The sequence below is a fragment of the Dermabacter hominis NBRC 106157 genome, assembly GCF_001570785.1.
GTDB lineage: Bacteria > Actinomycetota > Actinomycetes > Actinomycetales > Dermabacteraceae > Dermabacter > Dermabacter hominis.
This window is the reverse complement of the sequence record NZ_BCSI01000011.1, coordinates 1-56,900: the sequence shown is the minus strand read 5'-3', so window position 1 is coordinate 56,900 and position 56,900 is coordinate 1. Positions and strand designations below refer to the sequence as shown.

Below are 56,900 nucleotides of genomic sequence, written 5' to 3'. Positions count from 1 at the left end.
CCCCTCCTTTAGGCTCGAGTTGTCTCGAGAAAGAAAAGAGCCGGGTTTAAATGTCTCACCCCTCCTTTAGGCTCGAGTTGTCTCGAGAAAGAAAAGAGCCGGGTTTAAATGTCTCACCCCCTCTTTAGGCTCGAGGCATCACCACACAGAAGCCGCATCAAAACCCGGTCGAGAGAAAGGAAGGGGGCGCAATGACCAGCACAGTGTTGAACCGCGATGCCGCTACAGGCACTGCCGGTCCTGCCACGGGCACGAGCGGTACTGCCACAGGCACTGCCGGTCCTGCCACGGGCACCGCTGCTGTCGCGGCTGCATCGCACTCCTCTGCCACCGCTCCTCTCGATGATCTCGCGGCGCTCCGCGATCTCACCCAACTGGAGGCCCCTTCGCGTACTGACGTTCTGGATCTTCTTCTTTCTCGGTCGAAGGGGTGGCAGGCCGCGCTGATGGGCATGCTCGACGCCTTCCCCACCGCGCCCTCTCATTCTTCTGATACTCCAGGTGACGCGCACTCGGCTACGACTCCCGCGCGTGTTCTTGATGGGCAGGATTTGCTGACGCGTCTGGATGTGTTGGAGTCACTCACGCGGATCGCGGAACTGACTGAAGCGGTCAGAGCGCATATTCTTTGCGAGCTTGATGAGACCGACGGCATCGGCCACCTCAACGGCAAAGAGATCGCTGCAAGTACCGCTGATGTCTCCTCGCGCGTGAACTCTGATGAGTCGCCCACCACTCCTAACAACACCGAAAGCGTGCAGGAGCCTTCCCCCGCTACTGTCGGCACCGAGAACGTGGATGCTGCTGGTCTGGATCCGTCTGATGGCTTGGATTCGCTCAGTGATAAGGACCGCGCGCGAGTGTTTGCGGCGCGTCGTGCTCTCGCGCATGAGCTGTCGTTGATCCTCAAACAATCCCCCTACGCGACCAGTGTCGAGATTGCTCGCGCACGTATGCTCACGAAGAACCTGCCGATGCTCCTGGCGAACCTGGAGGCGGGCCGGATCTCGATCAATGAAACCCACGCGATCACGACCAGTCTGCGTGATGCCACAAGCACCCACGCCCAACAACTAGACCACCCAATCGCGCGAGAGTTGGAGCGTTCCCCACACGCCGGGAAAACACACTGGCGCGCCTTCACCAGCAGTGCCTTACTATCACTCGACCCGGCGACTGCGCTGGAGCGGGAAAAGAAAGCATTCACCAAACGCCGCCTCACCCTGAAAACCCTGCGCAACGGGATGAGTAGCCTCACCCTCACCATGCGCACCCTCGACGCCAAAAGAATCCACGACCTGCTCAACCACCACGCTGCCCGCGCCCACGCCATCCTCCACCAGCACGAGGTCACCACCGCCAAAAAAGAAGCCGACAACCACGCCCAGCACACCACCACCAAGCTCCACTCGCTTCTCGCAAACGGCGACTTCGACCTGAGCCACCTCACAAACACCCCACACGCCCCTGAAACCACCACCCGGTTCAACCACCAACACGGCACCACCCTCAACCGGGCCACACGCCCCACCTCACTTGCACAGTTTGAGCGGGAAGAAGTCGACAATGCCGCCCGCAGCAAAGCCAAAGACTTCCTCACAAAGCTCGAGCAGGAAAAACTCCGCCTCACAATCACGAACAACAGTGACGGTTCACCAGAGGTGAGCGTGGTGGCTCGTAGTGGGGCGTGGCGGCGCCATTACCAACCACCAGCACACACCACAAACAACCTCGCCATCGACACCCTCGTCGAAACACTCCTCAACATACGACCCGACCACCCCGCCACATACTTCGCACCCCCCACCAAAGCACCCGGCGTCACCCTAGACCCCTGGACACCACTACCCCACCCACACAACAACAACGAGAACAGGGAAACCAACAAGGCCGATCCACCACCCAACACCCCACAAACCAAAGAAGCCACACACAACACAGAAACCAAAACCGGCGCAACACAAGGAACCTCTTTGGGTGTTCGCGGATCAAGCCGTGCCCGCAGGTTCGAGATCGGGCTACTCGTCCCCGTCAACCCCGACGTCTCCAGCGGCTATATTCCCGAGGCTGGACCCATCACCGCCAAAACCGGCTTCGACTACCTCAACGAACTGTTCGACAACGACGTCCTCGTCAAATACAAGCGAATCTTCACAAGCGCTACGACCGGGGAAGTCCTCGCCATGGACTCCCGCTCCAGATTCTTCCCCAAAGCACTCGCTGAACTCGTTCGACTCAGGGACCGCACCTGCCGCGGCCCCTACTGCGACGCACCCATTACCACCATCGACCACATCCACCGCCACGCCCAAGGCGGCCCCACAGCCATCGAAAACGCCCAAGGCCTCTGCACCCGATGCAACCTCGCCAAAGAAGCCCTCACCGTCACCCACACCAACAGAAACCCACACCACTCCGACACAACAAACACAACCCACCCCGACACCACAACCACCACCTGGACCACCCCCACCGGCCGCACCTACACCGGCACCACCCCCAGATACGACAGCTAGGCAACCTGAACACCACGGGAAGAACGCTCGCGACAGATGCGAGAGTCTCGACAGATGCAAGAGTCTGAGGAAGCGGCCGCGCTGCCGAAAGCGGCACGCCGCCATTAGCGAGAGGACACCAGAGCCATTCGTGGAGATTGTCCGGGGGGCGAGAGGCGTCCCCTGCATTGGAGCGATGGGGCGCCTCAGTTCTGCCACGGGTCCCGGCCCGCGCACCTAGGATTGAGAGCGTGAGCACTAACGAACAGAAGAATGACCTTCGACAGGGCGCGGGCGAGCGTCGGAACGAAAACCTGGCTGCCACCGGCACCGACCCCAACACCAACAGTTCCGCCTCCACCGCTTACGCGACCCGGCGCCCGAGCCGCATGCTGTCGAGCGTGTGGGGGGATGAGCAGCACGCCGTCGAGGCCGCGCAGAAGTGGGCGCGCGAGCACACTGCGCTTGCCCATGACCCGAAGGCGACGGCACGCTCCGCAGCCGAGCTTGACGAAGCCGTCAAGGCGCTGGCCGGCGACATGATCACCGAAGAGGGCATCGGCGCCGATCGAGCCCTTGAGATCTACGAGAACATTCTCATCCCGGCGACCCGCGCCGCCGATGACCCCATGAACCTCGCCTACATTCCCGGTGCCCCCACGCGCGCGGCCGTTGCCTTCGACAACGTCGTGAGCGCCGCCAATGTGTTCGGTGGCGTGTGGGAGGCCGGCGCCGGCGCTATCTGGGCCGAGAACCAGGTGCTGCGGTGGCTCATGGACCTGCTCGGTTGGCCAGAGGGATCCGCTGGCGCCTTCGTCTCGGGAGGCACAAGCGGCAACCTTTCCGCGCTCGCGACGGCACGCGAGAAAGCCCGCGAAGAATGGGCCTCGAGTGGCGTGTTTATCGACGGTCGCCCCACGACGGGCTTCAAGGTCGCCTGCGCGAGCAGCGCCCACTCGTCGATCCGCAGCGCAGCGCGCCTGCTCGACGTCGAAGTCGTCACCGTCCCTGTGGACGAGCGCGGCCATTTGAGCGGCCCCAACCTCGCCCGCGCCCTCGACGAGAATCCGGGCGTCTTCGCGGTTGTTGCCTCGGGTGGCACCACGAACGCCGGAATCGTCGACGATATTCGCTCCGTCGTCGAAGTCGCGCACGCGCGCGGCGTGTGGGTGCACATCGACGGCGCCTACGGCGGCGCCGCCCTCGCGGCCCCGAGCGCACGCCCCCGCTTCGACGGGATCGAGGAAGCCGATTCCTTCATCGTTGACCCGCACAAGTGGCTGTTTGCCCCCTATGACTGCTGCGCACTCGTGTACCGGGACCCGAGCCCCGCCTACCGCGCGCACTCTCAGCACGCCGAATACCTGGACTCGATCGTGAGGTCCGACGCCAACCCGAGCGATCTCGCGGCCCACCTTTCGCGTCGCACGCGCGGCCTCCCGCTGTGGTACTCGCTGCTCACCCACGGCACAGCGAAGTATTCCGAGGCGATCGAAAAGTGCCTCTCCACTTCACGCGCGGTGCGTCGCGGCATCGACGATATCGAGCACCTCGAGATGGTGATCGAGCCCGAACTCAGCGTCCTCGTGTTCCGCCGCCCGGGTTGGACAAACGAGCAGTATCACGAGTGGTCGCAGCGCATGGCCCGCGACGGCGTGATCCTGTGCATCCCCACGAAGCACAGCGGCGAAACGGTGCTGCGGCTTGTGTTCGTGAACCCCGATACGGAAGCGGACCGCGTGGTCGCGGTTTTGCGCGACACGATGGCCTAACGCCCCTCTCAGCGCGAGTCCGCGAGCGCGAGACTCTCGAATTCGGTGAGCGCCGCTTCATCGGCATCGCCCGCTGCCCGAGCCCGGGCAATGCGGCGAAGCATCGCCTCTGCCTCGCGCGAGGCAGCCTGGTCTCGGCCGTCTTCTCGCATGCGAGTGAGCAGCCGGGCCCTTGATTGGAGCGCCGAAACGGTGGCATCGCGCCGCAACTCGGGTGTGCTGTCGAGGTCGTCGGCGACGCGTTCGGCGAGTGAGGCAGCCTCAGCGTGAGCGGCGGCCTCCGCCCACGTGCGCCCCGCCATGCTCAGCGCCTGTGCGCGGATCCGCTCGGCGTGCCACTGCCCCGCGAGGTCACGAGCGCGATCGGCAAGAATTTTCGCGCGGTTGACGGGGATGAGCGCTGCCTCCGGGTCGCCTTGGGCAAGCCGGGCAATCGCGATCGACGACCAGGCGTGAAAGCGCACGTGCACGGCGTGAACGCGGGAGGCGTTTTCCGCAACAGCAGCAAGCGGCGCTTCCACATCGTCAGTCATGCCCGCGACAAGCGCCGTGCGCACGAGAGTCAGCCCCAGCTCGACCACGACATCTGGAATGCTGGCAACGCCGCCGCCCCCTCGCGCGGCATCGCACCACGAAAACGCTTCCGCTGCGGCACCGTAGGCATCCGTCGGACCAAATGCGCGTGCCCGCCGACCCCCGCCTGCGCCGCCCGGATCCACTGCCGAGAGCGCAAAGCGCTGCAGCAAAGCGGCGCGAAGGTACTGGTCAGGGCCAGAAAACCCCGGGGCGGAAGCGGATCTTTCAAGGACGGCATGGCAGAGCGCTGCCGAAGGCGCCTCGGGCGCAGTCACGAGCTCGACCACGCGCCTTTCGAGAGAATCCGACGCTTGCCCCGCACACCACGCGTCCACGCGTGCACGCCGCTCGCGCGCGAAAGCTCGGCGATTTGCAACCGCAAAAAGCGGCGCGTGCCACGTGAAAAGCGAGCCGACATCATCCTCGTGCGCGGCTCGCTCTTTCATGGCCTCAGGCTATCAATCGAGAAATTTTACTTCTTGGCCTTGGCGATGATCGCTTTCACGAGGTCGGCTTTGAGCGTGCCGGGCTTTTCACCGTCGCCCATCCATTCCTCGCCATCGATGTACACGGTCGGGGTGCCAACCTGGCGTTCCTGGCCGACCTCTTCGATAGTCGCGACGTAGTCGCGGTACTTCTCGTCGAGAACTGCCTTCTTGACCTCTTCGCTCGCACCGGCTTTGACGGCAGCCTCGGCTACCTCGGCGGTATCGGGCGTGTGATCCTCAGGCGATTCCGGCTGGAGGGCGAACATCGCCTCGTTCATGTCCCAGAACAGCTTCGGATCCTCGACCCACGAGGCGACGACAGCGCTCGCCGTATCGTTCGAGAACGTGAGGCCCGTGGCCTTATCGAGCATCGGGCGCGGGTACACGCGGTAGTTGATGTAGCCCTTCTCGACGAGTTCGCGAATGTCCTTATCCTGCGCCTCGGCAAAGAGCTTGCAGTGAGGGCATCGGTAGTCAACGAGCAACTCGACGGCCGGCCCCTCGGAATCGGGGTTGAACTCGAGGTAGGGCTTCGATTCGTCGAACGGCACGCTAACGGCAGCGCTCTGCGTGGGCTCGGGCAGAGCGGGGGTGGCGTCGGAAGCGCCAGAATCCGACGCTTGCTTGCCTTCCTTGCTCCCGGAGTTTCCGCATGCGGCCAGGAGCACGGCAGCGGTTGCGCCTCCCGCGGCAAGCGCGGCGCGGCGGGTCGTGACAAGGCGGCTGAGGGCCGATTCGTGTGAAGTCTTGGGACTGGTCATGGAGCTATTGTGACGCCTTCCGTTGAAGAAGCCTCGGGACCCATGGGAACTGAGACGAAAATCGTGAAAAGTGTTCACGATGTGAGCGGCAGGCCACGGGCGGTGGAACACGGGCGCCGGACCTAGCCACCCTCGCCTCTCCTTTTCGAAAGTGGTGAAAAACGACCCCCAGCAGTCGAATTCTCGGGTCTAGAGGCGATTTTTCACCACTTTCAAGGCGCCCGGAGATGAAGGGGAAGATGCGGGGAGGGTGTCGGTTGCAGGAGAAGGTGCGGGACGCCATGGGCAGCGGGGAAACTGTGCGGCCCTAGAAATTAGTCAACGCGCGGCCGGTTCGACCACGTCACATGCGCGACAGAGCACCGAAGCTGTTCACGGCGATGATGATGCCGGCGATCGCGGCAATCCACAACAGTGTGACCTTGGCCTCGTATTCAAGACGGGGTTGCCAGCGCGTCAGGGTGCGGGTGATGGTGGGTCCCATGATGCGCGCCAGCACGCCAGCAATGAGTGCGGGCACGATCATGACGATACAGTACCCGGCCATGATGAGTGCCTTCACGGTAAAGGGCAAGTCGAAGGATTCGACGATGCCGACGGCGGCAAGGTAGGGCAGCATCGTGGCGGCTTCGATGACGCAAGCCCCCAGCGCAAGGCTCACCATCGCCTCTGGAGCGGATGCGATGGTCTGCAACTTGGTCATCTGCGGACTGTCGTCGCCGGTGTGATCGCGCTGTTTCGGGGTGGGGGCCAGAATGCCGTACGCGGCAAGGAGGATACCAATGATGAGCATGACAATGGTGAAACCTCTGCTCTTACTCGCTTCGGCCATGAAGGAGGAGAGTGCTGTGAACCCGAGCAGCAGCGCCATCCCGAGCCCAAAGTAGGCGATCAAGATCGTCAGCAAATACGTCCCAAACAGGCGAGGCTTCAGCCCACGCCAGACGATGATGAGCCCCAGTGGGATGACGAACGTGCCCACACTCAGCGAATCGACGAGGGCGAGCCCCACCAGTGAAAGGAGCGACATACAACTAACCTTCTCATACGAACGTATTACGTAGTACGATCGTATGAATAAGTCCCGCGTTTGTCAAGGAAACGAGCATCCACTATGAACATCACGCGCGATCACCACTTCAGCCATGCCGCTGCACACATCGCCGACGCCGCGCTCACCGTTCTCGTCCGCGACGGCTTCGATGCCCTCAGCGTCCGCACTGTCGCCGCACAGGCCAACGTCGCTCCCGGCACCGTGCAGTACCACATGGGTACCCGCGATGAACTCATCGCGAAAGCCTTCGTTCGGTCCATTCAGCGGCAGGTCCACCGCGCCGAGGAAGCGCGGCAACGCGCCACTCCAGCAACCTCCTTGGTCGAGGTGCTCGCTAAATTACTCCCCATCGGTCCGGAACAGCGCGAAGATGCGGCCACCTGGGTAATCATCGGCGCCGCCGCCTCAACGCGGGAGTGGCTCGCAGCGCTCTACACCACGGAGCTGAACTTCTTTCAGGAACAAACCGCGGCAGCCCTCGATGCCGTCGCGCGATCGGGTCAGTTGCGGGAGGGCATCACCCCGGTCCGCGGCGCCCGCATTGTCACCGCCCTCGTCAACGGGCTCACGCTCGACAGCCTGAACAACCCGAACGCAACTCGCAACGCCATCATCGCGGACCTCGAAGCGGGCCTGGCTCTGCTGCGCCGGTGACGCCCCATGAAACCTGCAGGGGCCGCCGTAACAGGTGGCGTTGGCCGGACCCGTTAGTTTTTGCACGGAAACAAACCAAACGGAGTCGAGCGCTTCTCAAGAAGGGCAACAACGCGCCGCTTCGATTTGGGTAAAGAGAACCCCCACCGGGTGTTTGTCCTGGTGGGGGTCGCTTTGTTTCAGTGGAGCTAAGGGGAATCGAACCCCTGACCTTTTCATTGCGAACGAAACGCTCTACCAACTGAGCTATAGCCCCTGAACCGGATCTACTTTACCGCACGAAGCAGCGCTCATCGAATCGAGGCCGTGACTTCCTCGTCACGTTTGGTGCGCCTGGCGCTCGAGCGCGCATCGACCGGCACCGTAGCATCGACGCGTGAGTTCTTCTGCCCCCACCGATTCGCCTCAGCCCCGAACCGATGCGCGCGCAATCCTTGCACTTGCGATTCCGGCCCTCGGCGCGCTCGTGGCCGAACCGTTGTTTATTCTCGTGGATTCGGCGTTCGTGGGACACGTCTCCACAGCGGCTCTCGCCGGCCTCTCGATCGCCTCGACGATCCTCACGACGGTCGTGGGTCTCGCAATTTTCCTCGCGTATTCCACGACCGCGGCGGTCGCGCGGGCCGTGGGCGCTGGGAACATGACCCGCGCCCTCACGAAGGGCATCGACGCTACGTGGCTCGCCGCCCTCATTGGCCTCGGGTGCGCGCTCGTTCTGGGCTTCGGTGCGGACGTCGTGATCGGGCTCTTCGGGCCGCGAGCGGAGGTCGCGCACGAGGCGGCCACCTACCTGCGCATTTCCGCTGCGGGCCTCCCTGCGATGCTCATGATCCAGGCGGCTCTCGGTCTCGTGCGCGGCCTTCAGGACACGCGCATCACGCTCATCATCGCGGGCGTGGGCGCGGTGCTTAATGTGCCCATCAACTGGGCGCTGATCTTCGGCCTTGATCTCGGTATTGCGGGCTCGGCGATCGGCACGCTCATCTGCCAGTGGGGCATGGCGGCGTGGTATATCGGGATCATTGTGCGCGGGGCCCGACGCCACTCGGTGAGCCTCGCCCCGAACTTTTCGGGCGTGAACTCGGCGTGGAAGGAAGGGCGCTGGCTGTTCATCCGCTCGGTCACCATGCGCGTCGTGCTCCTCACGGCCACGGCCATCGCGATCAAGCTCGGCGAGGTCACTCTCGCCGCGCATCAGCTTATGAACTCCGTTTTCTCCCTCACTGCGCTCGCCCTCGATTCCCTCGCGATCGCGGCGCAAGCTCTCACGGGCAAGCATCTCGGTGCGGGCGACCGCAAGAGCGTCGAGTCCGTGACGCGTACGCTCGTGCGCTGGTCTTTCGTCGGCGGGATCGCCGTCGCCGCCGTTCTTCTCCTCGCGTCATTCGTGCTCCCCCAGGTGTTCACGCCCGATCCCGCGGTGCAGCGCTCGCTCACGTGGGCGCTCGTCGTTCTGCTCATCGCGCAGCCGCTCGCCGGGTACGTTTTCGTGCTCGACGGGGTCTACATGGGCGCGGGCGACGCCCGCTACCTCGGGCTCGCCGGGCTCGTCACGATGGGTGCGTATCTCCCGTTTGCCCTGGGGCTCTGGTGGGTGTCCGACGCCGGCCTGCTTCCCGCCGATTCCCCGTTCGCACTGGCGCTCCTGTGGGCGATCTTCACCTTCGTGTTCCTGGCCTCGCGCGCCGCGACGCTCTGGTGGCGCGGCCGAAGTGACGCGTGGATGCACCTCGAAGAACACGAGAGCGCCGCAGCGTAGGCGAGCGTCGGAACTGACCTACGGGACGCTCGCCTGCACGAGCCGCCCCTGCCCCCGCACGGTGAGCGGGCCTTCGGCCGCGGCGATAAAGACGGCCTCGCCCCGCTCAAGCGTGTCCACTCCCGCCGACGTTTCGAGGGTGAGCGGCCCCTCGATGCACAACACGATGCGCGGGCCAGTGCCCACGAGCGTGCGAGCCACCGCGTCCCTGTTCGTCCCGCCCGCCTCGCTCGTGAACGTCGAGAGCTCGAAGTCGTCGATCGGCGCGAAGTAGGCGCTCGTGGCGTCGCTCAGGCGCTCTGGGGCGATGCGGATCGGCGGGGCTGCGGTCACGGAGACGCATTGGAGGAGTTCGTCGGCGTCGACCTTCTTGGGGGTGATACCGGCACGCAACACGTTGTCGCTTGAGGCCATGATTTCGACCGCGAAGCCGCTCAAATACGAATGCAGAGCGCCCGCGGGAACAAACATCGCTTCGCCCGGTTTGAGTGACACGGGGTTGAGCAGGAGCGTTGCGGCAACGCCGGGATCGCCCGGGTATTTCTCGTTGAGTAGCGCCACGGCTCGGTCAATGCGAGGGGAGGGCGAGCGGTGCGACTCGAGCCGCGCCGCACATTCGTTGGCAAGCACCGTGATCTCGGCCGGCTCCGGGCGCATGGCAGGGGCGACGAGCATGCGAAAAGCCGCGCGCATCCCGTGCGCGCTCGGCTGAGCTTCAAGCAAGGCGAGCATGCGTTTCGCGAGCGGCGCCTCGAGCCCCTCGAGAATCGAGGCGGCCTTGCGCGGGGTGCGGAATCCGCACAGTGCCTCGAAGGGTTCGAGGGCGAGGACCATTTCTGGTTTATGGTTCGCATCGCGGTAGTTGCGCTCGGGGGAATCCAGCGGGAGGCCCGCGGCGTTCTCCGCCGCGAAGCATTCGCGCGCATGCTCTCGCGTGGGGTGCACCTGGAGCGAGAGAGGCTCCGCGGGCGCGATGAGTTTCATCAGGTACGGCAGTGCACCGTCAAACGCACGCGCGACGGAATCGCCAAGCATCCCTTCGGGGTCGGCGCTGATCGCTTCGTTGAGCGCGAGATCGCTCGAGGCCACGGTGGCGGGAGCGAGCGGGTGGGCACCGAACCACAGTTCGGCCCACGGCTCGCCGTCGGCTGCCGTTCGAAGGAACTGTGGCAGAACGGTGGGCGAGCCCCACGCGTAGCGCTGGCGATGGCCGTGAATTCGCCGCATCTTCTGCCTTCCGCCGCCAAGGTGTTACGAGAATCAATCCTAAACATATCCCCCACCCCATAAGGATCCCTTTGGGTGCCTGTAGACTTGCAGGCATGGATCCTCGCAGACTCGTGATCTTCAACAGGGTGGTCACCAAAGGCTCGATTGGTGCTGCGGCGCGTGAGCTCGGCTGGACTCAGCCCGCGGTTTCTCAGCACATCGCGGCCCTCGAAAAGGACACGGGCATGCAGCTCGTCGTGCGCGGTTCGGGTGGCGTGACCCCCACCGAGGCGGGGGCACGTCTCGCCGTGCACGCCGCCGCCATCACCCAGAACCTCGAAGCGGCGGAAACGGAAATGAACGATCTCGCCGCCCTGAAGAAGGGGCTCGTGCGCTGCGCGGCCTTCCCCTCGGCCGCCGCGATGCTTCTACCGCCAACCCTCGCGCGCATGGATAAGGATTACCCCGGCATCGAGCTCGGTTTCACCGAGTGCGAGCCACCAGAGGCGCTCGAAGGGGTACGCGGCAATAACTTCGACGTGGCAATGATCTTCCGCTACGCGCAAACCTCGGCTGACGAAAACGAGTCACTCGAGTGGACGCCCATACTCGCCGACCCTGTGCGCCTCATTCTGCCGCGAGATCATCCCCTCGCTTCGCGCGATGACATCTCGATGAGGGACCTGAAGAACGAGGCGTGGGTTGCGGGATGCGATCGCTGCAGCGCGAACCTCCGCCACCACGCGCAGGTCGCGGGCTTCACGCCAAACATTCGGTACTGCACGGACGATTCGACGGTTGCCCAGCGCCTCGTGGGGCACGGCACTGGCGTCGTGGCGCTCCTCCCCGAAATCGCGCTTGAGGCCTACCCCAACGACACGGTCGTCATCAAAGAAGTCACCGAGCTCGACAATCGCGTGATCGGAATCGTGAACCGGCCCGGCGCCCTCAAGATTCCCGCGATCGCGGCCTTCGTGAACACGCTTCGCCACAACGCGAACGCCCACGGCTGCACGCTCACCCACGCCCACGTCCACCTTGATACGGGCGATCTCAGTGATCTCGAGGCGCTCGCCGACATCGAGGCCAGCGCGCGGGAAGGAGCCGAACAATGACCACTCGCAATCGCTCGCAAGGCCCATCCGCGATCCGCCTGTGGGCACGCACATTCATGTTTCTGCTCGTGGGTGCCATCGCCGCGGCGATCTGCGCGTACTACGGGTGGTGGATCACGATGACGATCATCCTCGTGCCGACGCTCTTCTTCGCGTGGTGGGTCTCCCCCGTCCGCAAGGGCCAACACACGCCGTGGCTCGAGGCGCTGCAACGCCGCGCCCCGGATCACGCGATCATCGTGTGGTCACCGGTCAGCAGGCACAGTGCGCAGATCCAGATCGGCCTTCAGCCAACCGACCCCCGCACAACCTGGGTGAACTTCCACCAGGACACCGAGGCATGGGCGTTCGCGCAGCAGCACGGCGGTTTCGCGGCGCTGCCCATCGCTCTCGTGGGTGAGACGATCCTTGAGGGTGCAACCTCGGGTCAAGTGTTCGACGCCCTTGAGAGCGAGCCCGCCGCGGGCACGAACGAACCCGGCGAAGAGCCCCCGCGCTAGATCCAGTCGAGGAAGCGGCGCACGTACTCGTCCCACACCGCCCATTCGTGGGCGCCGGGCGTGTACGTCACCTCGTGAGCGTGGCCGCGCTCCTCGAGCGTGCGCACGAATGTGCGCGTCTCTTCGAGCAGGAAATCCTCCGTCCCACACCCGATCCAGAGCCGCGGGAGCGATCCCGGCTCGGCAGCGCGCGCGAGCGCATTCACGTCATCGATGGCGGGGAACGCACCCTGCTCAACGCCCTCGAAGAACGACTCATACACGCTGCCCGCCTCGGGCGTGAGGCCCTGCCCCCACACGCGCGCGGGCATCGCATGCCCGAACTCGGTGTAGTCGCGCTGGGCGACCGCGAGCGCGCCCGAGAATGAGCCTGCCGCAGCGAAGCGTTCGGGCTGGTTGAGCGCGAGTTTCATCGCGCCGAAGCCTCCCATCGAGAGGCCGGCAACGAACGTGTCCTCGCGAGCCGTCGAGACGCGGAAGGTCTGTTTAATGAGGGCGGGAAGCTCCTCGCTTACGTACGTCCAGTACTTTTCACCGAGCACTTCATCGGCGTAAAACGAACGGCGGACCTCGGGCATGACCACGCAGATCCCCTTCGCGGAGGCGTAGCGCTCGATGCTCGTACGGCGCGTCCATCCCGTGCAGTCATCGCTTAGACCGTGTAGGAGGTACAGGACCCGAACGTGCGGCTCGCCGTTGTTGTCGAGGTCGATCCCTCCCGTCATGCCGATCTGGCCGTCGGTCTGCTGCGGGTAGAGCACCACGGCGCTCGTGCCCATGCCGAGGGCGGGCGAGTGGAAATCCATGCGTGAGTGAATCATGGCTCCAGCGTAGCCGCCGAACAGAACTCGTCTTTCGCGCTCTTGCCCACGAGGATCGTGAGGGTCTGAGGGTTCGAGGTTACCGTGGTGCCGTCGGGCTTCACCGCCTTGTAGGTGAAGGTCAGGGTGTACGTGCCCGGCTTGGTGAAGGCCCACGCGGTGTGCGCGTGTGTGGGGCCCTCGATCGGGAGGGAATGCGGGGCCCCCTTGCGCGAGGCCAGCAGTGTCCTCGGTTTTCCGCCGAGGCCGTCGGGCACGAAGAGCGACACGTCGCCGGGACCCGTGGCCTTCTCGAGCGTCAATTCGTAGGAGGCAAAGTCTCCTTCCTTGACGCGTTCGGTGCTGTACCCGGGCCAGGGCAGGGAGGGATTCTGCGAGAACGGGAGCACCCACGTCGGTTTGCTCACGGGCGCGAGAATGCCGTCCCATTCCTTGCCAGCCTGCGCCTTGGTGCGCGCCTCCTTGGCGGCATCGCTCACGACAAGGGCAATCTCGCCGCCATCGCGATCGACGGTATTTTTCGCGCCGATTCGGCTGTCGTCCTTGATCGTTGAGCTCACGCCGTTCGCATCGCCCTGGAGGGCGAGATCGAGGTGACCGTGGTCGATCAGGAGGCGGTCGCGGCACGTTGGCGCCCCTCCGGGAGTGGGCGGGTCCGACGGCTGCGAAGGGTCGGGCTGCGGCTGATCATCGCCCGGCGATGTCGCCCCATCCGGACTCAACTCGAATGCCTTCTTAAAGGTGTCGCGTGCGTTGAACGCGGGCGCGAGGGTCACCGAGGTTTTCTTGGCGTTGCACACGAGCGGATGCGGAGTGAGGCTGACCTTGAGCGCATCGCCATTGTCGAGGTAGCTGCTCGGGACGCTGAGGGTGGCTTTGCCGCCGCGAATCGCGGTATCAAACGTCGTATTGGGCAGGTCGTCTTTTTCGGAGCTGTACTGGCCAAGCGAGACGAAGCCCGTGAATTGAGGGTCATCGACCGTCACCGTGAGCGCGTGGGCTCCGTTGCTCGCGGGTGCGAAGGTGGCGGATACGCGGCGCGAGCCGATGCTCAGTTCCTTCGCGTCGAATTTTTCGGATTTTTCGGCATGCGGCGCACGTGGCTCTGCGCTTTCGCCCGTGCTAGCCTTACCGTCCTTGAGCGAGAGCGGCGCCGAGGTGTAGCGGAGCGTGCCGGATTCATCGCGAACGTTGACCTGATACTGGGACGCATCGGCGGGAAGGAGTTCATGGAAGCCCGCGTAGCCGTGCGAAAGGCCGACGGTCGCGAGGTGAAAGCCGTTGATGGTGAATTCTGCGGTGCCCTTCTCGACTTCCGGGGTGCGGACCTCGAGCGTGTGGAGCTTGCCTTGAACTGCCGAGTCCTTGCCCTCGACGCCGGTGGCGGGGGCGATCGTCAATCCGCGTTTCGCCGGCGAGGGTGTCTTTTCGGCGATGCTTGTCATCGCGGCTCCGGGGCGGTTGCCGCCCACTTGCCACTGGGTCGTGTATTCCTTCGTCGCCAATAGCGCACCGCTTTTGGTGCGTGCGCTTGCGCGATACGTGAGCTCGTAGCGGCCCGGTCGAGAGAACGTGGTGTAGTTGTGGGTGTGCGTCCCGGCAGTGAGGAGCGCGCTGCGGTAGCGGGAGTTGCTGCTGCTGAGCATGCGGGTCAGGTATCCGCTTTCTCCTTCGCCGCCCGGACTCCAGCGGAACTGTTCGACGCGGCCCGGCCCCTTGACTTCGACGAGATCGAGCGTGAAGGCTCCGTCACGGAAGTTTTCGATCGGCACGCCCGTGTCCGCACCAAACCCTGCCCAGATCGGGTCGTGCGGGAGGTTGGAGATCATGGGCGACATGAAGAGTTCGGTCCCGGGTTTTCCGAGGAAGTCGAGCTCGGGCGCGTTCTTCGGAACGGTGAAGATGAAGTTTTGCTTGCCGTCTCGCGTATAGCCGTGGCCGAGGTTGTGGATCGCCGTGTCGATCGGTCGCCTCTCTCCCTTGGCTTCGGTTTCGAGGCTCAAATGACCGTCTTTGTAGAAAACCTTGGGGCTATCGACGTGGCCCTTTTCGGCGACGAAAAGGGAGGAGTCGTGCGGAGTCTCGCCCGGCGCGGCGCTTGCGGGCGGAGTGTGGAGCGGGGCGATTGCGAGAGTAACGGCGGCGACGGTTGCCGCCATCGTGACGAAGAGGCGTCGAGACTTCGAGGCCCGTGGCGTTGTGAGGGACATGGCTTCTTTCTCGGCTGGGCGCCGCGGAACTCGGCGCGTGAACAGGTGGGCACCACCCTACACTCATGAGAACGGTTCTCATCTAGATGTTGACGACCGTTCACTTCGTGAAACAGCGCACACGAAACCGCCGCCGTCCCTAGGATTGTGTACATCATGCAGAACAGTGCCGCTCCCCCGCACCCACACCCCATGATTCGCCTGTGGGGCATTGTGAAACCCATCCGCACAAGGCTCGTACTCGGCCTTTTGTGCGCGATTGGAAGCGCGGTCCTCGGCCTCATGATCCCGCAGGTGCTCGAGCGTCTCGTCAACTCCGACCTCGTCCAGGGTGGCACCGCTACAGCCGTGTGGACCGCGGGCGCAACCGTGCTCGTGCTCGGCATTTTCGAGGCGCTCCTCCTGTTCCTCCGCCGCGTATTCGCGCTCGTTCCCGCGACCGGGATCGAACGTGACATGCGCACCGATCTGTACGACAAGATCCAGGACATGCCCGTCACCTTCCACGACCAATGGAGTTCGGGGCAGCTACTGTCGCGCGCGATGAGCGACACGAATCTCATCCGCCGCTGGATCGCGTTCGGCGTCATCATGGGCGTGACCACAGCCGTCACAACCATCGTGGGTATCGCGCTACTCATCCGCGCGAGCTGGATCCTCGCTCTAGTGTTCGTCGCAGCGGCCATCCCAATCGGGGTCTTCTCTTTCCGCTTCAACCGGCAGTTCTCCACCCTCTCTCGCCTCTCGCAGGATCAAAACGGCGACCTCGCCACCACAATCGAACAATCCGTACAGGGTATCCGCGTACTCAAAGCCTTCGGCCGCGGCCCCACGGCCCTCGAACAGTTCACCCTCCAGGCCGATGAGCTTCGCGGAACCGAGGTCAAAAAGGCCACCGCGATCGCGCGCTTCGACATGCTCATGTACGGCCTTCCCGAGATTGCCACCTCCATCAGCCTCCTGCTCGGCATCTACCTCACCGCCCACGGCCACATGAACCTCGGTCAACTGAGCGCCTACTTCGTGACGGCCGTGCTCGTCACGGGCCCCGTGCGCATGCTCGGCCAGCTGTTCGGCATGCTCATCAACACAAACACGGCCCTCGACCGTTACTTCGAAGTCATGGACGCCGCGAACACGATCACCGACCCCGAGCACCCAAGAGTCGAACCCGGACGCACATTCGAGGGGCGCCTCGCCCTCCACGACGTCCACTTCCGCTACTCCGATTCGCCTGCGCACATGCCTGACCTCCTCGACGGCGTGAGCCTCGAGATCGAACCGGGCGAAACGATGGCGCTCGTGGGAATTACCGGCTCCGGCAAATCGACCCTGCTCCAGCTTGTGCCACGCCTCTACGACGTCACCTCGGGCTCGATCACGATCGACGGCTACGACGTGCGCGACATCCCCCTCGACACCCTCCACCGGATCACGGCATTCGCATTCGAGGACGCCACGCTTTTCAGTGACTCCGTACGCGACAACGTGCTGCTCGGTGCTCCCGGGTACGAAAGAACCGTCGAAACCGTGGAGTTCGCGGACAGGCTCTTTGGTTCCGACGGCACCGTGCCCCCGGTGACGCGCACGTCCACGCGAAGCGCCAAGCTCGACCGGGCCCTCGAACTCGCCCTCGACACAGCCGACGCACGCTACGCCTACGACCTGCCCGAAGGCGTCGAGACCCACATCGGCGAGGAGGGAATGAGCCTTTCTGGCGGGCAGCGTCAGCGCCTCGCACTCGCCCGCGCTATCGCCGCGAAACCCACGGTGCTCCTCCTCGACGATCCGCTCTCTGCCCTGGATACGAAAACCGAGGAGCGCGTCACGGAGCGGCTGCGAGAGGTGCTCTCGCACACGACAACTCTCATCGTCGCGCACCGCACGTCGACCGTGGCGCTCGCGGACCGCGTCGCACTCCTCGAAGATGGCCGCATCACGGCCGTCGGCACACACACGCAGCTCATGGCCTCGAGCGAACGCTACCGCTACGTGATCGCGAATCAGGAAGAAGAGGCGCGAGGAAACCGAAACCTGACGCGGGTCGCGACAGAAACGGGAAGCCTCGAGGTCGCTGAGATTCGCGAAGCGGTTGACGAGAAGGGAGGTGCGCAGTGAGCCAGGCAGTCGAAGAGGAAGATCACGAGCTCACGAAGGAAGAAAACCGTGCCTCGCGCAAGCGCTCGCTTACGCTGCTGCGCGAGCTGCTCGCGCCCGAAAAGGGTTCGATCGTGCTTGTCGCCATCATGGTGGTTCTCGCGCAGGCCGCTGTCGTGGCAGGTCCCGCGATTCTCGCGTGGGGCATCGATAATGGGCTTCCTGCCCTGATCGACGGCGACGCTCTGCCCGCACTCGGCGCGGCCGGTCTCCACGCGACCTGCGCGATCGTTGCCGCGGCCCTCACGTTCGTCTTTACGCGCCAGTCCTCCGTCATCGGCCAGCGGCTCCTGCTCGAGCTGCGCCGCCGCGTTTTCCGGCACACGCAGCGCCTTTCCCTCGAGTTCCACGAACGCTATACCTCCGGGCGCATCGTCTCTCGCCAAACGTCCGACATGGAGGCCCTGCGCGAGCTTCTCGAGTTCGGCGTGCCGATCCTCATCGGCTCAAGCCTCTCGATGGTTCTCACGGCCGCCTCGATCGTGGCAATGGACTGGCCCACGGGCCTCATCATGCTCGTGCTGCTCATCCCCTGCATCGCCCTCACCGTGTGGTTCCAGGTGCGCTCGCGCATCGCCTATCGCGGCATGCGCACCCACTCGGCAGCCCTCATCGTGCAGTTCGTCGAGGCGATGAACGGTATCCGCGCCGTCAAGGCCTTCCGCAAGGAGGAATCGAACTCGCGCGAGTACCGGGCGCTCGCGGAAAACTACCGCCGCGCGACCCTCAATTCGATCTCCGTGTTTGGCATCTACCAGCCCGCGCTGCGCCTCCTCGCGAACGTCACCGTCGCGGCGGTTCTCGTCGTCGGCGGCTTCCGCGTCCTCGCGGGTGACTTGAGCGTGGGTGTGCTCCTCGCGCTCGTGCTGTACGCGAGGCGCTTCTTCCAGCCCGTCGATGAGATCGCGAACTTCTACAACTCGTTCCAGTCGGCCACGGCGGCACTCGAGAAGATCAGTGCGCTTTTGTGGGAGGTTCCGACGGTTGCCGAGCCCACCACCGCTCACGCGAAATCCATCGCGAGCGGCCGCGGGGCAATTCAGTTCACGGGGGCCGAGTTCCGCTATAGCGAGGATGGTCCCCTCGTGCTCAAGCCTCTCGATCTTTCGATTCCCGCAGGCCAGACCGTCGCACTCGTCGGGCAGACGGGTGCGGGCAAGTCGACCATCGCGAAGCTCGTCTCGCGTTTTTACGACGTCACGCAGGGCTCCGTGGAGCTCGACGGCGTGGATCTTCGCGACCTCACGAGCGCGGAGCTCACACACAATGTGGTCATGGTGACCCAGGAGGCGTACCTGTTCAGCGGCACCGTTGCCGACAACATCGAGTTAGGGCGGCCCGGCGCAAGCCGCGAAGAGATCGTGCGCGCGGCCAAAGCGATCGGCGCGCACGAATTCATCGAGGCCCTCCCCTACGGCTACGACACCGACGTGAGCAAGCGCGGCGGGCGCGTCTCCGCTGGTCAGCGCCAGCTCATTTCGTTCGCGCGTGCGTTCCTCGCGAACCCGAACGTCCTCATCCTCGACGAAGCGACGAGTTCGCTCGACTTGCCGAGTGAACGCCTCGTGCAAGAGGGCCTCACGAAGCTCCTCGGCAACCGCACGGCGATCATCATCGCTCACCGCCTCTCGACCGTCATGATCGCGGACCGTGTGCTCGTGCTCCACGATGGGGTCGTGGTCGAAGACGACGCCCCCGGGGCGCTCATCGAGCAGGGAGGCCGCTTCGCTGCCCTCTACAAGGCGTGGCAGGATTCGCTCTAGGGTTCCTCGGCTGCGGCCCCTCGCCCCAAAATCGCCTCGCGAAAAAGCCCAAGCGCACCGCGCATTTCCACTTCTTCGTCGAGTCCGAATCCATACTCCTCGAAGTCCTCACGACGAGGAAAGTCGGGATGTTCCGGGTCAAGAAGCGCGGCAAGAATAGTGAATTCAAGACCTGGATCGTTGTGCCTCGCCATATCAAGGATTTCCGGGCACATCCACCTGCCGTCGAGCACTATCGCGGCTACGTCCATGTAGTCGCGTTGCTCATGGCGACTATAGAGGGCCGTCATTTTTGATCCCACGCAGTCCCTTATGTCGAGAACAGGACCAATAGGCAGCTCGGTCGGTGGAAACCCCCGCCAATCGATGCCAAGATCAAACCCGACCTCGTGTCCCTCCCAAAGAATTCGGCCGTCGACAAAAGACTGGAACTCACGCCCGATAATCAGCTCTGCTCCTTTCTCGAGCAGAGCTGAGCGGAGGCGAGGCACGATCTCTGGCACCTTGCCAGCGAACTGATCGGTAGCAAAAAGATCAACGTCTCGCGTAGGACGCGAAATGACTCGGTGCTCAGAAAGTGCACCCGCGCCGGTCAAAACGAATCCGGTGTCGCGTAGTGCGGAGAGCATTACCCGGGCGACCTCGCGCCTAATATCCTCGTCCATTGCCTCTACCTCCGTCGGCGTTGCTCAATCTCAGGAAATCGCCGCGCCCAAGAATCGACGATGCGAATGTCGAGCGCGAGGGTCGGCCAGTCATGAAGGAGGAGATCACGGTTGAGAAAAGCGGTGAAATGTTCTTGGCGGCCATTGGAAAGAACCGCCTGGTAGAGGCGACGACGCTGCCGCTCATTCGACACGTCAAACGTGGTGCGCAACCCCGACCAATGAACGTCCACGGGTGGAGTGAGCAAACCTTCCGACGGCCCTCTGAGTTCCTCGAGCGAATCCGCGACCTCGAATGGCTTGACGTCTCGAAAGCGCACACGCTTTTCAGCCTGATTCGTCGCCATGAACTGCTCCTTTTCCTAGTTCCATGAGTCGCATCGAGGTTGTCGCTGCACGCTCGAGGTTGCGCGGACCGTCATTGAGGGCCTCTTCGAGAGTCGTCACTCCCTGCACGATCGGCACGAGAGCGCTCACACCATGAGCGTAAAGCACCTCGGCGCCCTCGCCAATGCGTCCCGCGAAGGCCACGCACGGCGCGCTGTGGCGCTGCGCAAGTGCGGCAACACCCGCGGGGGCCTTACCGTTAAGCGTCTGCGCGTCAATCGATCCCTCGCCGGTGAGGACAAGATCAGCGTGCGCAATCGCTCGCTCGAGGTTCACCGTGCGCGCGACGAGATCGAAACCAGGCTCGAAACGAGCATCGAGGAACGTCGCGAGGGCCCAGCCGAGCCCACCCGCGGCGCCAGCACCGGGCTTGGCTGCGTGGGCGCGGGCGCCAAGGGAGGGGGCCGACGCTTCCGCAGCCTCCACGAGTTCCCCGAGGAAACCCTCGAGCTTCGCCACCGTGGCGGGATCCGCTCCCTTTTGCGGGCCGAAAATCGCGCTTGCCCCACTCGTACCGAGGAGCGGGTTCGTCACGTCGCACGCGACCTCGATGCTGACCTCAGAGAGCCGAGGATCGAGGCCGCTCACGTCGATGCGGGCAAGGCGCCCGGCTAGAGAGGCGGGTACGGGGGGAAGCGGGCGACCGTCGGAATCAAGAAAACGCGCGCCGAGCGCACCGAGCATCCCCACCCCGCCATCATTCGTTGCGGAGCCGCCGATGCCGATGATGAGCCGGCCGCCGCCGCCAAGCCGATCGAGCGCGGAGGAGATGAGTTCGCCGACGCCGCGCGTGCTCGCCCTCATTGGGTCGCGCTCCCCCGGTTGAAGGTGCATGAGGCCCGCGGCGCTCGCCATCTCGAGGACCACTGTGGACGGCTGCGCGCCTGAGGCGAAGGCGTACTCGGCGCTCACAGGGCGGCCGAGCGCATCCGACACGGTGACGGAATGGAGGGTGGCCCCGAGCGCTGTCCCGAGGGAGGTGGTGAATCCCTCGCCACCGTCGGACACCGGAGCGAGCGTGCATGCCGCCCCGGGAACAACTGCGCGCACTCCTCGCGCGATCGCCTCAGCTGCCTCGCGCGCACTCATCGACTCTTTAAAGGAATCGGGCGCGATCAGAACCCTCACCGCGGGCCTCCCTGCTCCTGCCCTTTTAAACCGGGGCGTTCTTCGACAGCTCTCTCACAGAGAAACTACCGCTCCTCCCGACGAAACCGTCAAGGGGGTAACGTGGAATTATGTCGCAAACTGAGAACCCCGAGTCGACCCTGCCTTCGAGTCCCCGCGAAATTCTCGAAGCTCTCGTGCGCATCGACAGCACCTCCCACACCGGGAACCTCGACACGATCATGCTTCTGCAGCGGATCTTCGCGAGCAAGGGCGTCACCACCCACGTGTTCCGCGAGGAGGACGGTCTCGATGCGAACCTCGTGGCCGTGTTCCCCGCGGCGGGGGAAACCGCTGGTGATAGTACAGACCGTGCGGCAAAGGACGTACTCGGAGAGAAGTACGCAACGGGTCGCGGCGGTGTCGACAGGCTCGACGGCGACGCACACGCCGCTCCCGCGCGCGACACCGAACGCCGGGGCATCCTCATCGCGGGCCACACCGATTGCGTGCCCGTCACGGGACAGGACTGGATCAGCGCGCCCTTCGAGCCCACCGAGCGGGACGGAAAACTCTATGGCCGCGGCACCGCCGACATGAAGGGGTACCTCGCGACCTTCACGGCCCTCGCCGACCGTTTCCTCGCGGCCGAGCTGACCGAACCCGTCTACCTCGCCGCTACGTGGGACGAGGAAACGAGCTGCAACGGTGCGCGTGAGCTCGTCAAGCAACTCGAAACCCTCGATATTGCGCCGCGCATCGCCTACGTTGGCGAGCCCACGATGATGGACGTCGTCACCGCCCACAAGTCCATGAACTCCTTCGAGGCCGATTTTTGCGGCATCGCCGCCCACTCGAGCCTCCTGCCCCGCGGCCTCAACGCGAACCGCTACGCCACGATGTTCACGACCTGGTTTCACGAGGAGATCATCGACCGAGGCATCGCCGACGGCCCGAATGACCCCGCCTTCCTCGTCCCGCACATCACGGGCGGTGTGAACCGCTTTGATGGCGGCAACGCGATCAATACGGTCGGGGCGCACGCCCACCTTCTTTTCGAATACCGCGCCCTCCCGAGCGACGACGCGATCGCGATCGCCCGCCGTATCCAGGCGAAGATCGCCGAAATCGACGCGGACATGAAAAAAGCAATTCCCGCCGATCCGGCCGATCCCGAGCAAGCGAAAAACGTGGGCGCGAGCCTCACGATCCGCACGCTCCTCTACCCGCTCGACTGCGGAACCGAGGGCGAGGCCGCACAGCTCGCGCGCGAGCTCGGCGTGACCATCAGCCCCACGAAGGTCACGTACGGCACTGAGTCGGGCATCTACGAGGCCGCAGGCATGAGCGCCGTCGTGATCGGCCCCGGCGACATCGCCCAGGCCCACGGCGCCAACGAATACGTTGACCTCGAACAAATCGACAAATGCGAGGCGTTCTTCCTCGCCCTCCTCGAGAAGCTGAGCGCCTCGTAGCTCAAGCGTCGCGAGGACCCCACTTCACCACAATCGACCAATCAGAAAGGCACGCAGTGAACAGCAAGCCGGCGTCGAAACAAGACCTGCCCGCGCCCAAGCCGGGCACCCCACGAAAAATCCTTGAGCAGGGAACCTTCCGCGAATACAGCCGCGTCGAAGAAATCCTCACGAAGGAATCGGCGGGCGGCATTGCTCTCGTCATCGCGACGATCCTCGCGCTCATCTGCGCGAACTCCCCGCTCGCGGACCTCTACTTCACCATCCGCGATACCCACTTCGGCTTCGACCTCGGTTGGCTGAACCTCAACCTCTCGGTTGCACACTGGGCAGCCGACGGTCTCCTCGCCGTGTTCTTCTTCCTCGTGGGCCTCGAGCTCAAGCACGAGTTCGTGCGTGGCGACCTGCGCGACCCGAAGCTTGCCCTCGTGCCGATGCTCGCCGCGGCCGGTGGCGTCGCGGTGCCCGCCATCATCTACACGCTCGTGAACCTCGGTGGTCCCGAAGCTTCCCACCACGGATGGGCGATTCCCGCCGCGACCGACATTGCGTTCGCCGTTGCGGTGCTCACCCTGATCGGCTCGAAGCTTCCCGCCGCCCTGCGCACCTTCCTCCTCACCCTCGCCGTTGTCGACGACCTCATCGCCATCCTCATCATCGCGATCTTCTACGCGGAGGAAACGAAGTTCGTGTACCTCCTCGCGGCAATCCCCGTCATCGCGATCTACGCGCTCGTCGCCTACAAGGCTGAGTGGCTGTTCAAGAAGCACTACTCGGCGGCCTGGATCATCCTCTTCCCGCTCGCAATCATCACGTGGATCCTGTTCTACAACTCGGGCGTGCACGCCACCATCGCGGGCGTCGTCCTCGCGTTCTGCGTGCCCGTCCATGCCCGCAGCGCCTACGGCAGCCAGCATTCGCTCGCCGAAACCCTCGAGCACAGGCTTCGCCCGTTCTCGACCGGCGTCGCCGTTCCCGTGTTCGCCTTCTTCAGCGCAGGCGTCGCCGTGGGCGGCTTGAGCGGCCTTCTCGACGCCTGGACCACGACCGTCGCCCTCGGCGTCATCGTGGGCCTCGTGTGCGGCAAGATGCTCGGCATTACGGGCACGACCTTCCTCGTCACGAAGCTGACGAAGGCGAACCTGGACGACGAGATCAAGTGGATCGACCTCATCGGTATGTCGGCAATCGCGGGCATCGGCTTCACCGTGTCGCTTCTCGTTGCTGAGCTGAGCTTCGATCCGTCGAGCCCGCTCGTGGAAGACGCGAAGGTCGGGGTGCTGACCGCTTCGCTCCTCGCCGCAATCGTCGGCTCGATTCTTCTTATCCCCCGCAACAACCACTACAAGAAGATCGCCGAACTCGAATCGCGGGACGAGAACCAGGACGGCATTCCCGACGTGTTCTCCGACGACACCTCGCGCACGTCGCAGCCATAGGGCTTCGCATATCGCCCGCACGAATGGGGCTCGGGTCACACGACCCGGGCCCCATTCGCACCTCAGCCTGTAGTGTGGGTGGCTGGTGTGCCGGGAAGTCTGGTCGGCACGGGCGAGGCCCCGGATGCTTCGCTCGTTGACAATGCCCGCCGAGCCCCAAGGACTCCCATGACGAGCAAGCACAAGAGCCGCACCGACGCGATTCTCGCCCGCGGCACCTATCGCGAACTGACCCGCATCGAAAAAATTCTCACGACCGAGACCACCGGTGGCCTCATCCTCGTCGGAGCGACCATCCTCGCGCTCCTCCTCGCCAACTCCCCTGCCGCCGACGCCTACTTCGCCCTGCGCGACATGCACGTCGGTTTTTCGACAAGCTGGCTGGACCTCGACCTCTCCCTCGCACACTGGGCGGCCGACGGGCTCCTCGCGATTTTCTTCTTCCTCGTGGGCCTCGAACTCAAGATGGAGCTCACGAAGGGAGACCTGCGTGATCCCCGCCGCGCGTTCGTGCCCGTCGCGGCCGCTGCGGGTGGCGTCGCGCTACCGGCCCTTCTCTACTCGGCCATCAATGCGGCAAACCCCGAGACACTCGGTGGCTGGGCGATTCCCGCCGCAACCGACATTGCCTTCGCCGTCGCGGTCCTCGCAATCGTCGGCTCGAAGCTCCCCGCGGCGCTGCGCACCTTCCTCCTGACCCTCGCAATCGTCGATGACCTGATCGCCATCACGATCATCGCCGTGTTCTACTCGAGCGACCTCAAGCTCCACTACCTTGCCTTCGCGCTCATCCCCCTCGCGCTCTACTGGCTGGTCGCCAACAAGGCCGAGGCACTCTTTAAAAAGCACTACAGCGCCGCGTGGTTCGTTCTTCTCCCGCTCGGCCTCATCGTGTGGGCGCTCTTCTACAACTCCGGCATCCACGCGACAATCGCCGGGGTGGCCCTCGCCTTCATGATCCCGGTGAATCCGCTTTCGAAGTACGGCGAGCGCTACTCGCTTGCCGAAACGTTCGAGCACCGTTTCCGCCCGCTCTCCTCGGGCATCGCCGTGCCGATCTTTGCATTCTTTAGCGCGGGCGTCGCCGTCGGCGGCCTCAGCGGGCTCGCCGAGGCGTGGACCTCAAGCGTTGCGCTCGGGATCATCGTCGGTCTCGTCGCAGGAAAGATGCTCGGCATCGTGGGAACAACGTTCATCGTGACACGAATCCGAGGCGCAAACCTCGACCCCGACATCAAGTGGATCGACCTCACGGGTGTCGCGGCGCTCGCCGGCATCGGCTTCACCGTGTCACTCCTCGTGGCCGAGCTCAGCTTCGACGTCGCCAACCCCGCACACGATTGGGCAAAGGTCGGCGTGCTCACCGCCTCGGTGCTCGCCGCGATCGTGGGCGCCGCTATCCTCACGCCGCGAAACGCCCGCTACGCGAAAATCGCCGAGCGCGAGAAGGTCGATGCGAACCGCGACGGCATCCCCGACGTGTTTGCTGACGATTCCTCGCGCACGAAGTAGCCGCGTGCACGGGGCCGCCGCCTCTACTCGGCGGCGCCCTCCTCGCGCTTCGCGTAGTACGCGATGCGGTCGGTATGCACCCAGATGCGTGCCGCGTCCGAGGTGAGCGTGAGAAGCGCGAGGGTGCTCAGCCCAACGCCGAGCAGCTCGGTGGCACTCGCCGCTCCCGCGGGCTCGAGCGCGGCGACGCTAATGCGCGCAAGCGAGTCGAAGGCGAGAAGCGCCATGAGGCCGAGCCTCGCCCACCTGTTGCGGCCAAGCATGAACAGGAACAGCAGGATCTGCCCCGCAACGAGCGCGGTGAAAGGCAGAAGCGGGGCTTCGCCGAGCTGATCGAAGCCGAGGGCGCGCACGATGCCGTCGGCCTGTGCGGCCCCTGCTCCCCGTGCCCACACGAGCCCCCACAGGGCCACCACCGCTGCCACTTCAAACGCGATCATGAGCCCAACGAAACCGATCGATGGGGGCGGCAGGTGGTGATCGCCGACGTTGCGGATGGCCTGCAGGAAATCCGCGCGGGCGCCGTACCATTCGCGCTCGAGCGACTGCATGAGTTCGCGCGGGCGCAGCGAGCGCCCACGCAGGTAGAAGATGCCCGTGGCACGGTTGCGTGGCTGGATCACCGCGGTGGACCCGGTCGAGCGAGCCTCGGCGCCCGTCACGTCAACGACGGGCAAATGGCCGTCCGTGCGAAGCGGATCCCCGCCGCCGTTCCTGTGGTGGTAGGAGGTCGAATAATCCTTGATAACGCCCACGGGGATCGCGTGGTCGGCGTGCAACAGAGTGTCGACGACGTAGTTGCGTTCGACGTCCGTGTTTTCGTCGATCTTGTGCGTGATCTGGAACGTGAACCGCGAGAGGCCCACGCCCCGGTCGTACGTCGCGGCGGCGAGCCACGTGACGCGATGCCCGCCCGGCATGACCCATTTGTGCGGCACTCGCCAGAACCGGATGTGGTGGCGCCTGAGCGTCGTGCCGCCCACCTCCTGCTGGTAGGCGAACTCGTGCCGTCGGCCAAAGAGGAACAGCGAACTCACCGGGGCTTGCGGGTAGGAGCGTCGAAGAAGAAACGAGATCACCGTGCGCCTCGCGCTGTGCAGCGTGTTCTCCTCCGCGAGAACCCATCCGGCCTTGCGCATCGCGACGTGGATATCCTCCGCCGATCCCTCGAACGCGAGGTTCACGGGGTCGCCAAGCAGCCCGTCGGCCGTGCGCGTGCGCCCCATGAAGTAGTCGGGAACGTACACGGCGGTGAGCGCCTGGTGAATGCGCGGGAGAGCGACGTAGGTGAACACGAGCCAAAACACGAGAAGGTTGACGAGGCGCCTCGGGTTGGTCGTGAGGCCCTGCCGCAGAAATACGTAGGCAAGCACGAGCGAGAGAACGGTCGCGAGCAGCACGAATAGGGCGTCAAGCCGAGGGTAGACCTCGAGGCGCGGGCGGTCGTGGCTATGGCCGGCCGCGTGATCATATTCGGGATACGTGAGCGGAACGGGCCGCTTCCACTTCGCGAACCGGGTGCGTTTCGTATGCGGCGGGCGGGGCACGACGCGCGGTTTCTCCGGGAGAACGAGCGGTTGCGACGGTCGCCTCGCCTCAGCGCGTGCGCGCCCCCCGTAAGCCTCCATGCCGCTCATTGTACGGGCGACCCTTCCCGATCCCGATGATTCAGGGACCGCCCGATGGAGATTTATAGGCTTGTGTGAGGCTTTAGGAAGAAGGATTCGATGACCTCTACGAGCGAGTTCGCGTCGACAAGCCCGCTGCTCACCCTCAATGACGGCAAGAAGATCCCCCAACTCGGCTTCGGGGTGTACAAGACTCCGAACGATGAGGTGGAGGCCGCGATCAAGTGTGCGTTTGAGGCCGGCTACCGGCACATCGACACCGCGAAGCTCTACGACAACGAAGAGGGCGTGGGGCGCGCCGTGCGAAACTCGGGCCTGGAGCGCTCGAGCGTGTTCGTCACGACGAAGGTGTGGAACGACGATCACGGGCGCGAGAAGACGCGCCGCGCATGTGAAGAGAGCCTCGAACGGCTCGGCCTCGACTACGTCGACCTCTACCTCATCCACTGGCCCATGCCCATGAACGGCCTCGCGGTCGACACCTGGGAGGAACTCATCAGGCTCCGCGAGGAGGGCCTCGTGACCTCGATCGGCGTCGCGAACTTCCCGGCACAGCGCATCGACGAGCTGACGGAGGCGACGGGGGTTGTGCCCGTGCTGAACCAGATCGAGCTCAACCCCTATTTCGCGCAAAACGACCTGCGCGAAGCCAATCGCGAGCGCGGCGTGCTAAGCCAGGCCTGGGCGCCCCTTCATCGCGGCAAGGGCCTCTTCGACGAACCGATCATCCGCGAGATCGCCAAGCGCCTCGAGGCAACCCCCGCGCAGGTCGTGCTCGCGTGGCACCTCGCGCTCGGCACGATCGCGATCCCGAAATCGGTGACGCCGAGCCGAATCCGCGAGAACTTCGGCGCGCTCAATGTGCGCCTCACGCCCGAGGACCTCGCGGCAATCGCGGCCCTCGACCGCGGCGAGGCCGGGCGCACCGGCTTCGACCCAGAAACCATGGAGCGAGGAGCTGGCTACCAAGGCTAGGCACCACGCACCGCAGCCCCGACAGTCCGTGACCGCCAACCGTAAGGAGACAACAATGGCCTACGAAAGCCCACTCACAACCCTGAACGACGGGAAGACGATCCCGCAGCTCGGCTTCGGCGTGTTCAAGGTTCCGAACGATGAAACCGCCGCCGCCGTCAAGGCCGCAATCGAGACCGGCTACCGCCACATCGACACCGCCGCCGTCTACGGCAACGAGGAGGGGGTGCGCCAGGGCATCGATGCCGCGGGCGTCGACCCGAAGGACCTTTTCATCACGACGAAGCTGTGGAACGCGAACCAGGGCTACGACGAGACAATGCGTGCCTTCGACGAGTCGATGGGCAAGCTCGGCCTCGACGTGCTCGATCTCTACCTCATCCACTGGGCGTGCCCGAGCTTCGGCCTCTACAACGACACGTGGAAGGCCTTCATCGAACTTCAGAAGCAAGGCCGCATCACCTCGATCGGTGTCTCCAACTTCCCGGCGGAAAACCTCGAGGATCTCATTGAGACGAGTGGCGTGACGCCCGTCCTCAATCAGATCGAGCTTCACCCCTACTTCAACCAGGCCGAGCTGCGTGTCACCAACACCAAGTACGGCGTAGCAACCGAGGCGTGGGGGCCGCTTGGCCAGGGCGGAGACGTTCTGAGCGATCCGGCGCTCGAGGCCATCGCGAAGGCTCACGACGCGAGCATCGCCCAGGTCATCCTCGCGTGGCACCGCCAGCTCGGCACCATTGCGATCCCGAAGTCGGTCACGCCTTCGCGCATCGCCGAGAACTGGGAGTCGCTTGGCCTCACGCTCAGCGGTGAGGAGATCGAGAAGATCAACGCCCTCTCGCGCGCCGACGGCCGCGGCGGCCCGGATCCGGCCACGGCGGATTTTAAGTAAACCGTCGGCGGTGAAGTTTCGTTCCGCCAAGCGGAAGGTAACAAGTTCACGAACACTGTGCGGAACCTGCCCGCGCCCTCTTCCCCGGGGGCGCGGGCCTTCCTATTTTGGAGGCATGAGTGACGCACGCACCCTTTCACGCACCGACTACACGTTCCGCGCACGCGGTCATTTCGCGCTTTCGCAAGACGAGGCGTGGGACCGCATGACCCAGCAGTGGCTGCCCGCGTGGCTCGGCCTTCCGTCGATCCCCCTCATGGTGGGCGGCCCCCTCGTCAAGAACCCCGGTAAGAACCGCCAGATCATCGGCAAGGTGCTCGGCTCGGCACTCGGGCACCGCATCCGCGTCGAGTACGACAGCCCGCTCGTGAGCGCTCGCATCATTGTGCAAGCGACCCTCATGGAGGACGAGGGCGCGACTGTTCTCGAACTCGATGTGGAGAACGCTCCATCGCACGACGCACTCGAGACTCTCCGCGAGGCGTGGAGCGAGCGCGTCGCGGCTGCGGAGGCCGAAGTTGCGCGCGAACACGAGGCGTATCGAGCACTCTAAACACCCGCAAACCGCATACGCGAAAGCCCCGCCCGATTGGGCGGGGCATCCGTGCTGTTCACGCGTGAATGACAACCGTGTAGTTCTCCCCAACCGTGGACAACGTTGTGGATAACTCTGTTGAGGCGGGGCTATACGAGAGTGAAACCCAGCCCGACCGAAGCGGCGTTAGACGAGGTAGCCCGCCTGTGCCGCGAGCCACCACTTGACCGCACACGCGGCGATCAGCAACACGACAAGTCCCGCGATCACGCCGCCGTGAATGAGCGCCGATTTTTTCGCGACTGCAACGCGATCCGCGCCAGGTTCGGCGGTGGGTCGGGTTGCGAAGAAAAGGCCGACGGCTGCTGCCCCCACAACGAGGCCTCCAAGGTGGCCCTGCCACGAGATACCCGGGTAGAGAAAACCGATCACGAAGTTGAGCACGATAAGGATAAGAACCTGCGTGCTCTCCGCACCGAGGCGGCGTTGGAGGATCAGGAGCGCACCAAACAGGCCGAAAAGACCGCCCGAGGCTCCTACCGTGCCCGTGAACCACGAATCCGTGCCGATGCTTGACAGAAGCAGCACGGCGGTGTGCCCGCCGAACACGCTCACGAGGAACACCGCAAGATAGCGCCAATGGCCGAGCGCACGCTCAAGGAATTGACCCACGGCCCACAGGGCATACAGGTTGAGACCCACGTGCGCGATTCCCCCGTGGAGGAAGCCGCTCGTGAGGAAAGTCCACGGCATCGCGAGCGAGCGGAACGGCGCGAACATGAACCACTGCGAGAGCGTGCGGTCAAGCCCGATGAACTGGAGCGCGAAGATCACGGCGCACAGCCCCATGATCGTGTACGTCACGACGGGGAGAGTGCGCACGGGCTCGGCTCCCACAACGGTTCGCGGGGCACTCTGACGCTGACTGTGTTCGGCCTCGCTCACACAGTCGACGCATTGGACGCCGACGGCGGCCCGGCGCTGACATTCGACACACGCGGGGCGATCGCAGCGCTGGCAGCGGATAAGAGAGGGCCGATCCGGGTGGCGCGGGCACACGGAGTCCGTACTACTCGTGTAGTTCGGCTCGCCCGCGCCCGGCTGCGGATCGGCTCCTTTTCCGTAGCTCTGGGACATCGACGAAGTGAACCTTCGGGTCAGTCCTCGATGGTCACCGAGTTGATGACGACGTCTTCGAGCGGGCGATCACGCATGTCGGTATCGACCTTGGCGATCTCGTCGACGACCTTCTTCGAGGCATCGTCGGCAACCTCACCAAACACGGTGTGCTTGCCGTGCAGGTACTGGGTCGGGGCAACGGTGATGAAGAACTGCGAGCCGTTGGTGCCCGAGGGGAGGCCCGTGATGGCGTTCATGCGCTTACCGGCATTGGCCATCGCGAGAACGTAGGGCTCGTTGAAGTTCTTTTCGGAGATCTCATCGTCGAAGTTGTAGCCGGGGCCGCCCGTGCCGGTGCCGGTCGGGTCGCCGCCCTGGATCATGAAGCCATCGATGATGCGGTGGAAGATCACGCCGTCGTAGTAGGGGCGCTTTTCCTTGTCGCCCGTGACCGGGTTCGTGAATTCGCGCTCACCCCTCGCGAGCTCAACGAAGTTCGCGACGGTCTTGGGGGCGTGGTTAGCGAACAGTTCGAGGCGGATATCGCCGTGATTCGTGTGAAGCGTTGCAAACATGCCTCGATCCTCCCATACCCTCGCTGAAAACCGCTGAACGGCGCACAGCCATTCTGCATAGAAACTGTGATCTGCCGATGCACCGCTAGTAGGCTTGAGTCATCGCGGCGTGGCCACCACCCGCACTTCCAGACCGCCGCCGGGATTCCCGGCGCACGAACGAAAGGGTCAGCGATGGCTTTCACCAATTCCAAGCGCGAGGCCAAAAAGGCCGCGAAGAAGCACGCAAAGCACGCGAAGAAGCAGGCCGAAAAGCAGGCGAAGCGCGCGCAGAGCACGTGGTACAAGGCGCTCAACAACGCCGGGCCGCTCTTCAGCGAGGCGTCGAAGGAGGCGCGTAAGCGCGCCGAAAAGTTCTACGGCGACTACGCTCCCGAGGTTGAAAAGCGCGTGCGCAAGGGCCTCGATGCCGGCCAGGCCCGCGTGAGCGGGCTTTCGAGCCGCCTTTCCGATGAGTTCGATCGCAACGTCGGCCCGCGCGCTCGCAAGTTCCGCAGCGATTTCGAGGCTGACTACCTCCCCCGCGCACGCCGCACCGCGGACGCCGCGAACACGACCCTCAGCGCGGCCGTTGCCGCCGCCGTGGATGCCGCTCGCGCCGAATGGGAGAAGGGCGCGCCCGAGATCCGCACCGCCGCCACCACGAGCCCCGTTGCCGACAAGAAGAAGTCGAAGGTCGGCACCGTCCTCGTCGTCCTCGGCATTGCCGCGGTTGCCGGCACCGCCGGCTACCTCGCCTGGCAGAAGACCCGCCCCGTCGAGGATCCGTGGGCCCCGCCCGCGGACTTCGCCCGCTCGCACTACCCCGCCGCTGGCGTGAGCGAAGAGGATTCGACCGTGGTGTCAGATTCGGTGGCCGCAGCCGAGGCCGGCGACGTCTCCGAGTCCCTCGCCGACGGCGAAAAGGAAAACACTCACAAGGGTGAGTGACACTCCGCCGCACAGCAGCACGAGCCCCGTTCCCCACGCCCGCCGTGGGAGCGGGGCTCTCTCGCACACCCTCGATCCGTTGACGCGCGAGGATCTACCTGAGCTGTGGCTCCTCCACTCCGACCCGCGCGTATTCGAGCTCGACACGATCGGGCCGCTCGAGACTGTCGACCAGATGCAGCGCGTCCTCGACGTGTGGATCGCCTCGCATGAGCGCGACGGCTTCGGCTACTGCGCCATCCGCGAGGCTGAATCGGGCGATTTCCTCGGTATCGCGGGGCTTTCCGCGATGCCGCTCGGTAAGCGCTGGGTCGCCAACACCTACGTGCGTTTAGCGCCGCAGGCCTGGGGAACCGGGGTCGCCACGGACGCGCTCACGACGTGTCTTCGCGAGGTCGCCGCGCTCGACACCGCGCCGCACGAAGCCGCTTTCATCACGGCCCTCGCGAACCACCCGGCGCGCCGCCTCGCCGAACGCCTCGGCTTCACCCTGTCTTCCGAAAGCGACCCGACCGAATCGGGCGCCCACGTCGTCTACCTCCTCGATCTTCATGGCCACACCTGATCCCCGCTCGCCCTTCGGTTTCGCGGGCCGCTACGCACCCTCGCCGAGCGGCGATCTGCACCTCGGCAACCTTCGTACGGCCATCCTCGCGTGGGTTTTTGCGCGCCGCACCGGCCGTCATTTCCTCATGCGCATGGAGGATCTCAACCGCGTGAAGGAAGGAAGCGCCGCGAGGCAGCTCGAGGACATGGAGGCGCTTGGCCTCGACTGGGACGGCCCTGTCGCCTGGCAGTCGAAGCGACTTGACCTGTATCGACGGGTCGTGGCGGCCCTCGATGAACGCGGGCTCGTCTACGAGTGCTATTGCACCCGCCGCGAGATTCACGAGGCGCCGTCGGCCCCTCACGCCCCACCGGGGGCGTACCCCGGAACCTGCCGGGACCTCACCGAAGTCGAACGGGAGGCCGGGCGCACGAAGATGCGCGCACTAAACCGGGAGCCGTCGCTGCGACTGCGCGCGGATACGCACTCCTACGAGGCCATCGACCTGTACGCCGGGCACACCCTGGGCGACGTCGACGACTTCGTGCTCGTGCGCGGCGATGGGATGTTCGCCTACAACCTCGTGGCGGTGGTCGACGATATTGAGACGGGCGTCGACCAGGTCGTGCGCGGGGATGACCTCCTCAGTTCGAGCCCGCGCCAGGCATACCTCACCGACCTGCTCGCGCTTGCAGCGCCCTGGCTTTTCCCGCACCCCGATCGGCTCGGCGCAGGTCCGACGGTCGCCGGGACAGCCTCGCCGCCGCATCCGTCGGCGCATCTCTCCTACATTCACGTCCCGCTCGCCCTCAACATAGATGGGGCGAGGCTCGCCAAGCGAGACGGGGCCGTGACGCTCAGGGATCGCCTCGCCAAAGGCGAAAGCCCCGAGGACGTCGCCGAAACCATCGGAGACTCCCTGGGGCTTCCGGGGTGCCGAAGCGCCCGCGATATCCTCGAGGCCTTCGAGCCGAAAAACCTTCCGCACGAACCTTGGATTTACACGCCAGGCGCGCGAGCCTCTCGTTAGATCACGCTCACGCCGAGCAGCGTGCCGATGCCGTAGGAGACGGCCATCGCTGCCGTGCCGCCGAGAATCGTGCGGATCGTCGCGCGGCCCGCTTTCGCCTGGCCGAGGCGCGCCGAAATGAAACCGGTGAGGGCGAGTGCGAGCACTACCGACGCCACGACGGCGGGAATCTTCACGGCAACGGGCGTGAAGAGAACAGCAATCACCGGAAGGAGGCCACCGAGGGTGAACGCGACGAGCGACGCGAGGGCCGCACCAAGGGGAGAGGCGATCGACTCTTCTTCGATGCCGAAGCGCACGCGGGCGTGAGCGTCGAGCGCGTCGTGCGCGCTCATGCGTTCGGCAGCTTCGCGCGCAAGGTCTTCGGGGATCCCGGTCTCCTCGAGAGAGGCCGCGAGGGCGGCGAGTTCACGTTCCGGGTCCGTGGCGAGGCGCTGCCGCTCACGCTCGAGGAGCGAACGTTCGGTATCGCGCTGCGTCGAAACGGACACGTACTCGCCCATCGCCATCGAGAGCGCGCCGGCACTGAGCGCGGCGGCACCTGCGATCGCGAGAGCGCCGAAGGTCGGGGTTGCGGCGGCGACACCAACGACCATGCCGGCGACGGACACGATGCCATCATTTGCGCCGAGCACACCGGCACGCAGGCGGTTGAGGTTCGCCGATGACGCGGCGCGGTCGCGAGTGTCTTCGGAGGAGGTTTCTGGGGCGGTGCTAGAGCTACTCATAGCTCTCACGCTACGTCGCTAAAAACCTTGCCCGCTAGACCGGGAAGCCTACCCTTAGCGTCCTTCGCCACCCTCGACAGCAGCCGCCGGTTGATCGTCGTTCGTCTTCGGCGCCCACAGAAGCGAGGCGATGATCGCGATGATCATCGAGCCGGCGATCACGGCGAGCGAAAGCCAGATCGGGATCTCGGGGATCGAGTGCACGAAGTGACCAAAGCCTGAATCCTTAGGCCACAGCGGCGCCTCGTGGGCCGCGTGAATGACGAGCTTCACGCCGATGAAGGCGAGGATCGCCGCGAGGCCGTAGTGGAGGTACACGAGGCGGTCCACGAGCCCACCGAGCAGGAAGTACAGCTGGCGAAGCCCCATGAGCGCGAAGAGGTTCGTCGTGAACACGATGAACGGGTTCTGCGTAATGCCGAGGATCGCCGGGATCGAGTCGAACGCGAACATCACGTCGGTCAGGCCGATCGTAAGGAACACGAGCAGCATCGGCGTGAAGACCTTCTTGCCGTTCACCACCGTGCGAATCTTATTCCCGTCGTAGTGATCGTGGACGTGGACGACCTTTTTAAGGTTCTTCATGACGAAGCCGTCCTCGGCCTCCTCCTCTTCCTCGCCCTGGACCTGCTTATAGGCCGTGTAGAACAGGAAGATCGCAAAGATGTAAAACACCCACGCGAAGGAATTGATCACGGCGACGCCGAGCAAAATCAAGATCGCGCGCGCGATGAGCGCGATGATGATGCCCACCATGAGCACCTCTTGCTGGTATTTCCTCGGCACAGCAAACTTCGACATGATCACAATGAACACGAAGAGGTTGTCGATACTGAGCGAGTATTCGGTGAGCCAGCCCACGATGAATTGTCCCGCGACCTGGTGGTCGGCGAGGAAGTAGAGCGTGACGGCGAAGATGAGCGCGAGCGCCACGTAGAACACGACCCAGCCGATGCATTCCTTGAAGGACGGCACGTGGGGGCGCTTGAGAACGAGGAGAAGGTCGATAACGAGGATCGCAACGAGGACGATCAGCGAAATGACCTCGAACTGCAGGGAAATCTCACCCATCGGGGTCCCTTCGGGCTGGGGGCGGTGGAAATGACGAGGGCGCCTCACATCATGGGGCGCCCATCTTCGGATTGTGTCTAGTCTACGTGTTCACCTTGGACGAGAGTCGAGCGAAGAGGTCGGGAATCACCTGCGCAATGTCGCTTGCGAGAATCGGCGCGTGGCCCTCACCCGCTGCGAGGGCCGCGGCGTGAGCGTGCAGGGTCACAGCGGCTTCGCACACCGCAAGGAGCGTCCGACGGTCGCCGTGCTCAAGCCCTTGCGCGATCTGTGCGTGGTTGAGCGCCAGCAACGCCCCGGTGATGCCCGCGAGCGCATCGCCCGTTCCCCCGGTCGCGAGGCGCGTCGTGGGCGATGTGACCGCGAGAGTGTCGGTCCCCGGCGCGGCAATCCACGTCGTGTACCCCTTGAGGATCACCGTCGCGCCCGTCGCCACCGCGAGGGCCTCGGCAGCTTCCCGAGATGAAGCTTCGATGCGGTCACGGTCCCAGCCGTCGAGCAGGACCGCGGCCTCCCCTGCGTGAGGGGTGAGGACGAGGCGGGCGGGGCAACCGTCGGAATTCGCACGCCCCAGGGCGGGTCCAAGCGCGCCTGCATCCGCGACCAGAAGGGCTCCGGGCGAGGTTTCCTTCATGCACGCGCGCACGGCGGCGAAACGGTCGGCGCCCTCCCATCCGGAGCCAGCCACGAATACCTGGGCGCGACCCGCGGCAGGAACGACCTCGGGCGTACGCGCTATCACCATGCGCGCAACCGCTTCGGGCCCGAGATAGCGCACCAAGCCGACGCCGCAGCGGGCCGCCGCTTCACAGCCGATGAGCGCCGCACCCGGGTAGTGCTCGCTGCCCGTCGCCATGCACACAACGCCGCGCGTGTACTTGTGGTCGCGCTCGGTAGGCGCGGGCCAGTAGCGGGCGAGGTTGTCGAGACCGGTCACGAGAAGAGCTCCTTGACGTCGTCGGCGGTGATCTGTGCGCTGAACGCCTCGCCACCGTCGGTGAGCGAATCGAACAGCGCGCGTTTCTTCTCCTGGAGCGCGAGGACCTTGTCCTCGATCGTATCCGCCGCAACGAGACGGTAGACCATGACGCGCTCCGTTTGGCCGATGCGGTGCGTGCGGTCAATCGCCTGGTTTTCGGCGGCGGGGTTCCACCACGGATCGAGGAGAAACACGTAGTCGGCCTCGGTGAGCGTCAGGCCAAAACCGCCAGCCTTGAGGGAGATGAGGAATACGGGATCGTTGCCCTCGCGGAAGTCGCGGATGACGTCGGCTCGATCGCGGGTCGAACCGTCGAGATACTGGTAGGCGATCTGGCGTTCCCGAAGCTGCTCAGCTGCGCGCGCAAGGAAGCTCGTGAACTGGGAGAATACGAGCACCCTGTGGCCCTCGGCGACGACCTCGTCGAGGCGTTCGAAAAGAACCGCAAGCTTCGTCGACGGGGCGTTCTTATCGCCACCATCGTCGACGAGCGCGGGATCGAGCGCGAGCATCCGCAAGAGCGTGATCGAGCGAAACACGATGAAGCGGTTCTTGTCCATGTCGTCGATAAGCCCGAGGACCTTCTTGCGCTCGCGTTGAAGCACCGAATCGTAGATCCTGCGATGCGCCCCCTCGAGCTCGACCTTGACGACCTGCTCTTGTTTCTCCGGGAGATCCTTCGCTACGAGTTCCTTCGTGCGCCTCAGCATGAACGGGCGGAGCCGGCGGCGAAGCACGGGCATCTTCTCCGGATGCTCGCCCGATTCGATCGGCTGCGTGAAGTGGGTGCGGAACTGCACGTGAGGGCCAAGAACACCCGGCGCGACGATCGACATGATCGCCCACAGGTCCCCGAGGGAGTTCTCCATGGGCGTGCCGGTGATCGCGAGGCGAAACGGCGCCTTGATCCTCTTGACCGCTTGATGGATGCGCGAGGCACGGTTCTTCACGAATTGGGCCTCGTCGAGGATGAGGCCCGCGAACTGTTCGCGTGCGAAATCCTCTGAATCGATGCGGGCGATCGTGTAGCTCGTGACGACGATGTCGGCGCCCTCGATTTCGCGCCGAAGCTCCGTTTTTCGGGCGCGTCGCGTGCGAACCACGAGCGCGACCTTCAGGTTGGGCGTGAAGCGCTCGGCTTCCGCCTGCCACACCCCGATGACGCTGCTCGGCGCCAGGACGAGGAAGGGGCGATGGGTGCCGGCAGACGTCGGACCTGCACTTGCCTGGGCGGAGGTCTCCCCCGCGTGCACCATCACCGAGCCGTTCCCCTCCCCCGCGCTCGCCGTCTCTCGCGCGTGCTGGATAAGCGTGAGCGCCTGGAGTGTTTTGCCGAGGCCCATGTCATCGGCGAGAATCCCGCCGAGCCCGAGCGAATACAGCAGCGCAAGGAACTCGAAGCCCTCACGCTGGTAGGAGCGCAGCTTCGCGTGGAGCCCGGCTGGAAGGGGCGTGTGCGGGATGGCCTCGAGGTTCTTCAGTTTTCCGACGGTTTCTTCCCAACCGTCGGCAGCCTCGGTCGCATCCGCCGCGTCGGCGAGATCCTCCCAGAACCCCACCTGATACTTCGAGATCTGCTGGCGTTCGGGGTTCCATTCCGCAAGGGCCTCCCCCTCGGCGATGAGGGCGCGCAGGGCATCGAATGCCGGATGCTCAAGCGAAAAATAGGTGCGATCCTCGAGCAGCAGCGTCGACTGACCCTTCGCGAGCGCCACAAAAAGGGAGGGGAACGGGATCGTTCTGCCCTCGAGCGTGACCTCGAAGCCAAGGTCGAACCAGTCGTTCTTCGCCGGATTCTCGGTCTGCCTCACGCGCACGGACGGCGCGCCATCGAGCTCGCGGTAGGTGTGGCGCGTGCCCGAGATCGTGACGTCGATGCCGTCCATCGCCTCGAGCTCGGGCAGAACGCGCGTCGTGAAGTGCGCGGTGTCCACGTCGCTCAGCTTCTCGGTGCCTTCGGGGGCGCGGTCATCGGGGCGCGCGCCGCCAACCGTTGGCCACAGCTCGCGCACCTCGGCGAGGAGCTCATCCTCAAAGTCGCGGTCGCGGCCAGCACCACCCTGCTGATACACACCGTAGCGATTCCGAGTTGAGGGGTAGAACCACGACCACGCGAGTGCAACCGTGTTCGCACCGCTGTAGGCAACCTCGAGCTGCAGCCGCGGCTTTTTCGGCGCGGGCATCGTGACGCTTCCGTCGCCGCTTGCGACGCTCGTGACGCGGTTCAGGCGAGGAAGCGCGCTATCAAAGAACGCCTCGCGTTCACTCTTCGGCACGTCGATGCGAGTGCGTGCCTCGAGGAGTTTCTGCACGGGCATCGGCACGGGGGCGCCGGTCCCCGCGAATTCAATATTGAACGTGCCGCTTTTGCCTGGGTGAATGTCGATGACGCCGTTCGAGCCGAGCATGCGCGCCTCGGGCCTCGGCTCGCCGTCGATATGCGCGAGGGCCCGCACCGTGAGATCGTCGGCGCCGGTCAGGTCCAGGCCGACGTCGGCCCCCTCACCTAGCCGGACCTCGCCAACGTTCTCCAATCCCACAAACGCCACTCCCGCCTCGCGAGCGCGCGCGAGAGCCTCCCACAGGATCGGGGAGCGAAACTGGTTGATCCACAGTTGCTCGACCGCGGCCGTATGGCTGCGATCCGCCTCCGAGAGCGCAAAGATCCTGGTCAGGGCGTCAGCATGCGCGGGGTCGAAGCCGCGACCGTTCATGCGGTACTCGAACGTCCGCCACGACAGCCCCGATTTGATCCAATTGTTGCGCTTGCCGCGACGCAGCGGGCGGATCGACAGATACACGCTCTTTCCCGCCTCGAGGTGAGCCATCGTGAACGGCTCATAGCCCCACGAAAACCTCGTCTTCGTGAGCTGCTCGGCTTTGAGCTCGAAGCCGAGCGCGAGAGGGGTCGTATCCTCCGTCTCCTCCTCGCTCGCGCGCAAGAGCGGCGCAAGAGTCTCAAGCCACGACGCTGCCTGCTCCTCGGGTTCCGCCTCGCGGGCCTCCGCCCACGCCTCTGCCTGCTGCCCCGACCACAGGGCAAGCGCCGCGCCGTGCTTGCAGTTCATGACCACTGGGCACGTGCACGTCGACTGCACGGGAATCCACAGGGGAAGCTCACCTTCGGTGTCGTTTTCGTCATCGTCGACGCGGTGGAGCGACACCCGCACGCGATAGGGATCCGCGCCGCGGCCGTGCACGACGCCGATGAGCTCGCCCTTCGACCCGGTCGAGGTCGTCACCCAGTTGGGAAGGCGAACATGGTCGTCATTCGCGTACTCGGCCGCGCGCTCCACGACGACGCGCCCGAACATCGGTTCGATGAGGGCCTTCGGCACGAAGGGAAACGGCGGCTGAGGGGTGCGCGCGGAAGAAGCCATAACTTCCAGGGTACAGGCCGGGAAAAGGCGCCGTCGGACCACCAAGAACCCTCCGCTCCCTAGCCGAGGGGCGGGCCTGGCCCGGGCCCTTCCGGCCCTCCCCGGCCCGATGCCCGAGGGGCGGGCCTGCCCCGACCCTTTCCGGCCCCCTCGTCCACTCGCCCGGCCCCCTTCCCGACCCTCTCGCCCACTCCCCGGCCCCTCCTTCCTGACCTAGAAAACTAACCCCTACGTTTGTGGCGCAATTCGGCTGAGTTCCGCCGCAAACGTTGGGTTTAGATTCGCGCCACCCTCGAGGAGCCCCCAGGCGCGACCGTTTAGCCTTGAGACATGGTGAACCAGGACACATTCAAGAACGAGTTCGAAGAGTGGGCACCCGCCTGCGTGCAACTCGCTTACACCTACGCCGACGGCCACAACGCACTCGACCGGCTCTGGGTGATCGCGCACCTCGGTGCAACCGTGACGCCGTACGCTGCCTACGAGGTCGCGGGTCGCATTTATGAACCCCACAACCTCGACGAGGCGATTCCTGAACTCGACTGCTCCCCCGACGCGCAGGGGGAACTTCTCGATCCGCTCCTCGAGAACTCGGTCGAACTGCGAAACGCAGTCGTCGAGGCGGGCGAGCCGCTGCCCACTCGCATCGTGCTGCGCTACGACGTCAAGCAAGAGGAACTTACGGCGAGCATGACCTACGACTCGCTCGAACCCGGAGTTCCCGAAGAGAAGCAGGTGAGCAACACCGAACTCATCGAGCGGTGGATTGAGCGACTACGCGAGACCGGCGATGACTCTGCATCCGCGCTCCCTGAGGAACCCGGCGACGAACAGGACGCTCACGCCACCACTATCGAGTTCGAGCCGACGGACCCCACCGACTGCGAGACACCTTTCGACCAGTGGTCGGCATACTGCTTGCAAGTCGCCTATAGCTTCGCCGACTGCCACGACTCACTTCAGCGCGTATGGGTCGTTGCCCACCTCGGCGGAGCCGTCTCTGTGAACGCCGTATACGAGATCGACGGTGCCATCGTCCGGTCGCACGAGCTGGGTAAAGCAGTCCCCGAGCTCGAAAGCCCGATCGAGGAGCAGGTCGAGTATCTCCTCGAACCGCTCACCGAAAACACGGCCGATTTCCAGGACGCCCTTGAGGCCGCGGGCGAGCCAGTTCCTACCCGTATCGTGCTGCGCTTCAACGTCGCCGAGGACGAGGTGAATGAGGACCTCACTTATGAACCGCTCGAACCTGGCATTGCCGAGGAGGAACAAAGCCCCGCGAGCGTGCTCCACGAGCGCTGGGTCGAGCGCTTGCGCGACACGGGCAACGACGCAGCTGGGGCTCTATGAAACTAACCCCCACGTTTGTGGCGGTATGAGATCGAGTTCCGCCACAATTGTTGGGGACAGATTCTCCTGGTTTCGTTAGGGACGCCGTCAGCCCTTGCGGACAACGTTGCGCGCGCCGCCGATTGGCTCCTCGAGGAGCGCGAAGAACGCCTCGTCATCGACCGGCTCATGGACTCGACGATGTTCACGGGCTTCGGCATCCGCACCCTCTCGAGCGACAACGGCGCCTACTTCCCCACCCGGTACCACGGTGGCAGCGTGTGGAGCCATGACACGGCGTTCATCATGCGCCAAGCCATGCGCGCAGGATTCACAAGCGAGGCACGGCAGATCGCCCGGTCGCTCGTGCGGGCGGCGAAGGGCTTCGACTGGCGCCTGCCCGAACTGTTTGCGGGGGATCCGAGGGCTGCCGTGCAGCAGCCGCTGCCGTATCCCGCGTCCTGCCGCCCGCAGGCGTGGGCTGCGGCGAGCGCCGTTCCGATCGCCGAAGCGCTCGGGATGCTTCCCGCACGAAACTAGGGCTTGACCTCCACTTTCACGACGTACCCGCTGAGTGGGAGATGCACGAGGGCGTAATCGGGGCGGCGCCCCGTGCGTTCCTCGAGGGCATTCAGGTAGGTCGCGAGCTGACCCACGTATTCGCGGCGAATGAAATCGAGGACGTCGGCTGGTTCGGTCCGCGAGTTCGTTTTGTGATCCACGACGATGCTGTGACCGTTCTCGAGGGTGAGCAGCGAGTCGATCCAGCCTTCCATGGCTTGACCGTCGGCATTCCACCACGCCACCGGAACTTCGGTGCCGACGGTGTGCCCCGGGAACTCGCGCGTGATCCAGGCGTGCCATCGCTCGCCGGCCTCGACGATGACCTCGGGCGTGACCTTCGCTTTGAGCAGAGGATTTGTGCCGAGCCATCGTTCGGTGATCCTCCGGGCGAGGGTGAGCTGGCGCTCGCGCGGTAGCTGCGAGTACGGGGTCGCAAGGTAGGCGTGGACGGCTTCGCCTACGAGTTCTCGGTGCGTTCCGCCCTCTCCGACGAGCGGGGCGCCGAGCTTCGCGTGAATCGTGACTCGCGCGTCGATGCCAGTGGAATCAACGGCGCTCGCGGCAAAACGCGCGGGAAGGCCGTCCTCGTGCTCGATGAAACTGGACGGCGTCCCCGTGGGAGCCGCCGTGGGTTCCGCCGCGAGTGGGCTTCGCTCCCGGCGGTACGGCTCGAAAGGCGAATCGGGGTCATCGGCGTCGCCTGGAGTCTCGTGGTGGAGAACCGTCACGGGGATCGTTGAGACGCGAGGCCCGCACTCACACCCGTTCGCCTGGGCGTTGTCGTCAGCATCAGCGGTGCAGTGAGGCTCGCTCTGGCCCGGAAGGCCGGCCGGGACGCGCGCCCCGGTCACGGTGAGGGCCGCGGAGCCGTCGGATTTTCCGGTGAGCCCGAGCGTGTAGGTGGCCTTTTGATCCCGAGCCTCTTTGCGCTCTTTCACGGCCGTCGTGGATTCGTCCCGCTCGGGCGTCCACGAGGCTGCTTCGGCGATTTCCGCCTCGAGAACCTCGGGCGAAAACTGCGCGTACAGCGTCTCGGTAAGGTCTTTGTGACCTGCGAGAACGAGCTGATATTTCGCTCGCGTGAGCGCAACGTAGTGGATGCGGGCCTCCTCCGCGCGGTTGGCGAGACGCGCGCGCGTCACATCACTATCGTGTGCGAGCGCCTTTGCCATGGGCGCGAAAGAGTCGTTGATGATCGGGTTGAAGCGCAGCGCTCGACCGGTAAGGGGGTGTTCGGGATCGAATTCCGACGCTGGCCTCGGCCGCACGGTCACCGCGTCTCGAACGTTTTTCGCTTTCTCGGGAACGATCGTGACGACCACGGGCCACTGGAGCCCCTTTGCGCCGTGGATGGTGCTGACGGTGACGGCGTTCGGGTCGTGCGCAAGCCTGTGCTCCTTGCCGTGTTCCGCAAGGAAGGCCCCGAGGCCGGCAAGGCCCATGGCGCGGCCCCTGCCCGTGCACTCCTCCTCGTATTCGCGGGCGAGCGAATGAAGGGCATCGAGAACTGCGAGTCGCTCCTCGCTCGCACTCCACTGCTTAACGCGCCGGGGAAGCTCGAGCGCATCGATGAGGGCGAGAACGACTTCGCTCGGACTGAGTTGAGCAGCGCGCGCACGCAAAGCTTCGAGACCCGCAAGTGCGGGATCTTCACGCCAGGTGTGCATGCGCCGCGCACGCTCGGCACGATTGGGGAGTGCGCCAAGCTCGTGGAACCAGCTTTCGTGCGACGCATGCTCCGGCACGAGGCTCACCAGCTCGGCGAGAGCGAGAGTGTCATTCGGGTCGAGGAGGGACGCGAGGCCCGCACGCATCATGTGCGCCTCGCGCCCGGTCCATAGATCACGCTTCGCGCCAGTCGTGGGTATGCCGAGGGTTTCAAGCGCGTCCGTCACGGTGGCAAGCGCTCCCCCGCCTCTCGCGAGCACGGCAATGTCACCGGGAGTCAGGGGCTCTCCGGCGATTGTGGCGCCCGAGGTGAGGAGCGCGTGGATGCCCGTCGCGATTGAGCTTCGCAATGCTGCATCCTTCGCGCGTGGCAGGTTCTCGGGGCCCTTCCACAGCTCCACGCCGCCCTCATGCCGCGTGTTCTCGCGGGCACCGGGCACGTCAAGCGCGACAGTCGACGGCTTCATGTCTCGAAAGATTGCCGTGAACAGGGCGTTGGTGAGGGCGAGCGGCGGCTCAGAGCTTCGATAGGAATCGGTAAGCGCCTCGACATTTCCGCCAGCGAACCCTCCGCGGCCCTCGCGCACGGCGTCGACGACGCCCGACATGAGCTCGGGGGCCGCGTCGCGAAAACCGTAGATCGACTGCTTCTGATCCCCCACCCACACGACATCCTCGACGAGGTCGCCAAGACGCATGAAGAGCTCGAGCTGGATCGGGGACGTGTCCTGGAATTCGTCAACGGCGAGGAAGCGAAACCTGCTCTTGAGCGAGAAGCGCACGCGCTCGTTGTGAGTGACAAGATCGAGCGCGAGGGTCTCTTGATCGGCGAAGTCCATGACCCCCAGTGCTGCCTTGTGCTCGGCATACGCTTCGAGCGCGTGTGCCGCAGTCGAGAACGCGAGGCGAATCAGCTTCTCGACGTCCGCGAGGAAAGCCTCATTACCGAGAACCCCCACGCCGTCGCTCGCGCCGAGGATCAGATCGGCAAGCGGTGCGAAGACAGCCTGGGGTCGCGCACCGGGCTTTTTGCCTCCGTGGGCCGGGCGCACTTTCGTCACGTCGGCGAGTGCCATCCACTGCGTCCACGGCACGTTCTCGATACCGCGGCTCATGCGACGGTAGAGCGACTCGAGCGTCACGATCGATCCCTCGATGTTTCCAAGTGTCGACGAGACCCGTTTCGCGGGCTCGCCGTCGCTCGGCCAATGCGTAAGCTCTTCACCCTGGGTTTCGGCCGCACGTGCCGCGTCGCGATCCGCCGTGAGTTCTGCGAGGCAGCTTTCGAAGGCTCGCAGCCAGGCTCCGCGCTGATCGGGTCCACTCTCGTAGCCCGCCTCATGGATCATCGAGCGGAAAGCGGTGATTGACTCCTCGGCACTGCGCTCGAGGGCGGCGGGTTCGATGCCGTTCGTGCGTGCGAGCCTCGTCATGCTCGTGACGGCGCTCGCCCACGATTCATCGCGCTCAAACGAGTCCGCGCCTCGGTCTGGCGCTCCTTCGTATCCGAGTCGAGCAAGAAGCTTGTGCTCGCGCTCCTCGATCTCGGCGATGGTGTGGTTGATCGACGCCGTGAAAATGAGCTCGCTTTCCTCTTCGCTCAGCACTCGCAGCTCGGGGCTAAGCCCCATGTCGATCGCGTAGTCCTGAACGATGCTCCCCGCGATCGAGTTGACCGTGCCAATGAGTGCCGAGCCGATCTCGTTCGCCTGCTCCACGTGCCCGAGCTCGATAAGGCGCACCTGGAGCCGCTCACGAAGCTCGGCCGCGGCCTTCACCGTGAAGGTCGTCGCGATGATTTCGCTCGTGCGCACGCCGCCCGCGAGCGCATCAGCCAGTCGCGTGGTGAGGGTGTAGGTTTTGCCGGATCCCGCCGACGCGGTGATGACGGTGAAGGTCATGAGTAGTCTCCCGTGAGTCCCGTGAGCAGGCAGTAGTCGCTGTAGGCAGTGTTAGCGTCGACGAATACGCGCCCCGCTTGCGCGCGTTCCTCGGCAAGTTCCGCCGCGGCTTTTTTGTGGGCGGTGTCGAGGGGCGAAAGACCGCTGGCAAGGGCGATGTCCCCCAGCGCACTCGTCACGCGGCCCTGGGCGATCGCGCTCAGTTCATCCTCGATCGTGGCGCGAAGCCGCTCGAAAAGGGCGAGGCTTCCGTCGGAAGTTTCGCCGCTTTCCCCTCGCCCGCCGAGGCCCCGGTCGAGGGTCACGAACTCCGCGTGGCGCAGCATGAAGTATCCGGAGCGCGGCTCGCGCATCTCACCTCTCTGTGCGCCATAGGCCCACGCGTAGGTCGCTAGCTGGAGCGCTTCGTGTGTGGCGACGTAGTTCGCGTATCGCGACGTGCTTTTCGTCCACTTGAAGTCGAGGAGAACGGGGCTCCCGTTCTCGTCGATTCCCGTGAAGTCGATCGAACCGAAGAGGGGCGCGGTGAACTGTTGGGCTGCGCCGGTGGCTTCCACCGTGAAGGCGAGGGGCACGCCTTCGAGTGCGTGCTCGATCTGAAGCACGCTGATGCCCGCGCTGCGGAGCGTGCGAAACAGCATGCCGATGCTAGTTTTCGCCCGCCGTAGGACGTACGCGCGCAGCGCCTCGTTGCCGGGGAGGTCGAGGTGGCTCGCGTAGCGGGGGATGAGCCGCGCCGCGAGTTCCTCGACGGTGCTTTCGGGAACCTCGTAGCTTGGCGGCACGAGCTTGTCAGTGACGAGAGTTTCGATAACGGCGTGCACGAGCGTGCCTATCGCGCGGTTGCCGCTCGGGACGCTCGCGGCGCTGCCCGGTTTGATGCCGAACGGATAGCGGAGCACCCATTCAAGGGCGTCGCGGTGAAGCTTTTCGAGCTGCGTAAACGACAGGCGTTCTGGCATGAGGTGCATCCCGGGCGTCACGTCGTGCGCGAGGGTTGATGGCGGCATGAGTCGAAGCTCGGGCACTGTTTCGAGCAACCCCGCCTCGAGCCGTCGCGCGGCCCATTGACGCGCATCGATAGTGAGCGCCCGGTGCTGCGTGGGATCGGATTGCTTCGCGTCCAGAGCCTTGATGTCGGGGTGGGCGTCAAGCCATGCTCCCGCGAGCGGCGCGAGTGCAGGGTTGAGGCTCGCACGCTCTCCGTCCACGACATCGGCAACGACGGCGACGATCGTTGAAGCTCGGCTCAGTGCACGCAGTTTCGTGCCCATCTCGAGCGCCTCGAGTGCCTCCGGTTCAATGACGCGCGCCCCACCTTCTTCGAGCAGGTCAACTTCCGAACGGTCCCACGTGGCACTGCGCCTCCCCTGGACTCCGGCGGCGCCCCACCACACCACCGTCCCTCCATCCACGTGCGCCTCGCTGATCGCCGTTTCCCACGGGGCGACGGATGGACGTGCAAGCACCGACCGTGCCGAGGGCGCGGATGCCGAGACGAGGTCGCGCAGCTCGCGCTCACTGATCGAGGGCCCGCCCACGAGGTCCACGAGATCGCGAAGGGTCGCGAGGTGCTGGCGAATAACGCTCTTCGCGGGCCCGGCCGCTCTCGGCATCGATTCCACTCGTGCCTCGAGAAACTCAAGGCGCCTGTCGAGAGCACCGACCGCCACGCGGTCCCCCGGAGTTTCGGCGGTGAACGCGCACAGCTCACGCACGATCGCGACATTGTGCGTGCCGGCCTCGGGATCCGCAGCTATCTCCTCGAGCGCCCGTGAGAAGGCCGAATGCGGGTCGCTCGCGTCGATCCCCGCTTCCTCTCCGAGGGCGCGAAGGAGCGCGCGGGTCACCTTCCACGGCAGCACGGGGGCCGACGCTTGCCCCTCCCCCGCAGGTTCCCGCCCCTTCTCGCACGGAACCTCGACACTGAGGAACTCCACGAGCGCCTGCACGTTCACGGGCGCGCTACTCGCCTCGAGAAAAAGCGGCACGATCTGTGCGGCAAGCCGTGGCAACTCCGCCGGTGCATGCGCGACGGGCGGGAGGCCGCGCCGCGTCAGCGACAGGTCAAGCGGAAGCGTTCCCCTACTTGCAAGCACGGTCCCCGTGCCCTCGCCCGCGCATGCGTCTTCGAGGATCTGCGCGGCGACTTCTCCGGCCGAAAGTTCCTGGGGCGCACGCACGATCGACAGTGAACCGGGCACGCGTGCATCTTCCTCGCGAACCGTCACCTCGACGCCGCAGCGAGAGAGGAGCGCAAAAATCGCCGGCCACCGGCCCGGGAGGCTGCGAGGATCCTCAGCACACTCGATGGCCTCGATCCCCAGTGGCCACACCTCGCTCGAAGCCGCAAGCTCTTCGAGCTCGGCGTGAACACTCGCGAGATCATCGGCAAACCCCGGTGGCAGATTCGCACCGGGAACTCCTTCGACACCCACGACAATGACCTGTTCGAGAGCCGCGAGCGCCTGAAGCCGCGGCTGGCGTACACCATCAACCCGGCGAGGCTCCGGCGCACGCCACCCCAACTCGAGCGCCTCATCGCGTAGCCGAAGCAGCACGCGCGCCGTGTTCCACGGATCCAACTCTCGCGAGCGCCGATACCACGAGTGATCCACCTCGCCGAGAAGGCGGTGCATGCGCGCGACCCTCACCGCGTGCGAGGTTTCCGGATGGCGCAGCCCCAGCCGCGTGAGCAGCACCCCCACGAGCTCTCGCGGCCCCGCGACCATGTCCCACGTACGCTCCGCGCCGCCGCGCGACGCCCACGCGGCGCCGTCGGCAAGCCAGCCAAATCGAATCCTCACGAGGGCCCCTCTCGACCGTTTCCCGTTACGCCCACAACGGTATCCCGGGGGTGAGACATTTAAACCGGCAACCGTCGGGCCCGCCCTCAACCGCAAGCCGAAGGCGACCCGAGGAGCCCAACCCGAGCGCTGCCCTACCTGTGTGCCGTCCCTGGTGGCCAGCATGCCGCGGCGCGAGCCTCATAGCTCCGGCTCTGCGCAGCCAAAACACGGCATCTAGCGCCAAAGTGGCGGAGCACACATGCCCTAATTTCCCAAAACGATGTCTCTGAATAGCGCTTGACCAGCGGCTGTTATATATTCGTGATGTTGTTCGTGTCGCGGGCCTCCCCGTGACGGAACCGCGTTCCTCATCTTCACAAACGAGGGCTCAGGCCCGCGCCGCCAAGCGGCGTTCCCATCGCCACCCGCAGCTGACGCCATCGCGCGGGTGGGGCGGTGCCGCGGTGAGGGGATTTCCGCGGTACGAGAAGCGCCCGGCGGAGGGGGTCCGACGGGCGCTTCTCTACATCTCCGGCCCCTTTCATCCGGGTGCCGGTCCTGGATTATTCGGGCGCAGCCTCATCGGAGGCCAAGGAGCCGTCGGACCCCTCCCCCGCATTCTCCCCGCCCGGGTTGCCACCGAGGTAGCCGAGGTAGCCGAAGCCGCCCTCCCACGGCTCCAGGTCGTCCTTCAACGCGTGCTCTGCCGACTCGTGCACGAGCCGAGTCGTGGCCTCCATGCCTTCGGCAATCACGAAGCCGAGCGGCATGTATTCCTTGAACTGATCCCAGAGTGCGCGCGCATCGGCGCTGCTCAGCCTCGACTCCCCCACGGGAAGCTCAAGGAAAATATCCTCGAGAACACCCTGGTTAGACGGCACAAGATCAAGCGTCCCGCGCATGTCCGGCCCGCTCAGACACCACGTGATCATCGCGGGCGATGCCTCCGCTGACATACCTACCACGGCCTCGCGATCCCACGGCGCACGAGAAATTTCACTTCGCCCCACCCGCACGCTCGGGAGTCCGACGGTTGCCGCGAGAAGGCGCTCGCTTGCTTCGCCCACCGCCTCGGTGTCGTCAAGGGGGTGAAGCACCTGGAGCCGAATGCGCAAACTCTGCGGGGTAAAGTGCGCAACACTGCGCGCCTCCGCCTGCTCGAGAACGCCATCACTCGTCCAGTCGTACCCGAGCCCCGTGATCCCCTCGACGGGCCCATCGGCGGTTTCGCGAATCCACAGCACCTGGAATGTCTCGAAAATGCGGCGCATGTACGGGGTGATGCGCGTACGTTCCGGTGTGCGAATGATGAGCGAATGGGGCTCGGCCTGCGCACTCGCGATGAGCGCGGAGATCCACGGGCTGTACTCGATGACCTCGACGGGCATGTCGATCACGCGCGGCACAAGAGGCGTGTCGTCCTCGTAGTACTCACCGCGGCTGATCTGCTCCCGCGGGGTCCGGTTCACCCAGCCCGCATCATCCACGAGGTCCACGTCGATGCTCACGTCGCTCGCGCTCGCCGAGAATGCACGCGCGCAGGCCTTCGCAAATGCGATCGTCTCGGCGCGTGGCCCGACGATCTCGGCCGCATAGTAGGGAGCGGCGATGACCGCATCGTCAACGAACCAGATGGGCGGGGTTGTGGATGTGCCGTCAGTGATCGCGACCGCAGAACAGTCGGTCGGCCACATCTCGTGATCGGGCGAGAACACGGCGCTCACCACTTCGGCAAGGCGCTCGGCCTCCCATGCGCGCGGGCTGTGAAGCCGCACAATGGCCTGCTGGTTCATGCCTTCACCTCTCAGTTGTTTGCGTGTGGACTGCCGAAGCCACGCGAGTGCGTCACTTCCTCATCTCCACCCTCGTACACGATCTGAACAGTTTCGCCCGGCTGCCCCATGCGGAACATGCGAGCCCGGCCCGTCGGGAGGGATCGGGCGCGCTCGCCACCGAGGAGGAGGCCCTCAGTACGGTCGCCCGAGAACATGAAGCCCGTCGCGCCACTCTCACGCACCGTGTTGAACACCGGCTCGTACAGACCGCGCGATGCGCCCGCGACACGGCGAGCAATGATCGCGGAGAGGTTGATCTCCGGCCCCATCGCGAGGAACGGCTGAAGAGCTTGAAGTGGGCTCATGTTGCCGGCCGTGAGCACGTCATAGTCATCGACAAGCAGAACAATGCGCGGCTGCGTTTCACCCTCGGCCTCCGCCGCTTCCGGCGAGCCAGGAACGCGCTTCTTAAGCTCGGGAATAATGGCGGCCACGAGCTGCTCAGCCAAGGTCGCGGAAGCCGCATACCCGCCGAGATAGGGCTCGGGGATGACATCCGCGAGGTTCCTGCGGGGATCGAATACGGCAAAGACCAGCTCCTCCTCGCTCCACCGCTTCATCATCTCGCGCGCGATGTACTTGAGCATGCTGGTGCGGCCCATCTTGTTGGAGCCGAGGAGCACCATGTTCCAGTCGGTGCCTTCCACGTCGAGTTGCGCCGTGCCGAGGTCGCCCTCGTAAAGGCCGATCGGGATGAGATTCTTCGATTCGCTCTGCTCGAGCAGATCGGGCGTGACAACCGTCGGAAGCAGACGCACCTTGGGCGCGCGGTCCGTGGTCGATGCCGAAACCGCTTCGACGAGGTTGGTGAGGCCCTCGACAGTCGTTTCGCGGTCTGCCTTAGAGTCGATGCGCGGGAGCGCGATCTGCCCGAACAGGCTCTTCGAGGTCAAGCACTGACCCGGGCGATCAGCGGCAATCGTCGCCGAGAGCTTACGCGCAACGCTCGACTCACCCGGGTCGGTGAGGCGCAATTCGAGGCGGTTACCGAAGTAGGTCTGCATCGTCAGTCGCGCGTCATTGAGGCGCGAACCGGTCGCGACCACGTGAACACCGAGGCCAGCACCGCGGCGGACGATGTCCTTGATGTTCTCCTCGAGGTCGTTGAACTCCTCGTTGAACTGACCAAACCCGTCAACGAGCAGCACGATCTCGCTCATGAGCTTCGGATCAACGTCGAGGCCCGCCGCACGCCGTACCGATTCGAGGTCGGGAAGCTGGCTTTGGTGGAGCAGAAGCTCGCGGGCCTGCATGGCGGCCTGAACCTCTTCGACCGTGCGGCGCACGGCCTCGCGCTGCTGGCGAGTCGCGATGCCCGCGACGTTCGGAAGCTTCTCGATTGCCATGAGGCCAGAGCCGAGAAGGTCAATGCCGTACACGATCGCCTCCGCGGAAGGATGCGTGAGCGCGAGGGATGCCGCGATCGTGTGGAGTGCCGTCGTTTTCCCTGAACGGGGAGCACCCACGATAAAGACGTGACCGCCTGGGCCAGCAAGATCGAGATTGAGCTTGCCCTGCCACTGACGCGCCGGATCGTCAATCATGCCAATCGGCACCGAGAGGAGCTTGTCCTTCGGCAGACGCAGACCGCGCCTCGTAGCCATGGGCTTGCCGGCAGCCTGGTCGAGCGTAATGACCTTGTCGATCGGGTCAAGCCAAATGGGGCGCGTGACGCGAGGCTGCTTCTCGAGCTGGGCAACGACGGTCGAAAGAATCGTGTCGCCCTCTTCGTCCTCATCATCGGCGCCGCCCGGGGCAGCTTTCTTATCGGGCTCCGAATCGGTATCGAGGACTGCAAACTCATCGATAAGGGAGACGTGAGGGAGGTCCGCAACCTCCATCTCATCCTCTTGCGCCGGCAAAAGGCCCGACACGTAGCCCGAACGGAACTTCGTGTAGGTCGTCGTGTCGACCTTGAGATAGCCGTAACCGGGCAACGGTGGAAGTGAGAACGCATCAACCGTGTCGATCACGGTGCGCGACTCGGCCGCCGACAGGGTACGAAGACCGATGCGGTACGACAGGTAGGTTTCGAGGCCGCGAAGCTTGCCGCCCTCGATGCGCTGGCTCGACAGAAGCAAGTGCACACCGATCGAACGACCGATACGGCCAATCGACAGGAACAGATCGATGAAGTCCGGGCGGGCGGTCAGAAGCTCGCCGAACTCGTCAATGATCACGAGCAGATGCGGAAGCGGCTCCATGTGTTCGCCACCGTCGGCCGCCTGCCGACGCCGGTACGTCGTAATATCCGAAAGGCTTCCAGCGTCCTTCAGGAGTTGCTGGCGGCGTTTGACTTCGCCCTCGAGGCTCGCGTACACCCTCTCCACGAGGTTCGCGTCGTCGCCAAGGTTCGTGATGACGCCCGCAACGTGCGGGAGATTCTCGAACGGCGCGAAGGCTGCACCGCCCTTGTAGTCGATGAGCACCATGTTGACGTCCGCCGGCGAGTGTCCCGTGACGAGGCCGAGCACCAAGGTGCGCAGGAGCTCAGACTTACCGGAACCGGTCGCACCGATCGCGAGGCCGTGTGGCCCCATGCCGTACTGTGCCGACTCCTTGAGGTCGAGCATGACCGGAGCGCCCTGGTCGTCGGTACCGATCTGGACGCGCAGGAAGCTCGAGCGGGGGCGCGGGGCCCACGCTTCCTCAAGGTTGATGTTCGTGAGTTCGCCGACGCCAAGAAGGTCCGAGGCGCGCAGTGCTTGCTGCGTTTCGTCGTGTTCAAGTGAGTCGGGTGCGAGGCGAACGCCGGAGAGGTAGCGCGCGAGCGCCCTCGCCTCTTCGTGCGTGAACTCGTCGAGCTTCACCGTAAGGCGCTCCGGCTCTTGATCGCGCGACGTGTAGCGCTCGATGATCGCCTCATCGGACTTGACCGATGAGGGGCTGATGCGAAGCGTGATGTCGTCGGGTTCGTGTTCGCGACTCGCGAGCAGGTGCAGCATCGTAAGGCCGACGTCCGACGGGCGCACCTCGCGGTCGCCGATGGGAAGATCGAGCGCGTCTTCTCCGTGATGGTCCGAGACGATCCACATGCGCGCCATGGTGCTCGAGATGTTGCCACCACCAAGATTGCGTCGCAGCTGCGCAGCCTCCGTGAGGCGTCGGTGAAGCTCAGGGCGGAGCACCTCCGCGAGCTGTCGCTCATCCTTCGCGATGCGGCGAATGGGACCGTGCTGAGTCGCGCGAGACTGGTCAGCCATGTGCGGAAGCCACGTCATCCACGACCAAAATTCGCGCGCTTCACCCTCGGGGTAGGTGAGAGCCATTTGGATGTCCTCGGGCGAGGACAGTGCTGCCGCATGACTCGTGAGCAACACGGCGATGCGACGGCAGAACGGCTGATCGCCCACGATACTCACGTTGCCCACGGAGTCGAACGGGATAGTCACGGGCGCATCGGGCATCGTCGAAAAACGGGCTTCGACGCGATCCAGCTCGCTCGACATGAACTCATCGTCGAGGCTCATCGCGTTATCTTCGCCGACGCGGTCGAACTCGACCGCCGGCGCGAAACCCGTACCGAGCCGCAAGCGCATGAAGTCCTGGTCGTCGCGGCGGCGCTCCCACAGCCTGGAGGTGGAGCGCGCGAGAGACAGAAGAGCCCCGGGGTGGGGTTCAGCTGCACGCGCAAGCTCGGCCCGATGCTGCTCGGCTTCAAAGAGCTCGCTCGATTGGCGGTCGAGGTAGGTCAGGTAGCGGTCACGGAGGGATTGCCGACGCCTGATTGTGCGACCACGGTTGCTCATAAACATGATGATGAACGCGATGACCGTCACGATCATCATGAGGGCACCGATCGCGGCGAGGGCGGAGCCCCTGAACAGCATCATGAGGGTCATACTCGTCGCGGCACCGAGCATGGGGATCAGCATGAGGAAGTTAGCCGTGCCGTCGTTCTCGGGCAGCGCCGGCGGCAGCTCGATCTCGTGGCGTGTGATCCCCGGGGCCGAGGGCGAGGTTCGGGCGGGACGGTGGACGATTCGTGTACTCACCGACTGACCGCCAACTGCATCATGAGCGCACCCAGCTCCTCGATTGCGACGCGGGAGGGTTCTGAAATGTTGGCGATACGAACGTGGGAGTCGCCAGCGAGATGCTGATCCTGCGGGATGACCACGAGGTCACCGAGCTGGATGCCGCCGCGGGGCTTTCCAAGGCCACTTTCCGGGGTCTCGCGAAGCAAACGAATAGTAGCGCCGTGCTTGTCACCGAGAGCCTCACGAATGTTCTCGACCTTCTCGATGCCTTGCACGGTACGGCGACCCACGATGACGATCACGTGCGGCATGAGCATCGAAAGCTCGTCGTCATTCACGTGCGAGTCGCAGTCGACGAGAAGCACCTGCTGCGATCGCGAGATCTCGCCGATCGATTCACGCGCCTGCAGGAGAGGTGTCTGCTGAAGGCGAAGACCTCGCTGGTGGTAGTTCTCACCGAGGAACCATGCGAGGTCACTCGTCGAGCGCAGTCCGGCCACCGTCACAGAACCGCCGCGCGCCTGCGCAAGGTAGCCCGCGCTCGCGACGAGAAGCGAGGTCACGCCTGCGCCGCCGTGGGCGCCGAGAAATGCGACGCGGCGCCCAGTCGTGATGGGCAGTTGCTCATCGCGTTGTGCCTGTGCAATGCGAGTCGGGGTTTCGTCGTTGCCGATCCATCCGGTCACTCGGCGCAGCGCGCGACGCGCCCCGCCTTCGCCCTTGCGTTTACTGATCTTGAGTGCGCGGTCTTTTTGGTTCACTGGAAAGTCCTCAACAATTCGCTATACACACCGAAAATACCGACGAGCGCAGGCACGGTCACGAGCGTGCAAATGCGTTCAATTACGCCGGAGATGCGACGTCCAAGGGCCGAGTTCACGGAGCTTCGGAAGGCGAAACGCGGGACCGTGTACACAGCGATCGCCACAACGATGACGCCCACGCCGAGCCAAAGTGAGAGGTCGGGGTTCGACGCGACAATCGCCTGAGCGCAACACACGCCAGTCACGATTGCGGCGCCCCACAGAACGGCCCGGTGGAGCGCGAACGGGAAGTGACGAGTGCGGAACACCATGGCAATGGCGACGGCGGCCACGGTGATTGCCGCGAAGATGTTCTCCACAACGAGGGCCGACGCAAGACCGAGGGAGATTGCCAAGATCACCGCGAGAACGATAACCGACATGGAGAGAGCCTCATACGCCTCTGAAATGGCGACGTCGACGCGCTTGACTTTCACGTCCTCGTCCTCGGCGAGGGCATCCTGGACCTTGTAGAGACCTGCCCCCTGCATTGCGAAGCGCGGCACTAGGCCGAGCGCCGCGAGGGCGATCACGGCAACGATCGCACCGGCCTGCTCCGCCGTTGCACCGAGCGTTGTGGACAGGGTGAAGATACCGATGCCGGCGGCAAGGGTGGCGAGGGCAGTGCCGAGCGCAAGGAAGCGTCGGCGGAGAACCCCAAACACTGCAAGGTTGGCCGCGAACGCGCTGATCCACCAGATCGCGCTCTCCTTGCTCCCGAATTCGAAGTTGATCCCTCCGAGGAAGGTGAGCAGGAGCGAGCCCGCGTACAGCGGCCACGCGAGGGTGTGGACCTTCAGTGCCGCGGTGACGATGGTGAGCGCGTACATTCCCGCGACGGGCCACCACGGGCGGGAAAACGCACCGGGGATGAACCACAGGGAAAGAAGGAGAAGGACAGTGGAAAGAATGCCGAGCACCCACGGGCGGCTGGTGTCGTTCCATAAACCCCGGACGTCGATTGACGTGAGGCGATCGACGACGTCGTGGACGACCGGCTCCAAGGGAGCGTCGGCAAGCGGCAGAACCTGCACAACCTGGCCGTCGAGAAGCTCTTGCTCACCAACGGGCACCGTGTGTTCAAGTCGCGCGCCGAGGACCGTGAAAAGGCCGAGGCTTGAAACTTTCGTGGTTTCGCCTACGAGCTCAATGAACTCGGGGATCACATCGGCGGGCGTGAGCGAGCCGGGAACGATCACGTCCGCAGCGCGCTCACTACCGCGAATAGTGAGGCGAACGTAAGGGCTTTGGGTCATTGCTTGTCCTCATCAGCAGTGTTCGGCGTGGAAGCCGGCGTAGTGGGAGGTGTGGCGGGAGTGGTGATCGACGTGCCCTGCATGGGCTGTCGTTTAAAGGTCGTGTCGGTCGCGAGGAGATGCATAACGAATGACACGGCTACGCATACAGCACACGCGAGGACGGCGAAGAAAATACTGGCGAGCATCGTGCCGAGGCCGTCCGTCCACGTCCGACGCAGCCTCTCCGACCGGTGCAAAAGCGCCTGGGCAAGCCGTTTCCGGCGCACCTTAACGGCGTCGAGAAGCTGGTCATCATAGGTGTACACGCAGTCCAAACCCCCTGCTGAGCGCGTCAGCGGTCAATATGCGAGAGCCATTGTGCACACAATCCCTGAGATAGGCCACTTGGGTGAACATTAAGGGAACATAACGGAACCTTTTGGTGGATTGGCGTGACACCGTCAGGGCGTTGTGGTTTTGTG

Annotated in this window: 42 protein-coding genes and 1 tRNA gene; 19 read left to right on the top strand and 24 right to left on the bottom strand. The window is 64.8% G+C overall.

The window, feature by feature from the left end:
• The first annotated feature begins 206 nt into the window (after window positions 1-206).
• Together DEHOM01_RS10015 and DEHOM01_RS08610 are read left to right on the top strand one after the other, a co-directional pair.
• Entirely contained in the window at window positions 207-2,516 is a 2,310-nt protein-coding gene (locus DEHOM01_RS10015) for an HNH endonuclease (protein WP_167346672.1), read from the top strand.
• A gap of 230 nt (window positions 2,517-2,746) precedes the next feature.
• A complete protein-coding gene (locus DEHOM01_RS08610) occupies window positions 2,747-4,267 on the top strand; it encodes a pyridoxal phosphate-dependent decarboxylase family protein (RefSeq protein ID WP_082738819.1) in 1,521 nt (506 codons plus the stop codon).
• Between the two features lie 8 nt (window positions 4,268-4,275).
• Here the strand turns inward: DEHOM01_RS08610 and DEHOM01_RS08605 are convergent, their stop codons facing one another.
• The 3 genes from DEHOM01_RS08605 to DEHOM01_RS08595 form a co-directional block, all read right to left on the bottom strand.
• Window positions 4,276-5,289 (bottom strand): hypothetical protein, encoded by a 1,014-nt coding sequence (locus tag DEHOM01_RS08605; protein ID WP_061212400.1) that lies wholly within the window; start codon window positions 5,287-5,289, stop codon window positions 4,276-4,278.
• A gap of 26 nt (window positions 5,290-5,315) precedes the next feature.
• A complete protein-coding gene (locus DEHOM01_RS08600) occupies window positions 5,316-6,092 on the bottom strand; it encodes a DsbA family protein (RefSeq protein ID WP_061212399.1) in 777 nt (258 codons plus the stop codon).
• A 343-nt stretch (window positions 6,093-6,435) separates the two neighbouring features.
• Window positions 6,436-7,122, bottom strand: coding sequence for a GAP family protein (locus tag DEHOM01_RS08595; RefSeq protein ID WP_061212398.1), 687 nt, complete (start codon window positions 7,120-7,122; stop codon window positions 6,436-6,438).
• An 84-nt stretch (window positions 7,123-7,206) separates the two neighbouring features.
• Here DEHOM01_RS08595 and DEHOM01_RS08590 point away from each other — a divergent pair, with 84 nt between their 5' ends.
• Complete coding sequence (locus DEHOM01_RS08590) at window positions 7,207-7,800, top strand: TetR/AcrR family transcriptional regulator (RefSeq protein ID WP_061212397.1); 594 nt, start codon at window positions 7,207-7,209, stop codon at window positions 7,798-7,800.
• Between the two features lie 183 nt (window positions 7,801-7,983).
• Here the strand turns inward: DEHOM01_RS08590 and DEHOM01_RS08585 are convergent.
• Window positions 7,984-8,056 (bottom strand) — tRNA-Ala (locus DEHOM01_RS08585).
• A gap of 120 nt (window positions 8,057-8,176) precedes the next feature.
• Here DEHOM01_RS08585 and DEHOM01_RS08580 point away from each other — a divergent pair.
• Window positions 8,177-9,559, top strand: coding sequence for an MATE family efflux transporter (locus DEHOM01_RS08580; RefSeq protein WP_061212396.1), 1,383 nt, complete (start codon window positions 8,177-8,179; stop codon window positions 9,557-9,559).
• Window positions 9,560-9,577: 18 nt separating this feature from the next.
• Here the strand turns inward: DEHOM01_RS08580 and manA are convergent, their stop codons facing one another.
• Entirely contained in the window at window positions 9,578-10,786 is a 1,209-nt protein-coding gene (gene manA, locus DEHOM01_RS08575) for a mannose-6-phosphate isomerase, class I (RefSeq protein ID WP_061212395.1), read from the bottom strand.
• 95 nt (window positions 10,787-10,881) lie between these two features.
• Between manA and DEHOM01_RS08570 the strand changes: the two genes are divergently transcribed.
• Both DEHOM01_RS08570 and DEHOM01_RS08565 read left to right on the top strand, forming a co-directional pair.
• Entirely contained in the window at window positions 10,882-11,883 is a 1,002-nt protein-coding gene (locus DEHOM01_RS08570) for a LysR family transcriptional regulator (RefSeq protein WP_061212394.1), read from the top strand.
• Complete coding sequence (locus DEHOM01_RS08565; protein ID WP_061212393.1) at window positions 11,880-12,383, top strand: hypothetical protein; 504 nt, start codon at window positions 11,880-11,882, stop codon at window positions 12,381-12,383. Before DEHOM01_RS08570 ends, DEHOM01_RS08565 begins: the two co-directional genes overlap by 4 nt.
• Here the strand turns inward: DEHOM01_RS08565 and DEHOM01_RS08560 are convergent.
• Complete coding sequence (locus DEHOM01_RS08560; protein WP_061212392.1) at window positions 12,380-13,204, bottom strand: alpha/beta hydrolase; 825 nt, start codon at window positions 13,202-13,204, stop codon at window positions 12,380-12,382. The two genes, DEHOM01_RS08565 and DEHOM01_RS08560, sit on opposite strands and share 4 nt — an antisense overlap.
• Window positions 13,201-15,414, bottom strand: coding sequence for a choice-of-anchor M domain-containing protein (locus DEHOM01_RS08555; protein ID WP_061212391.1), 2,214 nt, complete (start codon window positions 15,412-15,414; stop codon window positions 13,201-13,203). The genes DEHOM01_RS08560 and DEHOM01_RS08555 overlap by 4 nt, the downstream gene beginning before the upstream one ends.
• A gap of 156 nt (window positions 15,415-15,570) precedes the next feature.
• Here DEHOM01_RS08555 and DEHOM01_RS08550 point away from each other — a divergent pair, with 156 nt between their 5' ends.
• Complete coding sequence (locus DEHOM01_RS08550; protein ID WP_082738820.1) at window positions 15,571-17,532, top strand: ABC transporter ATP-binding protein; 1,962 nt, start codon at window positions 15,571-15,573, stop codon at window positions 17,530-17,532.
• On the top strand, window positions 17,529-19,334 hold the full coding sequence (locus DEHOM01_RS08545) for an ABC transporter ATP-binding protein (protein WP_061212390.1): 1,806 nt from the start codon (window positions 17,529-17,531) through the stop codon (window positions 19,332-19,334). Before DEHOM01_RS08550 ends, DEHOM01_RS08545 begins: the two co-directional genes overlap by 4 nt.
• On the opposite strand, the gene DEHOM01_RS08540 is transcribed toward DEHOM01_RS08545, so the two are convergent.
• From DEHOM01_RS08540 to DEHOM01_RS08530, 3 genes are read right to left on the bottom strand one after another with little or no spacing between them, the layout of a single operon-like run.
• Entirely contained in the window at window positions 19,331-19,999 is a 669-nt protein-coding gene (locus tag DEHOM01_RS08540) for a nucleotidyl transferase AbiEii/AbiGii toxin family protein (protein ID WP_061212389.1), read from the bottom strand. The two genes, DEHOM01_RS08545 and DEHOM01_RS08540, sit on opposite strands and share 4 nt — an antisense overlap.
• Before the next feature lie 5 nt (window positions 20,000-20,004).
• Window positions 20,005-20,346 carry a hypothetical protein gene (locus tag DEHOM01_RS08535; protein ID WP_061212388.1) on the bottom strand — a complete coding sequence of 114 codons (342 nt, stop codon included), beginning with the start codon at window positions 20,344-20,346 and terminating at the stop codon, window positions 20,005-20,007.
• On the bottom strand, window positions 20,327-21,514 hold the full coding sequence (locus DEHOM01_RS08530) for a glycerate kinase (protein ID WP_061212387.1): 1,188 nt from the start codon (window positions 21,512-21,514) through the stop codon (window positions 20,327-20,329). Before DEHOM01_RS08530 ends, DEHOM01_RS08535 begins: the two co-directional genes overlap by 20 nt.
• 110 nt (window positions 21,515-21,624) lie before the next feature.
• Here DEHOM01_RS08530 and DEHOM01_RS08525 point away from each other — a divergent pair, with 110 nt between their 5' ends.
• The 3 genes from DEHOM01_RS08525 (at window position 21,625) to nhaA (DEHOM01_RS08515) (ending at window position 25,919) form a co-directional block, all read left to right on the top strand.
• The gene (locus DEHOM01_RS08525; protein WP_061212386.1) at window positions 21,625-22,968 is read left to right on the top strand and encodes a M20/M25/M40 family metallo-hydrolase; all 1,344 of its coding nucleotides are present in this window, start codon (window positions 21,625-21,627) and stop codon (window positions 22,966-22,968) included.
• A gap of 56 nt (window positions 22,969-23,024) precedes the next feature.
• On the top strand, window positions 23,025-24,407 hold the full coding sequence (nhaA, locus tag DEHOM01_RS08520) for a Na+/H+ antiporter NhaA (RefSeq protein ID WP_245630699.1): 1,383 nt from the start codon (window positions 23,025-23,027) through the stop codon (window positions 24,405-24,407).
• Between the two features lie 168 nt (window positions 24,408-24,575).
• Entirely contained in the window at window positions 24,576-25,919 is a 1,344-nt protein-coding gene (nhaA, locus tag DEHOM01_RS08515) for a Na+/H+ antiporter NhaA (RefSeq protein WP_061212385.1), read from the top strand.
• A gap of 23 nt (window positions 25,920-25,942) precedes the next feature.
• On the opposite strand, the gene DEHOM01_RS08510 is transcribed toward nhaA (DEHOM01_RS08515), so the two are convergent.
• Entirely contained in the window at window positions 25,943-27,547 is a 1,605-nt protein-coding gene (locus DEHOM01_RS08510; RefSeq protein WP_061212384.1) for an LssY C-terminal domain-containing protein, read from the bottom strand.
• Window positions 27,548-27,646: 99 nt separating this feature from the next.
• On the opposite strand from DEHOM01_RS08510, the gene DEHOM01_RS08505 reads away from it, so the two are divergent.
• The 3 genes from DEHOM01_RS08505 (at window position 27,647) to DEHOM01_RS08495 (ending at window position 29,970) form a co-directional block, all read left to right on the top strand.
• Window positions 27,647-28,522, top strand: coding sequence for an aldo/keto reductase (locus DEHOM01_RS08505; RefSeq protein WP_061212383.1), 876 nt, complete (start codon window positions 27,647-27,649; stop codon window positions 28,520-28,522).
• A gap of 55 nt (window positions 28,523-28,577) precedes the next feature.
• A complete protein-coding gene (locus DEHOM01_RS08500) occupies window positions 28,578-29,417 on the top strand; it encodes an aldo/keto reductase (protein WP_061212382.1) in 840 nt (279 codons plus the stop codon).
• Between the two features lie 115 nt (window positions 29,418-29,532).
• Window positions 29,533-29,970, top strand: coding sequence for a hypothetical protein (locus tag DEHOM01_RS08495; protein WP_061212381.1), 438 nt, complete (start codon window positions 29,533-29,535; stop codon window positions 29,968-29,970).
• Window positions 29,971-30,138: 168 nt separating this feature from the next.
• Here the strand turns inward: DEHOM01_RS08495 and DEHOM01_RS08490 are convergent, their stop codons facing one another.
• Window positions 30,139-31,089 (bottom strand): rhomboid family intramembrane serine protease, encoded by a 951-nt coding sequence (locus tag DEHOM01_RS08490; protein ID WP_061212380.1) that lies wholly within the window; start codon window positions 31,087-31,089, stop codon window positions 30,139-30,141.
• 20 nt (window positions 31,090-31,109) lie between these two features.
• Window positions 31,110-31,646 carry a peptidylprolyl isomerase gene (locus DEHOM01_RS08485; protein ID WP_061212379.1) on the bottom strand — a complete coding sequence of 179 codons (537 nt, stop codon included), beginning with the start codon at window positions 31,644-31,646 and terminating at the stop codon, window positions 31,110-31,112.
• 174 nt (window positions 31,647-31,820) lie between these two features.
• Here DEHOM01_RS08485 and DEHOM01_RS08480 point away from each other — a divergent pair, with 174 nt between their 5' ends.
• Genes DEHOM01_RS08480 through gluQRS form a run of 3 tightly spaced genes read left to right on the top strand, consistent with a single transcriptional unit; the run spans window position 31,821 to window position 34,153 of the window.
• Window positions 31,821-32,576 (top strand): hypothetical protein, encoded by a 756-nt coding sequence (locus tag DEHOM01_RS08480; protein WP_061212378.1) that lies wholly within the window; start codon window positions 31,821-31,823, stop codon window positions 32,574-32,576.
• Window positions 32,569-33,141 (top strand): GNAT family N-acetyltransferase, encoded by a 573-nt coding sequence (locus DEHOM01_RS08475; protein WP_061212377.1) that lies wholly within the window; start codon window positions 32,569-32,571, stop codon window positions 33,139-33,141. Before DEHOM01_RS08480 ends, DEHOM01_RS08475 begins: the two co-directional genes overlap by 8 nt.
• Window positions 33,128-34,153, top strand: a complete 1,026-nt coding sequence (gene gluQRS, locus DEHOM01_RS08470; RefSeq protein ID WP_061212376.1) for a tRNA glutamyl-Q(34) synthetase GluQRS — start codon at window positions 33,128-33,130, stop codon at window positions 34,151-34,153. The genes DEHOM01_RS08475 and gluQRS overlap by 14 nt, the downstream gene beginning before the upstream one ends.
• On the opposite strand, the gene DEHOM01_RS08465 is transcribed toward gluQRS, so the two are convergent.
• The 4 genes from DEHOM01_RS08465 to DEHOM01_RS08450 all read right to left on the bottom strand — a co-directional run bounded on the left by DEHOM01_RS08465 (window position 34,150) and on the right by DEHOM01_RS08450 (window position 40,311).
• Entirely contained in the window at window positions 34,150-34,881 is a 732-nt protein-coding gene (locus DEHOM01_RS08465) for a VIT1/CCC1 transporter family protein (RefSeq protein ID WP_061212375.1), read from the bottom strand. The two genes, gluQRS and DEHOM01_RS08465, sit on opposite strands and share 4 nt — an antisense overlap.
• A 54-nt stretch (window positions 34,882-34,935) precedes the next feature.
• Window positions 34,936-35,952, bottom strand: a complete 1,017-nt coding sequence (locus tag DEHOM01_RS08460) for a TerC/Alx family metal homeostasis membrane protein (protein ID WP_061212374.1) — start codon at window positions 35,950-35,952, stop codon at window positions 34,936-34,938.
• A gap of 82 nt (window positions 35,953-36,034) precedes the next feature.
• Window positions 36,035-36,889 carry an ADP-dependent NAD(P)H-hydrate dehydratase gene (locus tag DEHOM01_RS08455; protein ID WP_061212373.1) on the bottom strand — a complete coding sequence of 285 codons (855 nt, stop codon included), beginning with the start codon at window positions 36,887-36,889 and terminating at the stop codon, window positions 36,035-36,037.
• Window positions 36,886-40,311, bottom strand: a complete 3,426-nt coding sequence (locus DEHOM01_RS08450; protein WP_245630698.1) for a DEAD/DEAH box helicase — start codon at window positions 40,309-40,311, stop codon at window positions 36,886-36,888. The genes DEHOM01_RS08455 and DEHOM01_RS08450 overlap by 4 nt, the downstream gene beginning before the upstream one ends.
• Before the next feature lie 330 nt (window positions 40,312-40,641).
• On the opposite strand from DEHOM01_RS08450, the gene DEHOM01_RS08445 reads away from it, so the two are divergent.
• Both DEHOM01_RS08445 and DEHOM01_RS08440 read left to right on the top strand, forming a co-directional pair.
• The gene (locus DEHOM01_RS08445; protein ID WP_061212371.1) at window positions 40,642-41,661 is read left to right on the top strand and encodes a hypothetical protein; all 1,020 of its coding nucleotides are present in this window, start codon (window positions 40,642-40,644) and stop codon (window positions 41,659-41,661) included.
• A 15-nt stretch (window positions 41,662-41,676) separates the two neighbouring features.
• A complete protein-coding gene (locus tag DEHOM01_RS08440) occupies window positions 41,677-42,180 on the top strand; it encodes an amylo-alpha-1,6-glucosidase (RefSeq protein WP_061212370.1) in 504 nt (167 codons plus the stop codon).
• On the opposite strand, the gene DEHOM01_RS08435 is transcribed toward DEHOM01_RS08440, so the two are convergent.
• The 7 genes from DEHOM01_RS08435 to DEHOM01_RS08405 form a co-directional block, all read right to left on the bottom strand.
• Window positions 42,177-45,773, bottom strand: coding sequence for a UvrD-helicase domain-containing protein (locus tag DEHOM01_RS08435; RefSeq protein ID WP_061212369.1), 3,597 nt, complete (start codon window positions 45,771-45,773; stop codon window positions 42,177-42,179). The two genes, DEHOM01_RS08440 and DEHOM01_RS08435, sit on opposite strands and share 4 nt — an antisense overlap.
• On the bottom strand, window positions 45,770-48,580 hold the full coding sequence (locus DEHOM01_RS08430) for a PD-(D/E)XK nuclease family protein (protein WP_061212368.1): 2,811 nt from the start codon (window positions 48,578-48,580) through the stop codon (window positions 45,770-45,772). Before DEHOM01_RS08430 ends, DEHOM01_RS08435 begins: the two co-directional genes overlap by 4 nt.
• A gap of 545 nt (window positions 48,581-49,125) precedes the next feature.
• A complete protein-coding gene (locus DEHOM01_RS08425) occupies window positions 49,126-50,355 on the bottom strand; it encodes a DUF6177 family protein (protein ID WP_061212367.1) in 1,230 nt (409 codons plus the stop codon).
• Between the two features lie 11 nt (window positions 50,356-50,366).
• Window positions 50,367-54,392 carry a type VII secretion protein EccCa gene (eccCa, locus tag DEHOM01_RS08420; RefSeq protein WP_061212366.1) on the bottom strand — a complete coding sequence of 1,342 codons (4,026 nt, stop codon included), beginning with the start codon at window positions 54,390-54,392 and terminating at the stop codon, window positions 50,367-50,369.
• On the bottom strand, window positions 54,389-55,138 hold the full coding sequence (locus DEHOM01_RS08415; protein ID WP_034371491.1) for a hypothetical protein: 750 nt from the start codon (window positions 55,136-55,138) through the stop codon (window positions 54,389-54,391). The genes eccCa and DEHOM01_RS08415 overlap by 4 nt, the downstream gene beginning before the upstream one ends.
• Window positions 55,135-56,436 carry a ubiquitin family protein gene (locus DEHOM01_RS08410; RefSeq protein WP_061212365.1) on the bottom strand — a complete coding sequence of 434 codons (1,302 nt, stop codon included), beginning with the start codon at window positions 56,434-56,436 and terminating at the stop codon, window positions 55,135-55,137. The genes DEHOM01_RS08415 and DEHOM01_RS08410 overlap by 4 nt, the downstream gene beginning before the upstream one ends.
• The gene (locus DEHOM01_RS08405; RefSeq protein WP_034371485.1) at window positions 56,433-56,744 is read right to left on the bottom strand and encodes a hypothetical protein; all 312 of its coding nucleotides are present in this window, start codon (window positions 56,742-56,744) and stop codon (window positions 56,433-56,435) included. Before DEHOM01_RS08405 ends, DEHOM01_RS08410 begins: the two co-directional genes overlap by 4 nt.
• Window positions 56,745-56,900: the final 156 nt, after the last annotated feature.

Coding starts and splice junctions, on each gene's coding strand:
- DEHOM01_RS08565 (WP_061212393.1), top strand. CDS start 11,880: ATGACCACTCGCAATCGCTCGCAAGGCCCATCCGCGATCCGCCTGTGG.
- DEHOM01_RS08605 (WP_061212400.1), bottom strand. CDS start 5,289: ATGAAAGAGCGAGCCGCGCACGAGGATGATGTCGGCTCGCTTTTCACG.
- DEHOM01_RS08450 (WP_245630698.1), bottom strand. CDS start 40,311: ATGGCTTCTTCCGCGCGCACCCCTCAGCCGCCGTTTCCCTTCGTGCCG.
- DEHOM01_RS08550 (WP_082738820.1), top strand. CDS start 15,571: ATGCAGAACAGTGCCGCTCCCCCGCACCCACACCCCATGATTCGCCTG.
- nhaA (WP_061212385.1), top strand. CDS start 24,576: ATGACGAGCAAGCACAAGAGCCGCACCGACGCGATTCTCGCCCGCGGC.
- DEHOM01_RS08510 (WP_061212384.1), bottom strand. CDS start 27,547: ATGGAGGCTTACGGGGGGCGCGCACGCGCTGAGGCGAGGCGACCGTCG.
- DEHOM01_RS08555 (WP_061212391.1), bottom strand. CDS start 15,414: ATGTCCCTCACAACGCCACGGGCCTCGAAGTCTCGACGCCTCTTCGTC.
- DEHOM01_RS08505 (WP_061212383.1), top strand. CDS start 27,647: ATGACCTCTACGAGCGAGTTCGCGTCGACAAGCCCGCTGCTCACCCTC.
- DEHOM01_RS08410 (WP_061212365.1), bottom strand. CDS start 56,436: ATGACCCAAAGCCCTTACGTTCGCCTCACTATTCGCGGTAGTGAGCGC.
- DEHOM01_RS08445 (WP_061212371.1), top strand. CDS start 40,642: ATGGTGAACCAGGACACATTCAAGAACGAGTTCGAAGAGTGGGCACCC.
- DEHOM01_RS08495 (WP_061212381.1), top strand. CDS start 29,533: ATGAGTGACGCACGCACCCTTTCACGCACCGACTACACGTTCCGCGCA.
- DEHOM01_RS08435 (WP_061212369.1), bottom strand. CDS start 45,773: ATGACCTTCACCGTCATCACCGCGTCGGCGGGATCCGGCAAAACCTAC.
- DEHOM01_RS08480 (WP_061212378.1), top strand. CDS start 31,821: ATGGCTTTCACCAATTCCAAGCGCGAGGCCAAAAAGGCCGCGAAGAAG.
- manA (WP_061212395.1), bottom strand. CDS start 10,786: ATGCGGCGAATTCACGGCCATCGCCAGCGCTACGCGTGGGGCTCGCCC.
- DEHOM01_RS08500 (WP_061212382.1), top strand. CDS start 28,578: ATGGCCTACGAAAGCCCACTCACAACCCTGAACGACGGGAAGACGATC.
- DEHOM01_RS08590 (WP_061212397.1), top strand. CDS start 7,207: ATGAACATCACGCGCGATCACCACTTCAGCCATGCCGCTGCACACATC.
- DEHOM01_RS08570 (WP_061212394.1), top strand. CDS start 10,882: ATGGATCCTCGCAGACTCGTGATCTTCAACAGGGTGGTCACCAAAGGC.
- DEHOM01_RS08595 (WP_061212398.1), bottom strand. CDS start 7,122: ATGTCGCTCCTTTCACTGGTGGGGCTCGCCCTCGTCGATTCGCTGAGT.
- DEHOM01_RS08490 (WP_061212380.1), bottom strand. CDS start 31,089: ATGTCCCAGAGCTACGGAAAAGGAGCCGATCCGCAGCCGGGCGCGGGC.
- DEHOM01_RS08560 (WP_061212392.1), bottom strand. CDS start 13,204: ATGATTCACTCACGCATGGATTTCCACTCGCCCGCCCTCGGCATGGGC.
- DEHOM01_RS08460 (WP_061212374.1), bottom strand. CDS start 35,952: ATGGGTGAGATTTCCCTGCAGTTCGAGGTCATTTCGCTGATCGTCCTC.
- DEHOM01_RS08600 (WP_061212399.1), bottom strand. CDS start 6,092: ATGACCAGTCCCAAGACTTCACACGAATCGGCCCTCAGCCGCCTTGTC.
- DEHOM01_RS08535 (WP_061212388.1), bottom strand. CDS start 20,346: ATGGCGACGAATCAGGCTGAAAAGCGTGTGCGCTTTCGAGACGTCAAG.
- DEHOM01_RS08425 (WP_061212367.1), bottom strand. CDS start 50,355: ATGAACCAGCAGGCCATTGTGCGGCTTCACAGCCCGCGCGCATGGGAG.
- DEHOM01_RS08525 (WP_061212386.1), top strand. CDS start 21,625: ATGTCGCAAACTGAGAACCCCGAGTCGACCCTGCCTTCGAGTCCCCGC.
- gluQRS (WP_061212376.1), top strand. CDS start 33,128: ATGGCCACACCTGATCCCCGCTCGCCCTTCGGTTTCGCGGGCCGCTAC.
- DEHOM01_RS08485 (WP_061212379.1), bottom strand. CDS start 31,646: ATGTTTGCAACGCTTCACACGAATCACGGCGATATCCGCCTCGAACTG.
- DEHOM01_RS08465 (WP_061212375.1), bottom strand. CDS start 34,881: ATGAGTAGCTCTAGCACCGCCCCAGAAACCTCCTCCGAAGACACTCGC.
- DEHOM01_RS08540 (WP_061212389.1), bottom strand. CDS start 19,999: ATGGACGAGGATATTAGGCGCGAGGTCGCCCGGGTAATGCTCTCCGCA.